Source organism: Streptomyces canarius (assembly GCF_014650735.1).
GTDB lineage: Bacteria > Actinomycetota > Actinomycetes > Streptomycetales > Streptomycetaceae > Streptomyces > Streptomyces olivaceoviridis.
Map to the genome: position 1 here is coordinate 56,795 of NZ_BMVN01000029.1, position 57,666 is coordinate 114,460.

Annotated in this window: 48 protein-coding genes; 23 read left to right on the plus strand and 25 right to left on the minus strand. The window is 71.9% G+C overall.

Going from position 1 to position 57,666, the window contains the following annotated elements:
* Window positions 1-59 precede the first annotated feature (59 nt).
* Window positions 60-833 carry an ABC transporter permease gene (locus IE294_RS31555; protein ID WP_189891721.1) on the minus strand — a complete coding sequence of 258 codons (774 nt, stop codon included), beginning with the start codon at window positions 831-833 and terminating at the stop codon, window positions 60-62.
* Between the two features lie 4 nt (window positions 834-837).
* Entirely contained in the window at window positions 838-1,791 is a 954-nt protein-coding gene (locus IE294_RS31560) for an ABC transporter ATP-binding protein (protein WP_189891723.1), read from the minus strand.
* 101 nt (window positions 1,792-1,892) lie between these two features.
* Here IE294_RS31560 and IE294_RS31565 point away from each other — a divergent pair, with 101 nt between their 5' ends.
* Complete coding sequence (locus tag IE294_RS31565) at window positions 1,893-3,422, plus strand: outer membrane protein assembly factor BamB family protein (RefSeq protein WP_229917447.1); 1,530 nt, start codon at window positions 1,893-1,895, stop codon at window positions 3,420-3,422.
* 64 nt (window positions 3,423-3,486) lie between these two features.
* On the opposite strand, the gene IE294_RS31570 is transcribed toward IE294_RS31565, so the two are convergent.
* From IE294_RS31570 to mce, 3 genes are all read right to left on the minus strand, one after another.
* Window positions 3,487-4,422: a coiled-coil domain-containing protein gene (locus IE294_RS31570; RefSeq protein ID WP_189891725.1), complete on the minus strand. Its 936-nt coding sequence runs from the start codon at window positions 4,420-4,422 to the stop codon at window positions 3,487-3,489.
* A 188-nt stretch (window positions 4,423-4,610) separates the two neighbouring features.
* The gene (gene scy / locus IE294_RS31575; RefSeq protein WP_189891727.1) at window positions 4,611-8,711 is read right to left on the minus strand and encodes a polarized growth protein Scy; all 4,101 of its coding nucleotides are present in this window, start codon (window positions 8,709-8,711) and stop codon (window positions 4,611-4,613) included.
* Window positions 8,712-8,917: 206 nt separating this feature from the next.
* The gene (gene mce / locus IE294_RS31585) at window positions 8,918-9,358 is read right to left on the minus strand and encodes a methylmalonyl-CoA epimerase (protein ID WP_189891729.1); all 441 of its coding nucleotides are present in this window, start codon (window positions 9,356-9,358) and stop codon (window positions 8,918-8,920) included.
* A 149-nt stretch (window positions 9,359-9,507) separates the two neighbouring features.
* Here mce and IE294_RS31590 point away from each other — a divergent pair, with 149 nt between their 5' ends.
* From IE294_RS31590 to IE294_RS31600, 3 genes are all read left to right on the plus strand, one after another.
* Window positions 9,508-10,716 (plus strand): acetyl-CoA C-acetyltransferase, encoded by a 1,209-nt coding sequence (locus IE294_RS31590; protein ID WP_189891731.1) that lies wholly within the window; start codon window positions 9,508-9,510, stop codon window positions 10,714-10,716.
* Between the two features lie 70 nt (window positions 10,717-10,786).
* Window positions 10,787-11,743 carry a methylmalonyl Co-A mutase-associated GTPase MeaB gene (gene meaB, locus IE294_RS31595; protein ID WP_189891732.1) on the plus strand — a complete coding sequence of 319 codons (957 nt, stop codon included), beginning with the start codon at window positions 10,787-10,789 and terminating at the stop codon, window positions 11,741-11,743.
* Between the two features lie 844 nt (window positions 11,744-12,587).
* Window positions 12,588-13,835, plus strand: coding sequence for an MFS transporter (locus IE294_RS31600; protein ID WP_189891734.1), 1,248 nt, complete (start codon window positions 12,588-12,590; stop codon window positions 13,833-13,835).
* A 50-nt stretch (window positions 13,836-13,885) separates the two neighbouring features.
* On the opposite strand, the gene IE294_RS31605 is transcribed toward IE294_RS31600, so the two are convergent.
* The 4 genes from IE294_RS31605 to IE294_RS31620 all read right to left on the minus strand — a co-directional run bounded on the left by IE294_RS31605 (window position 13,886) and on the right by IE294_RS31620 (window position 16,545).
* Window positions 13,886-14,362, minus strand: a complete 477-nt coding sequence (locus tag IE294_RS31605) for a MarR family winged helix-turn-helix transcriptional regulator (protein WP_189891736.1) — start codon at window positions 14,360-14,362, stop codon at window positions 13,886-13,888.
* A gap of 92 nt (window positions 14,363-14,454) precedes the next feature.
* Window positions 14,455-15,264, minus strand: a complete 810-nt coding sequence (locus tag IE294_RS31610) for an AIM24 family protein (protein WP_189891738.1) — start codon at window positions 15,262-15,264, stop codon at window positions 14,455-14,457.
* On the minus strand, window positions 15,261-15,911 hold the full coding sequence (locus tag IE294_RS31615) for an AIM24 family protein (RefSeq protein WP_189891740.1): 651 nt from the start codon (window positions 15,909-15,911) through the stop codon (window positions 15,261-15,263). Before IE294_RS31615 ends, IE294_RS31610 begins: the two co-directional genes overlap by 4 nt.
* A gap of 1 nt (window position 15,912) precedes the next feature.
* Window positions 15,913-16,545: an AIM24 family protein gene (locus tag IE294_RS31620; protein ID WP_189891798.1), complete on the minus strand. Its 633-nt coding sequence runs from the start codon at window positions 16,543-16,545 to the stop codon at window positions 15,913-15,915.
* 153 nt (window positions 16,546-16,698) lie between these two features.
* Here IE294_RS31620 and IE294_RS31625 point away from each other — a divergent pair, with 153 nt between their 5' ends.
* The 8 genes from IE294_RS31625 (at window position 16,699) to icmA (ending at window position 22,379) form a co-directional block, all read left to right on the plus strand.
* Entirely contained in the window at window positions 16,699-17,043 is a 345-nt protein-coding gene (locus IE294_RS31625; protein ID WP_132788687.1) for a DUF3817 domain-containing protein, read from the plus strand.
* Entirely contained in the window at window positions 17,040-17,333 is a 294-nt protein-coding gene (locus IE294_RS31630) for an MTH1187 family thiamine-binding protein (RefSeq protein ID WP_189891742.1), read from the plus strand. Before IE294_RS31625 ends, IE294_RS31630 begins: the two co-directional genes overlap by 4 nt.
* A gap of 150 nt (window positions 17,334-17,483) precedes the next feature.
* Window positions 17,484-18,236: a hypothetical protein gene (locus IE294_RS31635; protein ID WP_189891744.1), complete on the plus strand. Its 753-nt coding sequence runs from the start codon at window positions 17,484-17,486 to the stop codon at window positions 18,234-18,236.
* Window positions 18,233-18,913: a DUF4166 domain-containing protein gene (locus IE294_RS31640; RefSeq protein WP_189891746.1), complete on the plus strand. Its 681-nt coding sequence runs from the start codon at window positions 18,233-18,235 to the stop codon at window positions 18,911-18,913. The genes IE294_RS31635 and IE294_RS31640 overlap by 4 nt, the downstream gene beginning before the upstream one ends.
* Window positions 18,910-19,560 carry a TetR/AcrR family transcriptional regulator gene (locus IE294_RS31645; protein ID WP_189891748.1) on the plus strand — a complete coding sequence of 217 codons (651 nt, stop codon included), beginning with the start codon at window positions 18,910-18,912 and terminating at the stop codon, window positions 19,558-19,560. The genes IE294_RS31640 and IE294_RS31645 overlap by 4 nt, the downstream gene beginning before the upstream one ends.
* Before the next feature lie 155 nt (window positions 19,561-19,715).
* Window positions 19,716-20,222, plus strand: coding sequence for a MarR family winged helix-turn-helix transcriptional regulator (locus IE294_RS31650; RefSeq protein WP_189891750.1), 507 nt, complete (start codon window positions 19,716-19,718; stop codon window positions 20,220-20,222).
* A 42-nt stretch (window positions 20,223-20,264) separates the two neighbouring features.
* Window positions 20,265-20,603, plus strand: coding sequence for a DUF3817 domain-containing protein (locus tag IE294_RS31655; RefSeq protein WP_189819492.1), 339 nt, complete (start codon window positions 20,265-20,267; stop codon window positions 20,601-20,603).
* Between the two features lie 75 nt (window positions 20,604-20,678).
* Entirely contained in the window at window positions 20,679-22,379 is a 1,701-nt protein-coding gene (gene icmA, locus IE294_RS31660) for a coenzyme B12-dependent isobutyryl-CoA mutase large subunit (RefSeq protein WP_189891752.1), read from the plus strand.
* A 52-nt stretch (window positions 22,380-22,431) separates the two neighbouring features.
* On the opposite strand, the gene IE294_RS31665 is transcribed toward icmA, so the two are convergent.
* Window positions 22,432-23,073, minus strand: a complete 642-nt coding sequence (locus IE294_RS31665) for a TetR/AcrR family transcriptional regulator (protein WP_189819491.1) — start codon at window positions 23,071-23,073, stop codon at window positions 22,432-22,434.
* A gap of 208 nt (window positions 23,074-23,281) precedes the next feature.
* Between IE294_RS31665 and IE294_RS31670 the strand changes: the two genes are divergently transcribed.
* From IE294_RS31670 to IE294_RS31685, 4 genes are all read left to right on the plus strand, one after another.
* Entirely contained in the window at window positions 23,282-24,253 is a 972-nt protein-coding gene (locus IE294_RS31670) for a tetratricopeptide repeat protein (RefSeq protein ID WP_189891754.1), read from the plus strand.
* A gap of 623 nt (window positions 24,254-24,876) precedes the next feature.
* Window positions 24,877-25,515 (plus strand): DUF6230 family protein, encoded by a 639-nt coding sequence (locus tag IE294_RS31675; protein WP_189891755.1) that lies wholly within the window; start codon window positions 24,877-24,879, stop codon window positions 25,513-25,515.
* Window positions 25,516-25,632: 117 nt separating this feature from the next.
* On the plus strand, window positions 25,633-26,223 hold the full coding sequence (locus tag IE294_RS31680; protein WP_189891757.1) for a DUF6114 domain-containing protein: 591 nt from the start codon (window positions 25,633-25,635) through the stop codon (window positions 26,221-26,223).
* Window positions 26,213-27,703 carry a hypothetical protein gene (locus IE294_RS31685; protein ID WP_189891761.1) on the plus strand — a complete coding sequence of 497 codons (1,491 nt, stop codon included), beginning with the start codon at window positions 26,213-26,215 and terminating at the stop codon, window positions 27,701-27,703. The genes IE294_RS31680 and IE294_RS31685 overlap by 11 nt, the downstream gene beginning before the upstream one ends.
* A 97-nt stretch (window positions 27,704-27,800) precedes the next feature.
* Here the strand turns inward: IE294_RS31685 and pyk are convergent, their stop codons facing one another.
* The 3 genes from pyk to pta all read right to left on the minus strand — a co-directional run bounded on the left by pyk (window position 27,801) and on the right by pta (window position 32,623).
* Entirely contained in the window at window positions 27,801-29,228 is a 1,428-nt protein-coding gene (gene pyk, locus IE294_RS31690; protein ID WP_189891762.1) for a pyruvate kinase, read from the minus strand.
* A gap of 84 nt (window positions 29,229-29,312) precedes the next feature.
* On the minus strand, window positions 29,313-30,524 hold the full coding sequence (locus IE294_RS31695; protein ID WP_189891764.1) for an acetate kinase: 1,212 nt from the start codon (window positions 30,522-30,524) through the stop codon (window positions 29,313-29,315).
* Window positions 30,521-32,623, minus strand: coding sequence for a phosphate acetyltransferase (gene pta / locus IE294_RS31700; RefSeq protein ID WP_189891766.1), 2,103 nt, complete (start codon window positions 32,621-32,623; stop codon window positions 30,521-30,523). The genes IE294_RS31695 and pta overlap by 4 nt, the downstream gene beginning before the upstream one ends.
* 193 nt (window positions 32,624-32,816) lie before the next feature.
* Here pta and IE294_RS31705 point away from each other — a divergent pair, with 193 nt between their 5' ends.
* Window positions 32,817-33,842 (plus strand): ATP-dependent 6-phosphofructokinase, encoded by a 1,026-nt coding sequence (locus IE294_RS31705; protein ID WP_189891767.1) that lies wholly within the window; start codon window positions 32,817-32,819, stop codon window positions 33,840-33,842.
* A 109-nt stretch (window positions 33,843-33,951) separates the two neighbouring features.
* On the opposite strand, the gene IE294_RS31710 is transcribed toward IE294_RS31705, so the two are convergent.
* The 5 genes from IE294_RS31710 to IE294_RS31730 form a co-directional block, all read right to left on the minus strand.
* Window positions 33,952-34,779, minus strand: coding sequence for a carbohydrate ABC transporter permease (locus IE294_RS31710; protein ID WP_189891769.1), 828 nt, complete (start codon window positions 34,777-34,779; stop codon window positions 33,952-33,954).
* Window positions 34,779-35,642 (minus strand): carbohydrate ABC transporter permease, encoded by an 864-nt coding sequence (locus IE294_RS31715; protein WP_189891771.1) that lies wholly within the window; start codon window positions 35,640-35,642, stop codon window positions 34,779-34,781. Before IE294_RS31715 ends, IE294_RS31710 begins: the two co-directional genes overlap by 1 nt.
* Window positions 35,639-37,036, minus strand: coding sequence for an extracellular solute-binding protein (locus IE294_RS31720; RefSeq protein WP_189891773.1), 1,398 nt, complete (start codon window positions 37,034-37,036; stop codon window positions 35,639-35,641). The genes IE294_RS31715 and IE294_RS31720 overlap by 4 nt, the downstream gene beginning before the upstream one ends.
* Window positions 37,037-37,104: 68 nt before the next feature.
* Window positions 37,105-39,012, minus strand: coding sequence for a tetratricopeptide repeat protein (locus IE294_RS31725; protein ID WP_229917451.1), 1,908 nt, complete (start codon window positions 39,010-39,012; stop codon window positions 37,105-37,107).
* Window positions 39,013-39,175: 163 nt separating this feature from the next.
* Window positions 39,176-40,021: a 5'-methylthioadenosine/S-adenosylhomocysteine nucleosidase family protein gene (locus tag IE294_RS31730; protein ID WP_189891776.1), complete on the minus strand. Its 846-nt coding sequence runs from the start codon at window positions 40,019-40,021 to the stop codon at window positions 39,176-39,178.
* A 36-nt stretch (window positions 40,022-40,057) separates the two neighbouring features.
* Here IE294_RS31730 and IE294_RS31735 point away from each other — a divergent pair, with 36 nt between their 5' ends.
* The gene (locus IE294_RS31735) at window positions 40,058-40,615 is read left to right on the plus strand and encodes a hypothetical protein (RefSeq protein ID WP_189891778.1); all 558 of its coding nucleotides are present in this window, start codon (window positions 40,058-40,060) and stop codon (window positions 40,613-40,615) included.
* Window positions 40,612-42,777: a tetratricopeptide repeat protein gene (locus IE294_RS31740; RefSeq protein ID WP_189891780.1), complete on the plus strand. Its 2,166-nt coding sequence runs from the start codon at window positions 40,612-40,614 to the stop codon at window positions 42,775-42,777. The genes IE294_RS31735 and IE294_RS31740 overlap by 4 nt, the downstream gene beginning before the upstream one ends.
* On the opposite strand, the gene IE294_RS31745 is transcribed toward IE294_RS31740, so the two are convergent.
* Together IE294_RS31745 and IE294_RS31750 are read right to left on the minus strand one after the other, a co-directional pair.
* Window positions 42,659-43,354, minus strand: a complete 696-nt coding sequence (locus tag IE294_RS31745; RefSeq protein ID WP_014675070.1) for a response regulator — start codon at window positions 43,352-43,354, stop codon at window positions 42,659-42,661. The genes IE294_RS31740 and IE294_RS31745 overlap by 119 nt on opposite strands.
* Window positions 43,351-44,970 (minus strand): sensor histidine kinase, encoded by a 1,620-nt coding sequence (locus IE294_RS31750; RefSeq protein WP_189891782.1) that lies wholly within the window; start codon window positions 44,968-44,970, stop codon window positions 43,351-43,353. The genes IE294_RS31745 and IE294_RS31750 overlap by 4 nt, the downstream gene beginning before the upstream one ends.
* A 154-nt stretch (window positions 44,971-45,124) precedes the next feature.
* Between IE294_RS31750 and IE294_RS31755 the strand changes: the two genes are divergently transcribed.
* Window positions 45,125-46,513: a cation:dicarboxylate symporter family transporter gene (locus IE294_RS31755; RefSeq protein ID WP_189891784.1), complete on the plus strand. Its 1,389-nt coding sequence runs from the start codon at window positions 45,125-45,127 to the stop codon at window positions 46,511-46,513.
* A 127-nt stretch (window positions 46,514-46,640) separates the two neighbouring features.
* Here the strand turns inward: IE294_RS31755 and IE294_RS31760 are convergent, their stop codons facing one another.
* Window positions 46,641-47,255: a TetR/AcrR family transcriptional regulator gene (locus IE294_RS31760; protein WP_189891786.1), complete on the minus strand. Its 615-nt coding sequence runs from the start codon at window positions 47,253-47,255 to the stop codon at window positions 46,641-46,643.
* A gap of 138 nt (window positions 47,256-47,393) precedes the next feature.
* Between IE294_RS31760 and IE294_RS31765 the strand changes: the two genes are divergently transcribed.
* The 3 genes from IE294_RS31765 to IE294_RS31775 all read left to right on the plus strand — a co-directional run bounded on the left by IE294_RS31765 (window position 47,394) and on the right by IE294_RS31775 (window position 52,376).
* The gene (locus IE294_RS31765) at window positions 47,394-49,067 is read left to right on the plus strand and encodes an MFS transporter (RefSeq protein WP_189891788.1); all 1,674 of its coding nucleotides are present in this window, start codon (window positions 47,394-47,396) and stop codon (window positions 49,065-49,067) included.
* A 101-nt stretch (window positions 49,068-49,168) separates the two neighbouring features.
* Entirely contained in the window at window positions 49,169-49,942 is a 774-nt protein-coding gene (locus IE294_RS31770; RefSeq protein WP_189891799.1) for a DUF2127 domain-containing protein, read from the plus strand.
* Between the two features lie 193 nt (window positions 49,943-50,135).
* Window positions 50,136-52,376 (plus strand): HelD family protein, encoded by a 2,241-nt coding sequence (locus tag IE294_RS31775; protein WP_189891801.1) that lies wholly within the window; start codon window positions 50,136-50,138, stop codon window positions 52,374-52,376.
* Here IE294_RS31775 and IE294_RS31780 read toward each other — a convergent pair.
* The 4 genes from IE294_RS31780 to IE294_RS31795 form a co-directional block, all read right to left on the minus strand.
* Window positions 52,363-53,250 (minus strand): hypothetical protein, encoded by an 888-nt coding sequence (locus IE294_RS31780; protein ID WP_229917449.1) that lies wholly within the window; start codon window positions 53,248-53,250, stop codon window positions 52,363-52,365. The genes IE294_RS31775 and IE294_RS31780 overlap by 14 nt on opposite strands.
* Before the next feature lie 63 nt (window positions 53,251-53,313).
* Window positions 53,314-55,695, minus strand: coding sequence for a 1,4-alpha-glucan branching enzyme (glgB, locus tag IE294_RS31785; RefSeq protein ID WP_189891790.1), 2,382 nt, complete (start codon window positions 55,693-55,695; stop codon window positions 53,314-53,316).
* Window positions 55,692-57,086 (minus strand): maltokinase N-terminal cap-like domain-containing protein, encoded by a 1,395-nt coding sequence (locus IE294_RS31790; protein WP_189891792.1) that lies wholly within the window; start codon window positions 57,084-57,086, stop codon window positions 55,692-55,694. The genes glgB and IE294_RS31790 overlap by 4 nt, the downstream gene beginning before the upstream one ends.
* A 97-nt stretch (window positions 57,087-57,183) precedes the next feature.
* A partial coding sequence (locus IE294_RS31795) for an alpha-glucosidase C-terminal domain-containing protein (RefSeq protein WP_189891794.1) occupies window positions 57,184-57,666 on the minus strand: 483 nt, incomplete at its 5' end.

Sequence of the window (57,666 nt, forward strand, 5' to 3'; positions counted from 1 at the left end):
CTGACGGTTCCGCCCAAAAGAAAGTAAAGCCAGAGCACTACGGCGTGTGACGGCGGTGCCTACTGGGCGTCCCGGCGTTTGAGGAGGAGGTAGCCGCCCGCCAGCGCGGCGGCCACCCACAGCGCCATGATCCCGAGCCCGGCCCAGGGGCCGTACGGCGTGTCGTCGGCCACGCGCGGCACCACCCGCATGATCCGGCTGCCGGCCTGGTCGGGCAGGAAGCGGCCGATCTTCTTGGTCGCGGGGACGTTGCCGAGGATGTTGGAGATCAGGAAGAAGAACGGCATCAGGATGCCGAGGGACAGCATCGGCGAGCGCAGCATCGCGGCGACGCCCATGGAGAACATCGCGATCAGGGTCATGTACAGCCCGCCGCCGAAGACCGCGCGCAGCACGCCGGGATCGCCGATGGCGGTCCGGTGGGAGCCGAGCATGGCCTGGCCGAGGAAGAACGCGGCGAAGCTCGTCACCATGCCGACGGCGAGCGCGAGCGCGGCGGCCACCGCGACCTTGCCGAACAGGAAGGTGCCGCGCCGGGGCACGGCCGCCAGTGAGACCCGGATCATGCCGGTGCTGTACTCGGTGGAGACGACCAGCACCCCGAACACGATCATCGCGAGCTGGCCGAGGGTCATGCCCGCGAAACTGACGACCGTGGGATCGAAGGAGAGCCGCTCCCGCGCGGGCATGTTCGCGAACTGCCGGTTCGACAGCGCGGAGATCAGCGTCCCGAGGGCGACGGTGACCACCACGGCCAGCGACAGGGTCCACACCGTGGACGTCACCGACCGGATCTTGGTCCACTCGGACCGGATGACCTGTACGGCCGCCATGGTGTCAGGCCCCCTTCCAGCCGGCGCCCCAGTCCTGCGGGACGGGACCGGGACCGGCCTGCGCGTGGTACTCCACCGCTTGTGCCGTCAGCCGCATGAACGCCTCCTCCAGCGATGCCTGCCGCGGGCTCAGCTCGTGCAGCACGAGCCCGTACCGCGCGGCCAGCTCACCGATCTGCTCCGCCTTGCCGCCCTCCACCTCCAGCGCCCCGCCGCCCGCCGCCACGACGGTGATCCCGGCCTGGTGCAGCACGTCGAGCAGCCGCTCGCGCTGCGGGGAGCGGATCCGCACGTACGACCGCGAGTTCGTCCGGATGAAGTCGGCCATGGAGGTGTCCGCGAGCAGCCGCCCCTGCCCGATGACCACCAGGTGATCGGCCGTCAGCGCCATCTCGCTCATCAGATGGCTCGACACGAACACCGTCCGGCCCTCCGCGGCCAGCGACTTCATCAGGTTCCGGATCCAGTGGATGCCCTCCGGGTCGAGGCCGTTGACCGGCTCGTCGAACATCAGGATCCGCGGGTCCCCGAGCAGCGCGGCGGCGATCCCGAGGCGCTGCCCCATGCCGTACGAGAACCCCTTGGCCTTCTTCCGGGCCACGGCGGTCAGCCCGACCGTCTCCAGGACCTCCGCCACCCGGCGCTCCGGGATGCCGTTGCTCTGCGCGAGACACAGCAGGTGGTTCCAGGCGCTCCGGCCGCCGTGCACGGCCTTGGCGTCCAGCAGGGCGCCGATGTACGTCAGCGGGTCCTTGAGCCGGTCGTAGTGCGTGCCGTCGATCCGGACGTCGCCGGCGGTGGGGCGGTCGAGCCCGAGGATCATCCGCATGGTCGTGGACTTCCCGGCGCCGTTGGGCCCGAGGAACCCCGTCACGATGCCCGGCCGGACGGCGAAGGTGAGGTGGTCGACCGCCACCTTCTCGCCGTACCGCTTGGTCAGCCCGTCCAGCTCGATCATGCGGCCACGCTAAGACGGGCTCGGGGCGGCTGCCACTTGAGCGGGCGCGGTATGCTCCAGCCCCCTTCAACGGCGCGGGGGGCGCCGGGGGGCGGGACACGGTGGGGGAGACAGTGGTCCAGGACGGCAGACCGCGGGCGGAGTGGCGTGGAGCGCGGGCGGGGCTCGCGGTGGTGGCCGCCGGTGCGGCGGCCGGGCTCGCGGTGGAGTTCCACGTCCTGGGCTGGACGTCCGTCCCGGGCGGCTCCTGCGGCGGCCGGTACCGGCCCTGCCCGGACGGCACCACACCCACCCTCCTCCTGGCGTTCGCGCTGACCTTCACCGGCTACATCGCCCTGCTGCTCACCATCGGGAAGTTCACCGACCGGCGCCCCGGCAAGGTCCTGCCCGCCGTCCTCGCCGTCACCGGCGTGCTGCTCGCCCTGTGGCCCGGGTGGCAGGCGTACCTGTGGATGCGCGGACCGGTGCTCGACCTCGCCTGGCAGACCGAGAGGGACCGGCCGTCGAGCCTCCGGGCCGAGGGCGTGTGGACCGTGGGCGAGCACGGCTCGACCGTGGTCCGGGTGCGCGGCGACGCGCTGGTCGCCCACGACGCCCACGACGGCGACCGCCGCTGGACACTGCGGGCGCCGGTGCGCGAGTCGGTGTGCGGGATGAGCGAGGGCGTCGCCGACGGCGTCGGCCTGGTCGCCTTCGCCCGCTACGAGAAGCCCTGTGACACCGTGTGGGGCGTCGACACCCGCACCGGCCGCACGCTGTGGGAGCGGAAGATCGAGGGCGTCTCCGCGTTCACCTCCGGCAGCGACAGCCTGCTCGCGACCGACGGCGACGTGGCCCTCGCGCTCACCGACACCGGGGTGCGCGCGTACGGCCTCACCGACGGCCGCCCGCGCTGGACCACCGATCTGCGCGGGACGAAGGCCGGTGGGACATGCGCGCCGAACGTCGTCTCCGCGGCCGGCGGCACCGCCCGGGTCGTGGTCACCTGCGACACCCAGGAGAAGGGCGGCGGACGGGTGGTGACCCTGGACGACGCGACCGGCAGGCGGCGCGGCAGCCGGGCACTGCCCGTGGAGAGCCCCGTCGACACGGCCATGGTGCTCTCCGCCGAACCGTTCACCCTGCTGCTGGCGGAGCGCGACGAGCGCGGTGTCGCGGCCGTCCTCGCCTACCCCGACGGCGACGCCGACCCGGTGAGCGTCCCGCTCTCCACCGAGGACGAGGACCTGATGCTCCGCGAGGTCGGCGGCGACGACTTCAGGGCACGGCCCGCCCTGCCGGCGACGGTCATCGGGAACACCCTCGTCGTCGCCACCCAGAAGCCGGGCGGCTACGACGCCGACCACGTCTCGGCCTACTCCCTCGGCGACGGGCGGCGGCTGTGGCGCGCCGGGGTGGACGGGGTCGCCGCGCTGGTGTCCACCGCCCCCGACCGGGTCGCCGTACTCGGGCCGAACGGCCGGCTGCGGACCTTCGCCACCGCCGACGGGGACCGGATCGGCGAGGACGACGGCGTCATGGTCACCACCAACCGGTTGGCCGGACGCACCCAACTGCTGCGCGCGGACGGCACCTGGATCGTCGTCAACGGCGACGGCACGAAGGAACCGCCCCTGTACGGCCTGCGCTAGCGATGCCGAAGGGGCGGCGGGACCAGGTCCCACCGCCCCTCAAGGGTCGTACGACTACCCGGACCTACCGGGACTGCTGCGCCGGAACGCCCCGGGAGATCGGCTCGTCGTCGGTCGACGTGCCGGCCGCGGCCACCGCGGCACCGGTCAGCGTGGCGAGCATCTCGCGGACGTTCGTCAGCTGGGCGTTGATGCTGTCGCGGCGGTTGGTGAGCGCCGCCAGCTCGCGCTCGGATTCCGAACGGATCCGGTCGGCCTTGGCGTTGGCGTCGGCCACGATGTCCTCGGCCTGGCGCTGGGCGGTCTCCACCGTCTGGCGGGCGCGGCGCTCGGCGTCGGTGCGCAGCTTCTCCGCCTCCAGGCGAAGCTGCTCGGCCCGGTGCTCGATCTCGGCGAGGCGCTTCTCGGCCTTCTGCTGACGCGAGGCCAGGTCGCGCTCGGACTGCTCGCGTCGCTTGGCCAGGTTCGTCTCGAAGTCGGCGGCGGCCTGCGCGGCCTTGGCGCGGGTCTCCTCGAAGAGGGCGTCCGCCTCCTCGCGCTTGGACTGCGCGTCCTTCTGGGCCTCGGAACGGAGCTGGGACGCGTCGGACTTGGCCTTCTCGACGATCCGGACGCCCTCGTCCTCGGCCTTGGCCTTGCGCTCGGCCGCGTACGACTCGGCGTCGTTGCGGACCTGCTGGGCCGCCGACTCGGCGAGGTCGCGGTGCTGCTCGGCCGCGCGCCGGGCCTCCTCACGCAGCTCCTTGGCCTCTTCCTCGGCCAGGCGCAGGATCTTCTCGACCCGCGCGCCGAGACCCGCGTACGACGGCTCGGCGTCCGTGATCTGGGCCTGGGCGTTCTGCGTTTCGAGGTGCAGTTCCTCGATCCGCTTCTCCAGGGCGGTGATGCGGGCGAGAGCGCTGTCACGGTCGGAGACGAGCTTGGAGATACGTTCGTCCACCTGAGCGCGGTCGTATCCACGCCGCACAAGCTCGAAGCCGTAGGGGGAAGTGTCGCTCATGGGGTTCCTGTCGAATGAGACCGGTGAGTGAGGTGATAAGGGGAATCCTAGGGGCCGAAGCGGTGTGTCATCGAGCAGATACGGTTTTGATCCGGAGAATGGCACCCCATTTGGGTGGCTGACCGTCGGACGGCCTGCCGAAGGAGTCGGGCAAAGCCCCCAGGAGACACCCGAACGTACCTCGTACGCTAGCTGTCTGACGACTTGCCACCCGAACGGGGGGCACCGACCGTGGCGCCCGCCTTGACTCCGTTGTCCTTGCCGGCCGCCGGGGCCTCGAAGGACTCCAGCGCCTCCAGCACGTCCTGGACCCGGGAGATCTCGGCGTTGATGTCCTCGCGCCGGCGCACCAGGATCTCCAGCTCCCGCTTGCCCTCCTCGACCGTGCGCCGGGCCTCGCGGATCGCCTCCGCCTTCAGCTCCTCGGCCTCCTTGACGAGGCGAGCCTTCTTCTGCTCGGCCTCCTTGAGCAACCCCTCCGCCTTCTTGACCGCGGCGATCCGCACCTTGCCCGCCTCGGAGGAGGCGTCCGACACCAGCTCCTTGGCCTTCGCCTCGGCCTTCGCCAACTGCTCCTCGGCGGCCTTGATGAGCGCGTCGCAGCGGTCGCCGGTGGACTTCATCGTCTCGGCGGCCTCGCGACGGGCCCGCTCGTGCAGCTCCTCGATCTCGCCGGTGATGCGGTCGCGCAGCTCCTCCGCGCGCTGTCGGATCGCGGTGGCGTCCCGGCGGGCGCCGACCAGCAGCTCGTCCGCGTCCGTCCGGGCCTTCTCCACCAGGGAGTTGCCCTCGATGGTGGCCTCGGAGACGATCCGGTCGGCCTCGCTGCGGGCCGCGCCGACCATCGTGTCGGCCTGCGACTCGGCGTCCGCGGTGGCCTTCAGCGCCTGCTGCTGCGCCTCGGTGAGCAGCTTGTCGGCCTCGGCCGTGGTCTCCGTGATGAGCTTGTCGACCTGCTCGGCCGCCTCCGAACGCCGCTTGTTGGCGTCCTTGCGGGCCTCGTCCAGGGTCCGCTCGGCCTCCCGGCGCGCGGAGTTGACGAGCCGTTCGGCCTCCGCCCGCGCCTCCGCCTTCGCCCGCTCGGCCTCGGCCCGCAGCCGCTCCGCGTGCGTCTGCGCCGAACCGACGGTCTCGGCCGCCTCGGCCCGCAGCCGCTCGGCCTCGTCGGTCGCCTCCCCGAGCAACTGCTCGGCGCTCGCGACCGCCTCGGCACGGACCCGGTCCGCCTCGCTCAGCGCCTCCGTGCGCACCCGGTCCGCCTCGGCGAGCGTCTCGGTCTGGAGTCGTTCGGCCTCGTTGCGGGCCTCGGTGATGAGGGTGTCGGCCTGGGTGGCAGCGTCGGAGCGGATGCGGTTGGCGTCCTGGCGGGCGTCGGCGCGGGTGCGGGCCGCCGCCTCGGTGGCCTCGGTGAGTGTGTCCGCCGCCTCGGTGCGGATGCGCTGGGCTTCCGCGGCGGTCTCGGTCTGGAGTCGTTCGGCCTCGGCGAGCGTCTCGGTCTGGAGTCGTTCGGCCTCGTTGCGGGCCTCGGTGATGAGGGTGTCGGCCTGGGTGGCAGCGTCGGAGCGGATGCGGTTGGCGTCCTCGCGGGCGTCCGCACGGGTGCGGGCCGCCGCCTGGTCGGCCTCGGCCAGCGCGTCCGACGCCTCGGTGCGCACCCGCTGGGCGTACTCGCCCGCATCCGCGCGCAGCCGCTCGGCCTCCGCGATGGCCTCCGCCATCGTCCGCTCGGCCAGCGCCTTCGCGGCCTCGGACTCCTCGTTCGCCTCGCGCCGGATCCGGGAGGCGTCCTCGCTCGCCCGCTCCCGCTCGGCGTAGGCATCGCTGCGGACCCGGTCCGCCTCCTCCTCGGCCTCCCGGCGGGTACGGTCCGCCGCGTGCTCGGCGGCCGAGCGCAGCCCGGCGATCTCCTCCTGCGCCTGCTCGTGCAGCCCGGCGACGGAGTCCCGCACCTGCTGCGCGTGCTGCTCGGCGGCGGCGACCATCTCGGTGGCGCGCCGGTCGGCCTCCTCCACCAGGCGGGTGGCCTCGGCCTGCGCCTCCTCCACGCGCTTGCGCGCCGAGGCCAGCAGCTCCTCGCTCTGCTCGCGGGCCCGCTGCCGCTCCTGGTCGGCCTCCTCGCGCGCGGCGCCGAGGAGTTCCTCGGCCTCGCGGCGGCGCCGGGCGGCCTCCTCCTGCGCGGCGGCCAGCGTCTCGGACGCCTCGGCGCCGAGACGCTCGGCGGCGGCCTGCGCCTCCGCGCGCACCCGGTCGGCGGAGTCCTGCGCCTCCGCCTTCAGCCGCTCGGCCTCGGCGGCGGCCTCGGACCGCAGCCGTACGGCGATGGCCTCGCCCTCGGCGCGGGAGGCGGACGCGTCGGACGCGGCCTCGTTCCGCAGCCGGTCGGCCTCGGCCTCGGCCTGCTGCTGGAGCGTACGGATCCGCTCGGCGGACTCCGCGCGCAGCCGCTCGGTCTCCTCGGCGGCCTCCCGGCGGATCCGGGCCGCCTCGGCGCGAGCGTCCGCCAGCGCCTGCTCGGCCGACGCCAGCCGCTCCTGCGCCTCGGTCTGGAGCCGGCTCAACTCCTCGGCGGCCTCGGCACGGCGGGACTCGACGGCCTTCTCGGTCTCCTCGCGCAGCTCCCGCGCGGCCTTCTCGGCGTCCGACCGGACCGTCTCGGCCTGCTCGGCGGACTCGGCGCGCAGCCGCTCGGCCTCCTTGCGGGTGCGCTCCAGGGTCTCCTCGGCCTGCCGGCGCAGACCGGTGGCCCGCTCGATGGCCTCGGTGCGGACCTTCTCGCTGTCGGCGGTCGCGGTCTGCCGCAGCTCGTCGGCGTCCGCCTTGGCCTTGGCCAGCAGCTCCTCGGCGGACTTGGCCGCCTCCTCGATCTGCGCCACCGCCTCCCGGCGGGCCTCGGCGCGGATCGACTCACCCTCGGCGACCGCGTCGGCGCGCAGCTGCTCGGCCTCGCCGCGCAGCCGGCGGGCCTCCTCCTGGAGCTCGACCGTCTTGGCGCGGTACTCCTTGGTGTCGTCCTTCGCCGCGCCCTTGAGCTGCTCGGCGATGTCGTGCGCCTCGGCGCGCAGCCGGTCCGCCTCGGCCTCGGCCTCCGAGCGGATCCGCTCGGCCTCCTCGGCGGCGGCCCGGGTGGTCTTCTGGGCGTCCTCGGACGCCTTGTTGAGGACGTCCTCGGCGGTCTTGGCCGCCTTGGACAGCTGGGTGGCCGTCTCCTCGGCGGTGATCGAGCGGGCCTTCTCGGCGGCCTCGGCGACGATCTTCTCGGCCTCGGCGCGGGCGTCCGCGACCAGCTGCTCGGCCTCGGACTTGGTCTGCTCGGCCTCCTTGGTGGCCTCCTCGACCAGCCGGGCGACCTGCTCCTTGGCGGTGCGCGTCCGCGTCTCGTTGGCGGACTCGGCGGTGGCGAGGGCCTTGGCGGCGGCCTCCTTCGCCTCCGTGACCACCTTCTCGGCCTCGGCCTGCGCCTTGCGCAGCGCCTCCTCGGCCGCCGTCATCCGCTCCTCGGCGGCCCGGCTCAGCTCGGCGGCCTGCCGGCGCGCCGCGTCCGACTCGGTGACCGTGGCCGTCCGTAGCTGCTCGGCGTGCTCGGTGGCCTCCTGCGCCTGCGTGGAGGCCGCGTTCAGCAGCCGCTCGGCGTCCGCGCGGGCCCGGCGCAGGATCTGCTCGGCCTCCGCGCGCGCCGACTCGGCCTCGCTCTGGAGCCGCTCCCGGGCCTCCCGGGTCAGCCGTTCGGCCTCCGCGCGGGCGGCGGCCATCGCCTGCTCGGCCTCCGCGCGAGACTCCTCCAGCAGCCGGCGGGCCTGCTGCTCGGTGCGGGCGCGCAGCTGCTCGGCCCAGGCCACGTTCTCGTTGACGTGCGACTCGACGGTGGCCCTGCGCTCGGCCAGCTCCTGGTCGAGCTGCTGGCGCCGGTTCACCGCCTCCTGGTGCAGCTCGGCCTGGAGCCGCGCCGCCTGCTCGGCGTGCTCCTGAAGGATGCGCTGGGTCTGCGCACGGGCCTGGCTCAGCTCGCGCTCGGCGTCCTGGCGCAGCTGCTCGGCCTGCATCTGGGCGTTGCGGAGCAACTGTTCGGCCTGGTACCCGATGTCACCCGCGTCGTAGGCGGGCCGGGTCATGAGGGTGCGCCGCGCCTCGTGCAGCTTGGCGCGCAGCACCTCGACCTGGTAGCCGAGGTCCTCGGCGTGCTGGATCGCCTTCTCGCGCTCGGTCCTCAGCCGCTTCATCTCGGCCTCGAACCGAGAGAGGTGGTCGACGTCAGCCGCCGGCTCTCGCTCCTGGCTCTCGTAGCCCCGCACTGCGCGGTCCCATCCGTCCCCTGGTCAGCTTCTCCAACGAGCTCCGTCCATCCGCCGAACGGGGCCCCCGGGGAATGGTGTCAGACAGACGGCGGAGCACGGGCTGCTGCCCCGACGCTCGTCCCCCGAAACCCGGACCCCGGCATGCGGCCGTCCCCGTTTCGGAGACGACCGCCCCCAACCCTACCGGCCCTTATGTACGCGGGTCAGTGCTCAGGTGACTCAACAGGGGCCGAAGTGACCAGTTCTGTCAGAACGCCATGGCAATCCTTGGGGTGCAGGAAGGTGATCCGCGACCCCATGGAACCGCGTCGTGGCTCGTCGTACAGCACCCGGACGCCCTTTCCGCGGATGTCCGCGGCGTCCGCGTCGACGTCCGCCGTACCGAAGGCGATGTGGTGGACGCCCTCCCCGTTCTTCGCGAGCCACTTGGCGACCGTGGAGTCCTCGCGGACCGGTTCGAGGAGCTGGAGGTAGGAGGCGCCGCCGTCCGAGGTGCCGTTGATCCTGAGCATGGCCTCCCGCACGCCCTGCTCCTCGTTGACCTCGGTGTGGAACACCTCGAAGCCGTACGTGGCCCGGTAGAACTCGACGGTCGCGTCGAGGTCGTGGCAGGCGATCCCGATGTGGTCGATTCGCGTCAGCATGGATTCAGTGCAGCGCTCCCCGGGTGGTTACGCAACGTGCGCGCGATCACACCGGCGGGCCGGTGACGCCGTGTCCAACCGCTCAGTACATTCGAAGTAAACCCTCGTTCACTCCTCGGCTGTGTGCAGCTGGAAGGGGATCGCACCTCATGTCTTCTGGATCTTCTGGAACGACCAGCTCGGTGATCGTCGCGGGCGCCCGGACGCCCATGGGGCGGCTGCTGGGCTCGCTGAAGTCCTTCTCCGGAGCCGACCTGGGCGGCTTCGCGATCAAGGCCGCCCTCGACCGTGCGGGGATCGGCGGCGACCAGGTGCAGTACGTGATCATGGGCCAGGTCCTCCAGGCCGGCGCCGGCCAGATCCCGGCCCGCCAGGCCGCCGTCAAGGCCGGCATCCCGATGAACGTCCCGGCGCTCACCGTCAACAAGGTGTGCCTCTCCGGCCTCGACGCCATCGCCCTCGCCGACCAGCTGATCCGCGCGGGTGAATTCGACATCATCGTGGCGGGCGGCCAGGAGTCCATGACCAACGCCCCGCACCTGCTGCCCAAGTCCCGCGAAGGGTACAAGTACGGCGCGGTGCAGATGCTCGACGCGATGGCCTACGACGGCCTGACCGACCCGTGGGAGAACATTCCGATGGGCGAGTCCACCGAGAAGCACAACACCCGCCTCGGCATCAAGCGCCCCGAGCAGGACGAGATCGCCGCCCTGTCCCACCAGCGGGCCGCCGCCGCCCAGAAGAACGGCCTGTTCGAGGCCGAGATCACCCCGGTGGAGATCCCGCAGCGCAAGGGCGAGCCGGTGCTGTTCAGCAAGGACGAGGGCATCCGCGGCGACACCACCGCCGAGTCCCTGGCCAAGCTGCGCCCGGCCTTCGCCAAGGACGGCACGATCACCGCCGGCTCCTCCTCGCAGATCTCGGACGGTGCGGCGGCCGTGGTCGTGATGAGCAAGGCCAAGGCCGAGGAGCTGGGCCTGACCTGGCTCGCCGAGATCGGCGCACACGGCAATGTGGCCGGCCCGGACAACTCGCTCCAGTCCCAGCCGTCGAACGCCATCCAGCACGCCCTGAAGAAGGAGGGCCTGGAGGTCTCCGACCTGGACCTCATCGAGATCAACGAGGCCTTCGCCGCCGTCGCCGTGCAGTCAATGAAGGACCTCGGCGTTTCCACGGAAAAGGTGAACGTCAACGGTGGCGCGATCGCGCTGGGTCACCCGATCGGCATGTCCGGCGCCCGGCTCGTGCTCCACTTGGCGCTGGAGCTCAAGCGGCGCGGCGGCGGCATCGGCGCGGCGGCGCTGTGCGGCGGCGGTGGCCAGGGTGACGCGCTGATCGTGCGGGTACCGAAGGCCTGAGAGACCGCAGGTCTGATTCCGGTACGTCAGGTCTGATTCCCGGTACGTCGGTGAAGTGAACGGAGCTGTGATGCAGGACGTCTCCTCTCTGGTGGCCCAGGCCAGGGAAGGCCGGCCGCGGGCCGTGGCCCGGCTGATCTCCCTCGTGGAGGGGGCGTCCCCGCAGCTGAGGGAGGTCATGGCGGCACTGGCCCCGCTGACCGGCAACGCGTACGTGGTCGGTCTGACGGGCTCGCCGGGTGTCGGCAAGTCCACCTCCACCTCCGCGCTCGTCACCGCGTACCGCAAGCAGGGCAAGCGGGTCGGCGTCCTGGCCGTCGACCCCTCCTCGCCGTTCTCCGGCGGCGCGCTGCTCGGCGACCGGGTCCGGATGTCGGAGCACGCCTCCGACCCCGGCGTCTACATCCGCTCCATGGCGACCCGCGGCCACCTCGGCGGCCTGGCCTGGGCGGCCCCGCAGGCCATCCGGGTGCTGGACGCGGCCGGCTGCGACGTGATCCTGGTCGAGACGGTCGGTGTGGGCCAGTCGGAGGTGGAGATCGCCTCCCAGGCGGACACCAGCGTGGTCCTCCTGGCCCCCGGCATGGGCGACGGCATCCAGGCGGCGAAGGCCGGAATCCTGGAGATCGGCGACGTGTACGTCGTCAACAAGGCCGACCGGGACGGCGCCGACGCCACCGCCCGCGAACTGAACCACATGCTGGGCCTCGGCGAGGCCCGGGGCCCCGGCGACTGGCGCCCGCCGATCGTGAAGACGGTCGCGGCGCGCGCGGAGGGCGTCGACGAGGTCGTGGAGGCCCTGGAGAAGCACCGGGCCTGGATGGAGGAGCGCGGGATCCTCGCCGAGCGCCGGAAGGCCCGCGCGGCCCGCGAGGTGGAGACCATCGCGGTGACGGCCCTGCGCGAACGCATCGGCGACCTGCACGGCGACCGCCGCCTGAGCGCCCTCGCCGAACGCATCGTCACCGGCGAACTGGACCCGTACCGCGCGGCGGACGAACTCGTCGCGGGGCTGACGGAGGGCTGACCGCGGCGGCGGATCGGTGTCGGCGGGTCGGACGCCTCTGGCCTCTGGTGCGGGGGCGGGGTACGTGCGGGGCAAACCCCTCTGGTGCGGGGGACGGGTATGCGCTGGGCGGGCCGGACGGTGAGCCGAAGGCGCCGAGCGGATCGTCGCCGGCGGGCCGGACCCCCGGTGCCGTGCGGCGGACGGGGTGGTTATGGGCTGGGGGCCGCGGGTGGATCGTTGCCGGCGGGCCGGATGCCTTCGGTGCGGGGGACGAGCTGAGGGCGGGCGGCGAGGTGAGCGCTGTGACGGGATGGGTGTCGCGGGGCTGGACTCCTCCCGTACGGCGGATGAGCTGTTCGGAGGGCTGACCGCGGGCGGAGGGTCGCGAGTGGACCGTCGTCGGTGCACTGGGCGGGCTTGTAACGCGTCGGTGCACTGGACGCCGGTGCCGCGCGGCGGACGAGGTGGTCGTGGGGCTGGCGGAGGGCTGCGGCGCGTGAGTGGACGGTCGTCGGCGGGCCGGACCCCGGTGCTGTGTGGCGGACGGGGTGGTTGTGGGCTGAGGGCGCGTGCGGATCGTTGCCGGCGGGCTGGACCTCGGTGCTGTGCGGCGGACTCGGTGGTGGTGGGACTGAGGGCGCGTGTGGACCCTTGCCGACGGGTCGGACGCCCGACCGTGCGGCGGATGCGCTGGTCGTGGGTTTGGCCGATTGCTGAGGGTCGTCGGTGCGGTGATCGTGCTGCTACCTTGACCCGCATGTTCCTCTCCTTGGCGTAGAGCGCACCCGGGATCGCGCCGTCGGACTGACGGCCGCCGCGCCCTTCGGTGCCCCTCTTTCCGCCTCGCCCAGAGGAACCCCGCGTGTCCACGCCCCTTTCGCGGCCCTCGTACGCCGCTGTCCTGCGCGTCCCGCACGCGCGCCGCACCTTCACCGCCGCCCTGACGGCCCGCCTGTCCTACGGCATGGTCTCGCTTGCGGTGCTGCTGTCCGTCACCCACGCCACCGGCTCCTACGCCGTCTCCGGCACCGTCCTCGCCCTCTTCGGCGCCACGACGGTCTTCCTGATGCCGCTGCGGGCCTCCCTGATCGACCGCCACGGCCCGCGCCGGGTCCTGCCGCCCATGTCCGCGCTGTACGGCGCCCTGCTGAGCATCCTGGCCGTCCTGACCTGGCGTCCCGGCGCACCGGCGGCGGCCATCGGCCTCACGACCGCCCTCGCGGGCTCCTGCGCGCCCCCGCTGGGCCCGACGATGCGCGCCCTGTGGTCCGAACTGGTGACGGACCGGGACCTGTTGCGACGCGCCTACAGTCTGGACGGCGTCGCGGAGGAACTGCTGTACGTCTCCGGCCCGGCCCTGATCGCCACGCTCGGGGGCTTCACCCCACCGGCCGCGGGAATCCTCCTCAGCGCGGCCCTGAACGTCGGCGGCACGTGCGCCTTCGTCACGTCCCCGGCGATGACCCGTCAGAACCCGGGGCCTGGCGAGGAGGGGTCCGCCGGGGAGGAGCCCGTCCGGGACCGGGGCGCCTCGCTCCGGAGGCTGTGGCCCCCGGTCGTGGTCGCCCTGGGGGCGGGGCTGGCTCTCAGCGCCGTGGAACTGCTGGTGATGGCCTTCGCCACGGACCGTTCCTACGAGCCCGCCCTGGTCCCCTGGGTCCTGGGCGCCCTCTCGGCGGGGAGTGCGCTGGGCGGTCTGGCCAACGGGGTGGTGCGGTGGCGTACGAGTGCCCGGACCCGGCTGTGCCGGTTCGCGGCGGGGCTCGGTCTCGTGCTCGCGGCAGCGGGCCTGGCCCCCGGCCTGGGAACCCTCGCGGCGACCTTGGCCTGCGCGGGAGCGTTCATCGCCCCGGCCCTGACGACGGCCTACCTCCTGGCCGACGAATCGGCCCCCGAGAGCGCCCGTACGCAGGCCGGGGCATGGGTGAACATGGCGGTGAACGCGGGAAGCTCGGGCGGGGCGATGGCGGCCGGGCTGGTGATCGGCCGCTTGCCGCTGCCCCTGTGCTTCACTCTGGCGGGCGCAGCCGCCCTGGTGGCCGCGGTGGCCGTGGGCAGCCGCACCGCCGGGACGGCACGGGTGGGCGCAGCGTCCGTTCGGCGCCGGTGAGCGCACCCACCCCCCGCCCGGTTACCGCGCCCCGGGCCGGCAAGTCCGGCTCAGAGACGCCCGCGCTGCCCCCGCAGATGCTCGGCGATGGGCTTCAGCGCCTTGTCCAGTTCCATCAGCGCGTCCTGCGACAGCAGATCGATGAAGTGCCGACGCACCGACGCGACATGGTGCGGCGCGACCTTCTTCATCGTCTCCATGCCGTGCTCCGTGAGCACGGCGTACAGCCCTCGCCGGTCCGTGTCGCAGTTCTCGCGGCGCACCAGGTTCGCGTTCTCCATACGCGTGATCTGGTGCGAGAGCCGGCTCTTGGACTGCATCGTCGCGGAGGCGAGGTCGCTCATCCGCATCCGCACGTCTTCCGACTCGGACAGGTTCACCAGGATCTCGTAGTCGTTCATTGTCAGGCCGAACGGTTGCAGATCCTTTTCGAGCTGGTACGTCAACAGCCTGTTGACCTCCAGGTGGGTGCGCCAAGCGCACTGCTCCGCATCGGTCAGCCAGCGCGTGGCCGTCTCGGTCTCCATGAATGAAGTCTACCTAAGAAGTTGAATGGCGAACTACTTCGGGTGGTGTGACGGTGCGCACGCGTTCGACGTCACACTCCGCAGACTACCGCTCACAGCCCGAAGCGACGCTGGAGGTCCCCCAGCTGTCCGGGAAGGCGCGGTGCGCCCGACGATTGCGGACCGTGTCCGCCCGGTGCCGTTCCGCCACCGCCCGGCACCCCCGGTTCGGGAGGAACCGCCCCCGTGGCCGCGTCGGCCATGAGGGTCTCCGTCGACTGGAGCAGGACCGTCCCGGCGCCCACGAACTCGAACTGGTGCTCCTCCCCGGAAACCCCGCCGAGGCCCGTCATCGCACGTAGACCGCCCAGCACACCCGTCAGATACCCGTGGTCGTAGTGATGGCACGGGGACGGGCAGTCGGCCCACCCGACGAGCGCCTGAGGGTCGACCCGGATCGGGGGTTCCAGGAACACCACCGGTCCGTTGGATGCCGCCACGAACTTTCCGGTACCGATAAGGGTCAGAAAACCCGGCACGATCGACTGCTTGAGCGCGAGACTTGGCTGAAAAGCGAGCAGGTTGCCCGCGCGAATGGTCAAGTTCCCGTCGTCCAGGTCATAGGAGTTGACGTCGAAGGCCCGGTCGGCCAGCAGCATCTTGCCGGAGCCCTCGGCCACGACCCAGTCGCTCGCGTGCAGTGGCGAATGGAACGACGTACGGACAAGCCGGTCGAGTCGCCCGTGCCCGATGCCGTTGAACTCGATCGCCCCGTAGTAGGCGATCATCTTCCCCTTCTGGAGGAACCACTGCCCGCCCTTGAGCTCCACACAGAAGGTGTACTTGTTCACGTTGTCGTCGGCGGGCAGCGTCATCGGGTCGTGCACGACCGGCCCGGCGCCCGGAGTGACGTAGGTGCTCACAGCTTCTCCTCCGAGGCCTGGACGTACACCGTGCCGTTGCCGCTCAGCTCCAGCTGGAAGGCCTCGCCGGAGCCCCGGCCCACCATGTCGCGCCAGCCGAGCGCGGTGGACAGCTTGTTGCGGACGTCGCCGTGGTGGGCGACGTACGCCTGGGGGTCGACATGGACCGGGCGCTGCGGGGTGACCGGGATCTCGAAGACGCCGCCGTGCGCCATCACGGCCACCGCGCCCTGTCCCTGGAGCGTCGTCGTGAACAGGCCCTGGCCCGTGACCTGTCCGCGCACCATGCCCATGACCCCGCCCTGGGAGCCCATGAACATCGTCCCCTGCCGCAGCGTGCCCTCGAAGGCGAGCAGCCGGTCGGCCTCGACGTAGAGCGTGTCGCCGGCGAGGGTGATCACATGGACGTGGTGGCCGCCGTGCCCGAAGAACACCGTGCCGCTGCCCTCGACGGTCATCAGCGGGGTCGCCTCGCCGGCCACCCGGCGCCCGATCATGGACATCAGCCCGCCCTGTCCGCCCTGGACGTTGGGCGTGAAGGACACGTCCCCCCGGTAGGCGAGCATCGCGCCGCGCTGGCTGAACAGCCGCTGCCCCGGCGCCACCGTCGCCTCGACCATCTTGGAGTTGATCTCTCGGAAGGTCATCTCACAGGTCCCCCGCGATCGTGTTCCGCTCGCTCGGCTGCACGTACACCAGTCCGTCGCCCTCGAAGCGGATCTGGAAGGCCTCGCCGCCGCCCTCCCCGAGCAGCGTGCGGAACGTCACACCGGACTGGAAGGACTGCCGGACGTTGCCCTGATGGGCCACATAGGCGCCCGGGTCGACGGTCAGCGGGTACTGCGGGCTGACCCGGAGCACGACCGCCGGCCCGTCCGAGACGATCGCCGCCTGGCCGTGTCCCTCCACGGTCGTCGTGAACAGGCCGTTGCCCTGCGAGGCCCCGCGCAGCCCCGTGAACGTCGTGCCCGTTCTGAGCGCCGCGTCCGTGGCCAGCAGGTTGCCCGCCTCGACGTAGAGCTTGTCGCCCTGGAGGCTCACCAGATTGATCTCGGACGCCCGGTCCGCGAACCAGCAGGTCCCGTGTCCCTTCACCTCCATCACCGTCATCTGCTCACCGGTGAGCCGCCGGGTCACCATCCCGCGCAGCCCCTCGCCGCCACCGCTCAGCTTCTTGAAGGCCATCCGCCCGTCGTACGCGACCATCGAGCCGTTCTTCGCCTTGACGGCGTCCCCGGTCATGTCGACGGCGAGGACCTTGCTCCCCTGGAGCCGGAACATCGCCACGCTGCGAAAGTAGCGGCCGGGCGGGTGGACGGAACAGGGCCCATGGGTGGAGACCCACCCTGAGCGGACCCCTAAGGGCGCGGTTTGCCACAATGGGGGAACGCTTGTGCGTGCGTTCACAAACGACTCTCCCACCGAAGGTGACCCGTGGACATCAAGACCGCCACCGCCCTCCGCCGTCTCCGACTGGTCTCGGCCCCGGAAGCCGTGTCCTTCCTGATCCTGCTCCTGTGCTCGGTGCTGAAGCGGACCACGGACTTCAACGCGGTCCCCGTGATGGGCGGGGTCCACGGCGTCCTCTTCATCCTCTACGTGATCTTCTGGGCGGACGCCTGGAACCGCGCCAAGTGGCCGCTGAAGACGGCGGCCCTCTACTTCGTCCTCTCGGTGCTGCCGACCGGAGGCTTCTTCGCCGAGCGCAAGCTGCGCCGCGAGGCCGAGGACGCCGTCATCGCCGCCCGTGCCCGCAAGGAAGGGGTCGTGAACGCATGATCGTCGCCTTCTCCGTGACGCCCCTCGGCGTCGGTGAGGACGTGGGGGAGTACGTCGCCGACGCCGTGCGCGTGGTCCGCGAGTCGGGCCTGCCCAACCGCACCGACGCCATGTTCACCTCGATCGAGGGCGAGTGGGACGAGGTCATGGACGTCGTCAGGCGGGCCGTCGCCGCCGTCGAGGCGCGCGCCCCGCGCGTCTCGCTCGTCCTCAAGGCGGACATCCGCCCCGGAGTGACCGACGGGCTCACGTCCAAGGTGGAGACCGTCGAACGGCACCTCGCCCAGTAGTCCCGCCCGTCCGCGGAACCCCGAGACCCCGGTCCCCCAGGGCCGGGGTTTTGTCGTACCACCTCTTTGAGCGACCGCTCAAAGAGGTGTACGTTCAGCCCCAGCAGATTTGAGCAGTCGCTCAAACTCCGTGCTCACGTGGGGGAACACATGGGTCTCTACAGAGAGACGCACATCCGCGCCGACCTCGACGAGCTATGGGCCCGCACCCAGGACCCCGCCCGCCACCAGCGCTGGGACCTGCGCTTCACCGAGATCGAGTACCTCCCGCGCGCGGAGGGCGAGCCGCAGCGCTTCCGGTACGCCACGCGCGTGCTGCCGTTCCTCACGGTCTCCGGCACCGGCGTGGCCGCCGGCGAGAAGGAACGCCCCGACGGCACCCGCACCTCCGCCCTGCGCTTCGCCTCCCCGCACCCGCTCTCCCTGATCGCCGAGGGCAGCGGCTACTGGCGCTATGTCCCCGACGCCCACGGCGTCCGCTTCCTCACCGGCTACGACTACCGCCCCCGCTGGGGAGCCCCCGGCGCCCTCGCCGACCGCCTGCTGTTCCGCCCGCTCATGGGCTGGGCCACCGCCTGGTCCTTCGACCGGCTCCGGCTCTGGCTGGAGCGGGGCATCACCCCCGAGCGGGCCCTGTACCGCTGGCTGACCGAACTGACGGCTCGGGCGCTCCTTCTCGCCCTGTGCCTGACCGGACTGGGCCGGGGCTCGCTCCCCGGCCCGTCCGGCCCCTTCGCGGACTCGCTGGCCTACCTCTGCCCGCTCCTCCTCCTGCTCGGCATCTCCCTGGCCCTGTTCAAGGCACCGCTCGCCGGTACCCCGGCCGCCCGCCGCTGCCTGCGCGCCCCCGCCACCCGCACCCGCGCGCCCCGCCTCCTGCGCACCCTGGAGAAGCACGGATGACCTCGATCTTCCAGACCGCCATGGGAGCGGAGTTCCAGCGCCTGCACCCCGCCCTGCGGCGCCGCTTCTCGGTGGGGCTGGCCGGTGGCGAGGCCTGCACCGGCCGGGGTGTGATGGACCGGATCTGGCACGGACCGGCCTTCGTGAAGCCGTTCCTCGCCCTGGGCGCCACCCGGAACATCCTGGTCCCGAGACCCGGCCGGAACGTCCCCTTCGTGATCGAGAACGTGCCCTACAGGGACACCTTCGGGCGTGAGACGGTGAGCTTCGTGCGCACCTTCCACCTGCCCGGCCGCGCCCGCCGCTTCGACGCCCAGATGGTGCTCGGCCCCCGGGGCGACCGCGTCCTCGACTACCTCGGCACCCACCAGCATCTCGCGACCGACCTGCGCTTCCGCGCCGAGCCCGACGGCTCCCTGCTCATCCGCTCCGGCACGCACCGGTTCCGGGAGGGCCCGGTGGACGTCCGCGTCCCCGCGCTCATCGGCGCGACGGCCGAGGTCCGGGAGTCGTACGACGAGACGACGGGGCGCTTCCGCGTCCGCGTGCGCGTGGTGAACCGCTGGTTCGGCCCGCTCTTCGGCTACGAGGGCTCCTTCACGGCGTCGTACACCGACGTCCGCGCCCGTGGCGTGCGGCCCGGACTGCGCCCGGTGCGGGAGGAGGCGCGCGCGTGAGCCCGGAGACCGCCAAGGCGCAGGAGACCAAGACGAGGCTGCTGGAGGGCGCCCTGCGGACGCTCACCGAGCAGGGCATCGCCAAGACGTCGGCCCGTACGGTGGCGGCGGCGGCCGGGGTCAACCAGGCGCTGGTCTTCTACCACTTCGGATCGGTGGACGAGCTGCTCGCCGCGGCCTGCCGGTACGGCGCGGAGAAGGCCGTGGCCCGGTACCGCGAGCGCCTCGCCGCGGTGGACTCGCTCGCCGAGCTCCTCGCCGTCGGCCGCGAGATCCACGAGCACGAGCGGGCCGGCGGCCATGTGGCCCTGCTCGGCCAGCTGCTCGCCGGCGCCCCGACGCACGCGGCACTGGGCCCGGCGACGGCCGACGGGCTGCGGCTGTGGATCACCGAGATCGAGCGGGTGCTCCGGCGCGTGCTGGCGGCGACCCCCTTCGGCGAGTTCGCCGACCCGGCGGGCCTGGCGCGGGCGGTGGCCGTGTCGTTCGTCGGCATCGAGCTGTACGAGGGAGTGGACGAGACGGGGGCGCACGCGGCGCTGGACGCCCTGGAACAGCTCGGCGCGCTGGTGGCCGCGGTGGAGTCCCTGGGCCCGGTCGCCCAGCGGGCCGTCCGGCACCATCTGCGGCGGCGGGGACGCGGCTGACCGCCCGGACGGCCGGGGTGCGCGGGCGTGACGGCTTGCCGCGCCCCTGGTCCGCCACCCCGCGCGGAGCCGCCGGCACGCGCTCGTGAGCGGCAGGGGACCGAAAGGCGAGACGGAGCTGACCGGCATATGACCGGCCGGTAGGGTCTGAAGACGTGCCGAAGCCTCTCAGCCTCCCGTTCGACCCCATCGCCCGCGCCGACGAACTCTGGAAGCAGCGGTGGGGCAAGGTGCCGTCCATGGCCGCGATCACCTCGATCATGCGGGCCCAGCAGATCCTGCTCTCCGAGGTGGACGCGGTGGTCAAGCCGTACGGGCTGACGTTCGCCCGGTACGAGGCGCTGGTGCTGCTCACCTTCTCCAAGGCCGGTGAGCTGCCGATGTCCAAGATCGGTGAGCGGTTGATGGTGCACCCCACGTCCGTGACGAACACGGTGGACCGGCTGGTGAGGTCCGGGCTGGTCGCCAAGCGGCCCAACCCCAACGACGGGCGCGGCACGCTGGCCGTCATCACCGACAAGGGGCGCGAGGTGGTCGACGCGGCCACCCGGGACCTGATGGCCATGGACTTCGGGCTCGGGGCGTACGACGCCGAGGAGTGCCAGGAGATCTTCGCGCTGCTGCGCCCGCTGCGGATCGCGGCACACGATTTCGACGAGTGACCCGGGGCAAGATCTCCCGGAACGGGTGGTTACGCTCGCTCCATGAAAAAAAGCGTGCTGACCCGCTACCGCGTCATGGCCTACACCACCGGCGTGCTGCTGGTGCTGCTCTGCCTGAGCATGATCGCGAAGTACGGGCTGGACGTCGACGGTGCCGCCGACTTCACCCGGGTCGTCGCCATCGCCCACGGCTGGCTGTACGTCGTCTACCTGATCTTCGCGTTCGACCTGGGCTCCAAGGCCAAGATGCCGGTCGGCCGCCAGCTCTGGGTGCTGCTGGCGGGGACGATCCCGACCGCCGCGTTCTTCGTCGAGCGGAAGATCAGCCGCGAGCTGGAGTCCCGGGTCGCCGACGAGACCCCGGCCGTCGCCAAGGCGTAGCGGGTACCGCCGTACGGATGCCGTGCGGCGGTCTGCCATCGACATTTACTAGGACGTCCAAGTAAATTCGAGGGTATGGACGCTCACGCCATCGAGGAGGGCCGCCGACGCTGGCAGGCCCGTTACGACGCCGCGCGCAAGCGCGACGCGGACTTCACCACGCTCTCCGGCGACCCCGTGGAGCCGGTGTACGGGCCCCGGCCGGGTGACACGTACGAGGGATTCGAGCGGATCGGCTGGCCCGGGGAGTACCCCTTCACGCGCGGGCTCCATCCAACCGGCTACCGCGGTCGCACCTGGACGATCCGGCAGTTCGCCGGGTTCGGCAACGCCGAGCAGACCAACGAGCGGTACAAGATGATCCTCGCCGCCGGCGGCGGGGGCCTGTCCGTCGCCTTCGACATGCCGACGCTCATGGGGCGGGACTCCGACGATCCCCGCTCCCTCGGCGAGGTCGGGCACTGCGGGGTCGCCATCGACTCGGCCGCCGACATGGAGGTGCTCTTCAAGGACATCCCACTGGGGGACGTGACGACCTCCATGACCATCAGCGGGCCCGCCGTGCCCGTCTTCTGCATGTACCTGGTCGCCGCCGAGCGGCAGGGCGTCGATCCGGCGGTGCTCAACGGGACCCTCCAGACCGACATCTTCAAGGAGTACATCGCCCAGAAGGAGTGGCTCTTCCAGCCCGAGCCGCACCTGCGGCTGATCGGCGACCTGATGGAGCACTGCGCGGCGGGGATCCCGGCGTACAAGCCGCTCTCCGTCTCCGGGTACCACATCCGGGAGGCCGGGTCCACGGCCGCGCAGGAACTGGCGTACACGCTGGCGGACGGGTTCGGCTACGTCGAGCTGGGGCTCAGCCGCGGTCTCGACGTCGACGTCTTCGCGCCCGGCCTGTCCTTCTTCTTCGACGCGCACGTCGACTTCTTCGAGGAGATCGCCAAGTTCCGGGCGGCGCGCCGGATCTGGGCGCGGTGGATGCGGGACGTGTACGGCGCGAAGTCCGACAAGGCGCAGTGGCTGCGGTTCCACACGCAGACCGCGGGTGTCTCGCTGACCGCGCAGCAGCCGTACAACAACGTGGTGCGCACGGCGGTGGAGGCGCTGGCGGCCGTGCTCGGCGGGACCAACTCGCTGCACACCAACGCGCTCGACGAGACCCTCGCCCTGCCCTCCGAGCAGGCCGCGGAGATCGCGCTGCGCACGCAGCAGGTGCTGATGGAGGAGACCGGGGTCGCCAATGTGGCCGATCCGCTGGGCGGCTCCTGGTACGTCGAGCAGCTGACGGACCGGATCGAGGCGGACGCGGAGAAGATCTTCGAGCAGATCAAGGAGCGGGGGCTGCGGGCTCACCCGGACGGGCGGCACCCGATCGGGCCCATCACGTCCGGCATTCTGCGCGGGATCGAGGACGGCTGGTTCACCGGGGAGATCGCGGAGTCCGCCTTCCGGTACCAGCAGGCGCTGGAGAAGGGGGACAAGAAGGTCGTCGGCGTCAACGTCCACACCGGATCCGTCACCGGGGACCTGGAGATCCTGCGGGTCAGCCATGAGGTGGAGCGGGAGCAGGTGCGGGTGCTCGCCGAGCGGAAGGCGGCGCGGGACGAGGCGGCTGTGCGGGGGGCGTTGGACGGGATGCTCGCCGCGGCCCGGTCCGGGGCCAACATGATCGAGCCGATGCTGGAGGCCGTGCGGGCCGAGGCGACGCTGGGGGAGATCTGCGGGGTGCTGCGGGACGAGTGGGGGGTGTACACGGAGCCGGCCGGCTTCTAGGCGCCCCTGGCCGGGCCGGCCGCCGGGGGGCTCCGCGCCCCCTGGCCCCGGTCTACGCCCGCTCGTCACCCGACTCGGCCGGCTGGGACGCGAGGCCCAGCAGCAGCAACCGCGTGAAGCTGCGGACCCAGTCCCCGTCCGCCGGTTTGCCGCTGACCAGGGTGCGGTGGACCACCGCGCCCGCGACCACGTCGAAGATGAGGTCCACCGTGCGGGCGGACTCTCCGGGGTCCGGCTCCGGGGGGAGTTCGCCGCGGCACTGGGCCCGGGCGCGGCCCTCCAGGACCAGCCGCATCTGCCGGTCCACGATGGAGGCGCGGACGCGTTCGCGCAGGGCCTCGTCGCGGGTGGCCTCGGCGACCACCGCCATCAGGCCGCTCTTGGCCTCCGGGCGGGCCAGGATGGCCGCGAACTGGAGGACGACGCCCTCGATGTCGGCGGCGAGGCTGCCGCGGTCGGGGAGTTCCAGCTCGTCGAAGAGCTCCGCCACCGCGTCCACGACCAGTTCGTTCTTGCCCGCCCAGCGGCGGTAGAGGGTCGTCTTCGCAACCCCGGCCCGCGTGGCGACGTCTCCCAGGGTGAGTTTCGACCATCCGAGTTCGACCAGAGCCTCCCGGGTCGCGGCCAGGATCGCGGTGTCCGCGGCGGCGCTGCGCGGGCGCCCGGTACGGCTGGCGGGAGTGCGGCTCTGCATTCCCCGACCATAACCGGCGGGTTCTGTGCGGTCGTGAGGGAGATCACCGGGGTGTGGTGCCGCGCGGTGCCCTCATGGCATTACGCTACGGGTCGTAGCGAAAGCGCGTGAGGGACGTGCGCGAGCGACGACCACCAGGCGTGGGGTGGGGACCCGGCGCCGCACATCGTTTTTTTCATCAGACGCGGGATCGGGGGAGGATAGACGCATGCAGCCACGGAACATGTCCATGAGCGGTGTCGTCGACCTCGCCGCGGTGAAGGCGGCCCAGGAGGCCAAGGCCAAGGCGGAGCAGGCGCGCGCCGAAGCCGCCCGGCAGGGCGGGACGGGGGCCGTCTCCCCGGCCGATCTCGTCATCGACGTCGATGAGGCGGGCTTCGAGCGGGATGTCCTCCAGCGCTCCGCCGAAGTCCCGGTCGTCATCGACTTCTGGGCCGAGTGGTGTCAGCCCTGCAAGCAGCTGAGCCCGGTCCTGGAGCGGCTGGCCGTCGAGTACGACGGGCGCTTCCTCCTCGCCAAGATCGACGTCGACGCCAACCAGATGCTGATGCAGCAGTTCGGGATCCAGGGCATCCCGGCCGTGTTCGCCGTCGTGGCGGGCCAGGCGCTGCCGCTCTTCCAGGGGGTGGCCGGCGAGCAGCAGATCCGGGAGACCCTCGACCAGTTGGTGGCGGTCGCGGAGCAGCGCTTCGGGCTGACCGGTCTGACCGTCGACCCGGACGCGGAGCCGGGCGGCGCCCCCCAGGCCGCGGCGGCCGAAGGGCCGTACGACGCCGCGCTGAACGCCGCCGCGCAGGCGCTGGACGCCGGCGACCTGGGCGGGGCCGTCCAGGCGTACAAGAACGTGCTGGCCGCCGACCCGGCCCACCCGGAGGCCAAACTGGGCCTGGCGCAGGCCGAGTTGCTCCAGCGGGTGCAGGGCATGGACCCGCAGAAGGTGCGTCAGGAGGCCGCCGAGAAGCCGAAGGACGCGCGGGCGCAGATCGCCGCCGCCGACCTGGACCTGGTGGGCGGGCACGTCGAGGACGCCTTCGGGCGGCTCATCGAGACCGTGCAGCGCACGGCGGGTGACGACCGGGAGGCGGTACGGCTCCGGTTGCTGGAGCTGTTCGAGGTCGTGGGCCAGGAGGACCCGCGGGTGGTGGGGGCACGCAGGGCGCTCGCGCGCGCCCTGTTCTGACCAGTCCCTAAACGCCCCGGCTTGTGATGCCGGGGTGAAAGGTTTGCCGAGACGCGTCACGGCGGCTGCGCTTTACCAAATCTTGGTAATCGCGGCCGCTGTTACTCCGAGTAAATCGAGGCCGTTGGTCTGTCTGGATTCGTCCAGGGATCAACGGCTTTGCTCTGCCCTACGGTGCCACCGAGCGTCGCAAGCCGAGACCGGTCGGTCGTCCTCCGGTTATCCCGCCGTTACTAGCCAGTAACGAACCCCCTTGTGCCCGGGCCGAGAATGCACCACGATCGGCGACGCTCGGTCCATTCCCGTACCCCGGCAGCCGGTCGGGTCACCGGGAGACTCTGGGTCCCCACCGAGCAGAGCCGGCGGCAGTGGCGCCGGGTCTAGGGCAGGGGGGTCTTCGCCGGACGGCGAAGCCTGTCCAGCAGGGTTGTGCGTGATGCGTGTCAGGCGCGACCAGTGGTTGTCGCTCGGGGGTGATCGCCGGTGATTCGGGCGCTGTTCGCGCCGCCGAGCGCGGGCGCTCTCCTTCCCGAGGACGTAGCACTTCTCCCATCCCTGCTCGGCTGAGCCGCTGATACGGGGCGAGTCCGGGCCAGGAGATGTACGTCCGAGAAGGAGGAAATATGGAGTCCCAGGTGCGTGGCGGGACCAGATGGAAGCGGTTCGCTGTGGTCATGGTGCCCAGCGTTGCCGCCACGGCGTGTATAGGTGTCGCGCTCGCGCAGGGCGCTCTCGCCGCCTCGTTCAGCGTGTCCGGCCAGTCGTTCAAGGTGTCCGCCGACGAACTCGTCGGCACCGGCTTCTCCCAGTACGGCGCCATCGACAGCGGCTACACGCTGGACGGCAAGAAGACGGCGCACCCGGTGGCCGTCTCGGCGTTCAAGCACGCCGAGATCACCAACCTGTGCCAGTCCGTGGTCACGCCCGACGTGCCGATCTTCGGCAACGTCAGCCTGATCCTGCGGGCCGGCGGCGCGGGCGCCGAAAAGGTGCAGGCCGACAACATCTACATCGACGTTGCCGACCTCAACGCCGACGCGACGTTCGAGAACATCGACATCGGTGTGGCCGCCAAGGACGCCTCCAAGGGTCCGGGCATGAAGGGCGGCGGCGAACAGGCCAACCCGTACGGGTTCGCCCAGCAGGCCGACAAGGCCACGCTGGTCGGCGTGAAGCAGACGGCGTGGGCGACCACCGCCGGAACCTTCAAGCTCAGCGGCCTGAAGATGTCGCTGTCGACGGGTGTCAAGGAGTGCTACTAAGCACTCGCTGACGGGCGGGGGAGCCGATGGCGCCCCCGCCCGTCCACACTCCGGCCGCGTCCTCACACGCGGCACACATCACCACCACAGCAACGCCGCACCAGGGAGCTGTTTTCCATGAGCGCCGAGACTCCTGCCGCCGCACCCGGCCAGTTCACCCGCCGGAGGCTGCAGTTCCGCGCCTGGCGGGGTACGCGGCCGTTCTGGGCCGGTCTGTTCGTCATGCTCGGCGGCTTTCCGATCATGTACTTCCCGTACGCCCACCTCCAGCTCGGACACCTGACGCTGGCCATGGCGACCACCGCGGGAGCCGGGTCCCTGATCATCGGTGTGCTGCTCATCGTCCTGGGCATCAGCCTCTGGTTCCAGAAGCACGTGCGGACCTTCGCGGGCGTCGCCGCGATCCTGCTCGCGCTGGTGTCCATCCCGGTGTCCAACTTCGGCGGCTTCGTCGTGGGCTTCCTGCTCGCCCTGGTCGGCGGAGCGCTGGCCGTGGCCTGGGCGCCGGGCACGCCTCCGCAGGAGCAGCCGCCGACCGAGGCCACCCCGGGCGAGGGCGGTGCCCCGGGCACGGCTCCGCTGCCGCACCAGGGCACGACCCCGGCGGCCGACGCCGGCCCGGCCGGGCCGTACAAGGCGCCGTGGGAGAACGACCTGTCAGGAACGAGCCCGGCCAACGGGGCGAACGGGAGGCACAGTGCCGGCTGACGAGGTGACCCGCGGGACCGACGCGAACGGGTCTCGCGCGAGAACCGGGCCCCGCCACGCGGCCCCCAGAAAGCCGCTGTTCACCAGGTTCCACATGCCGGCCGGCAAGGCGATAGCCTCGGTGGCCATGCCCACGGCGGTCCTCATGGGCATGGGCTTCACCTCCACGCTCGCCCTCGCCGACAACAACGGCGGTCCGTCCCCGTCGACGTCGGCGAAGAGCCTGACGGCCGACGAGTACAAGGACTGCGTGAAGGCGCTGGACGACGGCTCCAAGGACCCCTCGGCGTCACCGTCGCCGTCCGCGTCCCCGAGCACGCCGGCCGAGCCGTCGCCGTCGCAGACCACCGGGAGCGGGAAGACGCAGGACCCGGGCGGTACCTCTTCGTCGGATTCAGGTTCCGACGACAAGGACACGCCCGAGCCGACCGCGACCTCGGGGTCCTCCGACTCCGGTTCGTCCGGCTCCGGTTCCTCGGACTCCGGTTCGTCGGGCTCCGGTTCGGGTTCCGGTTCCTCGGGCTCCGGTTCGTCGGGCTCCGGGTCGGGCTCGGGCTCCGGGTCGGGCTCGGGCTCCGGTTCGGGTTCCGGCGGTGACACCACCACGCCGACGCAGTCGCAGCCCCAGAGCGGCGGCGGGAACGTCCTCGACACCATCGGCGACACGCTCGGTGACCTCCTCACCGGCGGCGACAAGGACTCCGGTACGCCGGCGCAGACGCCGGCCCCGACACCGTCCGCGTCCCAGTCGCCTGCCGCGGACGCCACGGACGCCGCGGACTCCTCGTCCACGGACACCTCGTCCGGCGGCGGCAAGGAGTCCGGCTCAGGTGCCTCCGACACCGTCAAGGACACGGTGAAGAAGGCCGCGGACACCGCCAGGGACACCGTCGACGGCACCACCGGCACCGTCTCCAAGACGGCCGGGGACGCCACGGAGGCGGCCGGTGGCGCGACCGGGTCGGCCACGCCGGACCCGTCCGCGAGCGAGTCCGCCTCCGCCGACGACTGCCCGGTGGCCACGGACGACGAGGGCGGCGTCGACAACAAGGTGCCGGTGGCGGACGACCCCTGGTACCTGAACGCCAGCTCCCTGCTCCTCAAGGGCGCCGACTACCAGGGCATCGTCGAGGTGAAGACGGCGGGCGGCACCACCAAGAAGGTGCTGAAGTACGTCATCTCCGGCGGCACCGACATCGGTGACCTGCACCAGACGGTGAAGGACGCGCAGGCGAACAAGACGTACCACGTCCAGGCGGCCAAGGGCTCGACGTCCACCATCACCGGCGGCGACACGGTGATGTACACCGAGAGCATCTCGGGCAACCTGTTCGGGCTGATCCCGGTGACCTTCAGCCCCGACAGCCCGCCCCCGCTGAACATCCCGCTGATCTACTTCACCAACGCCAAGGTGACCCAGGCGGCCCAGTTCGGCGGCAACCTGCACGTGCCCGGCATGCACGTGTACACGACCGACTGAGCGGTCGTACAAGCCAGTCCGGGAGCCGCACAACACCGAGGGCGCCCCCCGTCGCGGGGGGCGCCCTCGGTGCCGTTCAAGACCCTTGCCGGATCGGTCAGTTGCTCTGGGTGCCCAGGTGGTGGACGCGGAGCATGTTGGTGGTGCCGGGGACCCCGGGGGGCGAGCCGGCGGTGATGATGAGGGTGTCGCCCGTCTCGAAGCGGCCGAGCCGCGCGATCTCCTGGTCCACCAGGTCGACCATCTCGTCGGTGGTGTTCACGAACGGCACGACGTGCGACTCCACGCCCCAGCTCAGGGTGAGCTGGTTGCGGGTGCCCTCGTCCGTGGTGAAGGCGATGATCGGCTGGATCGCGCGGTAGCGGGAGAGACGGCGCGCGGTGTCACCGGACTGGGTGAAGGCGACCAGGCCCTTGCCGCCGAGGAAGTCGGCGATCTCGGCGGCGGCACGGGCCACCGAACCGCCCTGCGTACGCGGCTTCTTGCCGGGGACGAGGGGCTGGAGGCCCTTGGAGAGCAGCTCCTGCTCGGCCGCGGTGACGATCTTCGACATGGTCTTGACCGTCTCGACCGGGTACGCGCCCACGCTGGACTCGGCCGACAGCATGACCGCGTCGGTGCCGTCCAGGATCGCGTTGGCGACGTCGGAGGCCTCGGCGCGGGTCGGACGCGAGTTGGTGATCATCGACTCCATCATCTGGGTCGCGACGATCACCGGTTTGGCGTTGCGCCGGCACAGCTCGATCAGGCGCTTCTGCACCATGGGGACCTTTTCGAGCGGGTACTCGACGGCGAGGTCACCACGGGCGACCATCACGCCGTCGAACGCCATCACGACGTCCTCCATGTTCTCCACCGCCTGCGGCTTCTCCACCTTGGCGATGACGGGGACGCGGCGGCCCTCCTCGTCCATGACGCGGTGGACGTCGTGGATGTCCTTGGCGTCCCGGACGAAGGACAGTGCGACCAGGTCGCAGCCCATGCGGAGGGCGAAGCGCAGGTCCTCGACGTCCTTCTCGCTCAGCGCGGGCACGTTGACGGCCGTGCCGGGCAGGTTGATGCCCTTGTGGTCGGAGACGACACCGCCCTCGATGACGATCGTCTTCACCCGCGGGCCCTCGACGTCCAGGACCTTCAGCTCGACGTTGCCGTCGTTGATCAGGACCTGGTCGCCGCGCGAGACGTCACCCGGCAGCCCCTTGTACGTCGTACCGCAGATGTGCTTGTCACCCGGCACGTCCTCGGTCGTGATGACGAACTCGTCACCGCGCTCCAGCTCGACCGGGCCCTCGGCAAAGGTCTCCAGGCGGATCTTCGGGCCCTGGAGGTCGGCGAGGACGCCGATGGGGCGGCCGGTCTCCTTGGAGGCGGCCCGGACGCGGTCGTACCGCGCCTGGTGCTCGGCGTGGGTGCCGTGGCTGAAGTTGAACCGGGCCACGTTCATGCCCGCCTCGATCATGGCGACGAGCATCTCGTGGGAGTCGACCGCGGGGCCGAGAGTACAGACGATTTTCGAACGGCGCATGGGGCGATCCTATCGGTTTGTTTCGCTACGGAATATTCCGTCTGGCGGAAGATACAAATGAGTGCCACACCGCTCAGGTGCTATTCAGTTGTTCTTTCCGACCAGTGCGTAGGTCTGCGTTGCGATCTCCAGTTCTTCATCCGTCGGCACCACCGCGACCGCCACCCGGGCGGACTCCGGCGAAATCAGCCGCGGTCCGCCGCCGCGTACGGCGTTCCGCTCCGGGTCGACCGCCAGGCCCAGGCCCGTCAGCCCCGCGATCGCCGCCTCCCGCACCGGTGCCGCGTTCTCGCCGACCCCGGCGGTGAAGGCCACCGCGTCCACCGTGCCGAGCACGGCGTAATAGGCGCCGATGTACTTCTTGATCCGGTGAATGTAAATGTCGAAGGCGAGCGCGGCCTCTTCGTCGCCCTCGTCGATCCGGCGGCGGATCTCCCGCATGTCGTTGTCCCCGCACAGACCGAACAGACCGCTCCTCTTGTTGAGAAGAGTGTCGATCTCGTCCATGGACATATCCCCAACCCGGGCCAAATGGAAGATGACGGCCGGATCCAGATCACCGGATCGCGTACCCATCACGAGCCCCTCCAAGGGGGTCAGTCCCATGGAGGTGTCCACGCAGCGGCCCTTCTCCACCGCGGAGGCGGAGGCGCCGTTGCCCAGGTGCAGCACGATCACGTTGACCTCGGACGGGTCCTTGCCCAGCAGCCGCGCGGTCTGCCGCGAGACGTACGCGTGCGAGGTGCCGTGGAAGCCGTAGCGGCGGATGCGGTGGCGGTCGGCGATCTTCGGGTCGATCGCGTACCGCGCCGCCGGCTCCGGCATCGTCGTGTGGAACGCGGTGTCGAAGACGGCGACCTGGGGCAGGTCCGGGCGGAGCGCCCGCGCGGTGCGGATGCCGGTGAGGTTGGCCGGGTTGTGCAGCGGGGCGACCGGGATCAGCCGCTCGATCTCGGTGAGCACCGCGTCGTCGATGACGGTGGGCTCGGTGAAGAACATCCCGCCGTGCACCACCCGGTGGCCGATCGCGGCCAGCTCGGGGGAGTCCAGGCCCAGGCCGTCCCGGGTCAGCTCCTCGGCGACCGCCTTGAGGGCGGCGTCGTGGTCGGCGATCGGCCCGGTGTGCTCACGGGTGTCGCCGCCGGTGAGGCAGGTGTGCTCGATCCGGGAGGTCTGCTCGCCGATCCGCTCGACCAGGCCCACCGCGAGCCGGCTGCTGTCCCGCATGTCCAGCAGTTGGTACTTCAGGGACGAGGAGCCGGAGTTGAGGACGAGGACACGGGTGGGGGAGGTCACTGCTGGGACGCCTTCTCGCTGGGGTTCCGGGCGGGGCCCTGGGCCTGGATCGCCGTGATGGCGACGGTGTTGACGATGTCCTGGACGAGCGCGCCCCGGGACAGGTCGTTGACCGGCTTGCGCAGACCCTGGAGCACCGGGCCGACGGCGATCGCGCCGGCCGAGCGCTGCACGGCCTTGTAGGTGTTGTTGCCGGTGTTGAGGTCGGGGAAGATCAGCACGCTGGCCTGGCCGGCGACCTCGGAGCCGGGCAGCTTGGTCGCGGCGACGGTCGGCTCGACGGCCGCGTCGTACTGGATCGGGCCCTCGATCTTCAACTCGGGCCGGCGCGAGCGGGTCAGCTCGGTCGCCTCGCGCACCTTGTCGACGTCGGCGCCCGATCCGGACGTACCCGTGGAGTACGACAGCATCGCGATCCGCGGTTCCACGCCGAACCGCGCGGCCGTCGTCGCCGACTGGATGGCGATGTCCGCGAGCTGCTCGGCGTCGGGGTCCGGGTTGACCGCGCAGTCGCCGTAGACCAGCACCTTGTCGGCCAGGCACATGAAGAACACGGACGAGACGATCGACGCGTCCGGCTTGGTCTTGATGATCTCGAAGGCGGGCCGGATGGTGGCCGCCGTGGAGTGCACCGAGCCCGACACCATGCCGTCGGCCAGGCCCTCCTCGACCATCAGGGTGCCGAAGTAGTTCACGTCCGACACGACGTCGTAGGCCAGCTCCACCGTGACGCCCTTGTGGGCGCGCAGGGCCGCGTACTTCTCGGCGAAGGCGTCGCGCAGCTCGGAGGTGGCCGGGTCGATCAGCTGGGTGTCGCCGAGGTCGATGCCCAGGTCGGCGGCCTTCTTGCGGATCTGGTCGACCGGGCCGAGCAGGGTCAGGTCGCACACGCCACGGCGCAGCAGCACCTCGGCCGCGTGCAGCACCCGCTCCTCGGTGCCCTCCGGCAGCACGACCCGCCGCTTGTCGGCGCGGGCCTGCTCCAGCAGCTTGTGCTCGAACATCATCGGGGTGACCCGGTCGCTGCTCGGCGCCGAGACCCGGCGGGCCAGGCCGGTGGTGTCGGCGTACCGCTCGAACAGGCCGAGCGCGGTCTCCGCCTTGCGCGGGGTGGCCGCGTTCAGCTTGCCCTCCAGGGAGAAGAGCCGCTCGGCGGTGGGGAAGCTGTTGCCGGACACCGAGAGCACCGGGGTGCCGGGGGCGAGGCGGGCGGCGAGGGTGAGGATCTCGTCGCTCGGCACCTCGTCCAGGGTCAGCAGCACACCGGCTATCGGCGGGGTGCCGGCGCTGTGCGCGGCGAGCGAGCCGACGACCAGGTCGGCACGGTCGCCCGGGGTGATGACCAGGCAGCCCGGGGTCAGGGCGCCGAGGAGGTTCGGCAGCATGGCACCGCCGAAGACGAAGCCCAGCGCGTCCCGGGCGAGCCCGGAGTCGTCGCCGAGCAGCACCTTCGCGCCGAGGGCCTGGGCGATCTGGGAGACCGTCGGGGCGGACAGGGCGGGCTCGTCGGGGACCACGTACGCCGGCACCGGCAGCCGGTCGGTGAGCCGCTCGGCGATCTCGTCGCGGTCCTCGCGGGCCACCCGGTTGGCGACCATGGCGAGCACGTCGCAGCCGAGGCCCGCGTAGGCGCGGTAGGCGTTGCGGGTCTCGGCCAGCACGGACTCGGCGGACTGCCCGCGGCCCCCGACCACCGGGATGACGGAGGCGCCGAACTCGTTGGCGAGCCGGGCGTTCAGCGACAGCTCGTCCGGCAGCTGGGTGTCGGCGAAGTCGGTGCCGAGGACGAGGACCACGTCGTAGTCCCGGGCCACCAGGTGGAAGCGGTCGACCAGGGCGGAGACCAGCTCGTCGGTGCCCTGCTCGGCCTGGAGCGCGGACGCCTGGTGGTAGTCCATGCCGTAGACGGTCGCCGGTTCCTGCGCGAGGCGGTACCGGGCCCGCAGTAGCTCGAACAGGCGATCCGGGCCGTCGTGGACGAGTGGACGGAACACGCCCACCCGGTCGACCTGCCGGGTCAGGAGTTCCATGACCCCCAGCTCCACCACCTGGCGTCCGTCACCGCGGTCGATCCCGGTCACGTACACGCTGCGCGTCACGTGTCCACTCCGTTCCTCATGTCGCCTTCGTCGCCACTTCGGCATAAAAATCGCTCACCGAGGTGAGCAGAACCCTCTTGACAATACCCCTGTCGACGGATAAGGCGCCCGTCAGGATCTCATTGGCGCGATGGACGTGAAAGAATCGACACCGGCTCACCGGCACACGACAGCGAGCAGGAGACACAGCACGATGCGCATCGGAGTTCTCACCGCAGGCGGCGACTGCCCCGGCCTGAACGCCGTGATCCGGTCGGTCGTGCACCGGGCGGTGGCGCAGTACGGCGACGAGGTCATCGGCTTCGAGGACGGCTACCGGGGTCTGCTCGACCGCCACTACCGCAGCCTCGACCTGGACGCGGTCAGCGGCATCCTGGCCCGCGGCGGCACCATCCTCGGCTCCTCCCGGCTGGAGCGCGACCGGCTGCGCGAGGCCTGCGAGCGGGCCACCGACATGGTCGAGGAGTTCGGCATCGACGCGCTGATCCCGATCGGCGGCGAGGGCACCCTGACCGCGGCCCGGATGCTCTCCGACGCCGGCCTCCCGGTCGTCGGCGTGCCCAAGACCATCGACAACGACATCTCCTCCACCGACCGCACCTTCGGCTTCGACACGGCCGTCGGCGTGGCGACGGAGGCCATGGACCGGCTGAAGACCACGGCCGAGTCCCACCAGCGGGTGATGGTCGTGGAGGTCATGGGCCGGCACGCCGGCTGGATCGCCCTGGAGTCCGGCATGGCCGCCGGCGCCCACGGCATCTGCCTGCCCGAGCGTCCCTTCGACCCCGCCGACCTGGTCAAGATGGTCGAGGAGCGGTTCGCCCGCGGCAAGAAGTTCGCCGTCATCTGCGTCGCCGAGGGCGCCCACCCCATGGACGGCACCATGGACTACGGCAAGGGCGACATCGACCAGTACGGCCACGAGCGCTTCCAGGGCATCGGCACCGCGCTGGCGTACGAACTGGAGCGGCGCCTGGGCAAGGAGGCCAAGCCGGTCATCCTCGGTCACGTCCAGCGCGGCGGCGTCCCCACCGCGTACGACCGTGTCCTCGCCACCCGCTTCGGCTGGCACGCCGTCGAGGCCGCCCACCGCGGCGATTTCGGCAGGATGACCGCGCTGCGCGGCACCGACATCGTGATGGTGCCGCTCGCGGAGGCCGTCACCGAGCTGAAGACGGTGCCGAAGGACCGGATGGACGAGGCGGAGTCGGTCTTCTAGCCGGTCCGCTCCTCAGGTCACCGCGCTGGGCGGCGGGCCGGCGGGTTCGGCGTGCGCGGATACGAGCGCACGCCCGTGCCGACGGCACGGACGGCAGCGCCCTTCCGGTTCACCCCTTGACCGCGCCGCCGAGCGCGAAGCCGCCGCCCAGCCGCCGTGCCACCAGGACGTACAGCAGGATCACCGGCGTCGAGTAGATCACCGAGAACGCGGCGAGCTGGCCGTACGCCACCATGCCCCGGTTGCCGAAGAAGTCGTTGATGCTCACCGAGGCCGGCATCTGCTCCGGGGTGAGCAGCAGCATGAACGGGACGAAGAAGTTCCCCCACATCATCACGAACGAGAACACGGTCACGACGGCGAGCCCCGGCCCCGTCAGCGGCAGCACGATCCGGACGAGGGACTGCGCGGCCGAGGCCCCGTCCGTCCAGGCCGCCTCCTCCAGCTCCGTCGGCACGCCGTCCATGAAGTTCTTCATCAGCCAGATCGCGAACGGCAGTTGGGAGGCGGCGAAGAAGAGGATCGTGCCCTGGAGGGTGTCGATGAGGTTCACCCGGACGAACAGGGCGTACACCGGCACCATGATCGCCGTGATGGGCAGGCTCGTCGCGAACAGGATCGTCAGCAGGAACGGCCGGTTCAGCCGGGACCGGAACCGGGACAGCGGATACGCGGCGAGGGCGGCGCAACCGACGGTCAGCGCCGTGGCGCCCCCGCACAGGACGAGGCTGTTGAGCAGCGGGGTGTAGGTGATGTCGGGGGTCAGGATCGCGTGGAAGTTGGCCAGGGTGAGGCCGCCCGGGACCTTGACCCGCAGGTTCGCGTGCGGGTCCACGGCGGACAGCAGCACCCAGGCGAGGGGCACCGCGAAGGCGGCGGCCACCGCCAGCAGCGAGACATCGGCGGCGAGCCGCCGGGAGGCACGGTTGCGGGCCATCAGACCTCCGTCCGCAGCAGCCGCAGATAGACGACGGAGAACAGGGAGCCGACGACCAGCAGGAGCAGGGCGACCGCGGTGCCGTACCCGATCATGCTGTTCTGGAAGGCCTGCTCGTACATGAACAGCGGCAGCGTCTGGCTCCGGTCGCCGGGACCGCCCTGGGTCATCACCCAGATCAGCCCGAAGACGGAGAGCGTCTGGAGGGTGTTGAGCATGAGGTTGGTGCCGATGGAGCGGCGGATCATCGGCAGCGTGATGTGCCACAGCCGCCGCCAGCCGCCGGCCCCGTCCACCTCGGCGGCCTCCGTGATCTCGGCGGGGATCTCGTCCAGCGCGGCGGAGTACACCAGCATCGAGAACGCCGTCCCGCGCCAGACGTTGGCGAAGGACACCGCGAGGATGGGCAGCGTGAACAGCCAGTTCTGCCGCGGCAGGTGGAGCCAGTCCAGGATGGCGTTGAGGGTGCCCTCGCGCCGGAAGAACGCGTAGAGCAGGAACCCGGCGACGACCTCCGGCAGCACCCACGCGGTGACGACGACCGCGCCGGTGAGGGTGCGGACGGGCTTCGACGCACGCTTCATCAGCGCGGCGAGGGCCAGCCCCAGGGTGTTCTGCCCGACGAGCGAGGACAGCACCGTGAACACCAGGGTCAGCCAGACGGCGTTCAGGAACGCGTCGTCCCGGAACGCCCGGCGGAAGTTGGCGAAGCCCACGAAGGAGGAGTGGGCCTGGCCGGTGAGCTGGAGGTCGGTGAAGGCGATCCAGACGCAGTAGGCGATCGGCCCGGCGAGGAACAGGAGCAGCAGGACCAGGGCGGGGGCGACCGGGAGGACCCGGACGGCCGGGTTCGGGCGCCTCACCCGCGGACCACTTGGCCGCCGGTGACGTCCTTGACCGTGGCGTCGTACTCGCCCGCCGCCTTCTCCACGGACAGGTCACCGGTCGTGACCGCCTCCATGGCCTCCTGCACGGCGGTCGACACCTTCGGGTACGCCGGGTACGCGGGCCGGTAGTGGGTGCTCGCCACCAGGTCGGTGAAGAACTTGATGCCGGGCTGGGCGCCGACGTACTTCGGATCGGCGGCGACGTCCTCGCGGACGGCGATCCCGGAGTTGGCGATGTACCACTTCCGCGCGTTGTCCTTCGTCTGCATCGTGCGGACGAAGTCGAAGGCGAGGTCGGGGTTGGCCGCCTTGGCCGGGATGGACCAGGTCCAGCCGCCGGACATGCTCACCTTGCCGGGCGCCTGCCCGTGTTGCGTCGGCATGGCCGCGAGCCCCAACCGCCGGGACCAGTCCGGCCACTCGTGCCCGCTGCCCGGCAGCCAGGCGTACGGCAGCCAGGAGCCGTCGAGGGCGATGCCGAGTCTGCCCTGGGGGAGCAGTTCGCCGTTGACGGTGGTGTTGAGGTTCGGGTCGAGGGCGTCGGAGACGTCCGGGCCGAGTTTTTCCTTGTAGACCGTCTCCACGAAGCCGAGGGAGTCCTTGAATGCCTGCGACCCCGTGATCCACTTCTTGCTGCCGCTGTCGTACAAGGGGTCCTGCGTACCGTCGCCCGTGCCGTACAGCAGCATCTCGAAGCCCTGCATGGTGGCCCGCTCACCGGCCGGCTTGCCGGTGTAGACGTTGAGCGGGATCACGCCGGGCACCTTCCGCTTGATGGTGCGGGCGGCGGCGAGGACGTCGTCCCAGGTCTTCGGCTGCCAGTCCAACGGCAGCCCGGCCTTCTCGAACACCCGCTTGTCGAACCAGAGCCCGCGGGTGTCGGTGCCGTCCGGGACGCCGTACGTCTTCCCGTCCTGCCCCTGGGCCGCCGCCTTCGCGGTGTCGATGAACCGGCGCCAGTCCGGCCACTTGGCGAGGTAGGGGTCGAGCGGCTTCAGGTACCCGCTGGTGATGTCGGAGTTGATGAGGAAGGTGTCCTCGTAGACCAGGTCCGGGGCGGTGCGCGGCGAGCGCAGCATCTGCTGGAGCTTGGTGTAGTACTCCGAGTCCGGGGCCTTGATCGGCACGAACTCGACCTTCTTGCCGGGGTACTTGTGCTCGAACTGCTTCTTGATGCCGGCGAGGTAGGTGTCCATCACCTTGACGGAGTTGTCGGTGGACTGCTTGTACGACACCTTGATCGTGTCCGGACTGCTGCCGGAACCGCTGCCGCAGGCGGTGAGGGCGGTGGCGGCGAGAGCGGCGGTGAGGAGGAGGGGGAGGGGGAGGGGGCGGGAGTGGGAGTGGGCGGCGGTGAGGCGCACGGGCATGACCTCCTGAGCACACGTGGGGGTGGCGCGGAGATGACTGCCGTGTGAAGGTAAGAGGAGTGGTCTAGTCAGGTCAATGTGTCTGCGCGGGATTGGCAGCGGGCGGCCTCGGCGGGGGCGTCGGCCCGCGTGTAGGCGTCGGCCGCCGCGAGGAAGGCGGCGCGGGCCCGGACCGGGTCCCCGGTGGCCGCGTGGACACCGGCCAGGTTGCCGAGGGTCATGCCGGCGCCGAACCAGTCCCCGAACTCCCGCTGCAACTCAAGGGCGTTGTCGTACGCCCCGATGGCCTGGGCCGTCAGACCGGCCGCCTCCCAGGTGCGGGCCAGGTTGTTCCAGGCGATGCCCGCGCCGTGCCGGTCCCCGATGGCCAGGTAGAGGTCACGAGCCCGCACATGGGCGTCGATCGCCTCCTCCGTGCGGCCCACGGCGTGCAGTGACAGCGCGAGGTTGTTCCACTCGTCGGCCTCCGCCTGGACATGACCATGGGCCTGGTGCAGGGCGCGGGCCCGCAGGTGCGCGTCGATCGCCTCCTCGGGGCGGCCCGCGACGAGCAGCGCGTTGGCGAGGTGCCCCCACTGGACCGCCTCACCGCTGCGGTGCCCTTCGGCCCGGCTCAGGTCGAGGGCGCGCAGATGGGCGTCGATCGCCTCGTCGGTACGGCCCGCGTGCCGCAGGGCCAGGCCCAGGTAGTCCCATCCGACGAACTCCCCCCGGCGGTCGCCCGTGCGGTGCGCCGCGTCCCGGGCGGCACTGGCGACGGTGATCCAGTCGTCGAAGTACCGCCGCCATTCCAGGTACTCCGCCAGATACTCGGCGAGTTGCACCGACAGACGCGCGTACCGGTCCTCCGCCGCCCACCGCACGGCCGCCACCAGCGCGGTCCGCTCCCGGTCCAGCCAGGCCAGAGCCCGGGCCCGGTCCGCGAACAGCTCGGGCTCCGGCTCGCCCGGCAGCCAGCGCAGCCGGGCGTCGGCCATGTGCGCGCACAGGACGTAGAACCCCAGTGCCCGCTCGCGCGCCTCCTCGCCCTCCTCCCGCAGGTCCGGGCGTGCCGCGACCACCCCGGTGGCGAAGGCCCGCACCAGGTCGTGCACCAGCCACCGGGGGTCGGCGTCCCCTCCGGTGCCGCGGACCCGGGTGACCAGGCAGGTGGCGGCCAGATCCTCCAGCAGGGACAGCGCCTCCTCCCGGCCGAGACCGGTGAGCGCGGCGATGGTCCACGTAGCCGTTTCGGTGCCCGGGGCGAGGGCGAGCAGCCGCAGCAACCGGGCCTGGCCGGGCGGCAGCCGGCGGTACGACGTCTCCAGCACCGGGCGCAGGACGAGCGAGCGGCCGTACTGGTCGGTGCCGACCGGCCCGCCGTCCAGCAGCGGCGTGCGGTCCGTGGTCCTGCGGATGTCCCGGACCAGCGAGGCGATGGCGCGCGGGTGCCGACGGCGCAGCATCGCGGCGGCGATCTGAAGGGCCAGGGGCAGGTGCCCGCACAGGTCCGCCAGCTCGCGCAGCGCCTCCGGCTCCCGGGCCGGACGGTCGTCGCGCTCGTCCGCGTCCAGCAGGGCGCGCGTCACCAGGGCGACGGACTCCGCCGCGGCGAGCGGGTCGAGGTCGATCCGCCGCACCGGCAGCGCGTCCGGCCGCTCCCGGGACGTGACCAGCACCCGGTGGCGGTCCGTGCCCGGCAGCAGGGGCAGGAACTGGCCGGGGTCCGAGACGTTGTCCAGGATCAGCAGCGTCCGGTCACACCGGGCGGCGAGCAGGGCGCGATAGGTGTCGTACTGCCCCGTCGCCGTCGCCGGCAGGTCCGGGCCGCGCACCCCGAGCGCGTCCAGCAGCGCCAGCACCGCCTGGTCGGCGGTGACCGGGTCGTCGTCGTACCCGCGCAGATCCACGAAGAGCGCGCCGCCCGGGAACCAGCCCGCCGCGCAGGCCCGGTGCGCTGCCTCCAGCGCGAGCGCGGTCTTGCCGATGCCGCCCATGCCGGTCAGGGCGGAGATCAGCACGGGCGGCGCGCTGTCGTTCTCCGGGATGGGCGCGAGACACGGCAGCAGGCGGTCCAGCGCTTCGGTACGGCCGGTGAAGCCGAGGGGGCGGGGCGGGAGGGTCGCACTGGCCCGGGGCGCCGGCCCGTGGACCGGGCCCCTAGCGGGTTCCGGTCCGCTTCCCGACGACGGTCCCGTGGAAGACGCCGCCCCGGAAGTCGATGTGGTCACCGTCGTGGCGTCCTTGGGGATCCTCCTCGGAGTCGGCGGAACGGCCGCGCGGCAGGTGTTTGCGCAGCACCGCCACCGTCACCGAGGCCGCGTGGGCCGCCGCCCGCTGCTGCGAGCCGCCGGCGTCCGCCTGGGCCTTCCGGGCGTTCGCCCGGTCGCTGACGCCCCGGACGACGAGCGCGTCCAGATGCCCGCTGAGGTGCGCCGCGTTGGCCGCGCCGGAACCCTCCATCTCGATCGCCCCGGCGTCGTTGTAATGCGTCTCGATGTGCCGTGCGATGTCGGACCCGGAGTCGGCCAGCACCACGTCGCCGGTGGCGATCGGCGCGAAGTGCACCCGCACGTCCGCCAGGTCACGCGCCGCCGACCGGGCCGCCTGCTCCAGCGCGTGCGAACTGGGCAGGGCCTTGGGGCGGACCTTGAAGCCCTCGTCCGTCTGCTTCCCGCCGTGGATGTCGTACACCTGGGTGCCGACCACGACGTCACCGAGGGGGATGTCGTCCTTCAGGCTGCCGGCCACGCCCGTGAAGAACACCGCCTCGGGCTTCAGCCACTCGATGAGCCGGGTGGCCAGCGCGGCGGCCCGCTCGGCCCCCACGCCCAGCTCACTGACCGCGACCTGCCAGGGGCTGCCGGGCAGGCTGCCGACCTCCACGCGGGTCCCGTTCGGGTGGACGCGTTCCTTCCGCCCCTCGATGTACGGCCGCACGGCCGCGTACTCCACCGGGAGCGCGGTCAGGACGAGAACGATGGGTCGAGTCTCCGGCACACTCATAAGGTACTGCCGGTACTGCCGGGGGAAGGGGCTTACGTGCCGGAACGAGACGTCACCGTGGGGCAGTTGCTGCTCGCCGAGTACCAGACCGTCAAGGACGAGCAGAAGACGCGGATCGGCTTCCGGGACAACCTGCTGTACGTCACCCTGACCGTGGTGGCCGCCGTCATCGCCGCCGCGGCCCAGGCCAGACAGACGGCGATGCTGCTCGCGCTGCCGCCGGTGTGCGTCGTCCTCGGCTGGACGTACCTCGTCAACGACCAGAAGATCTCGGCGATCGGGGCGTACGTGCGGGGCGACCTGGGACCCCGGCTCGCGGAGCTGGCGCAGGCCGGGGGTGACGCGGCGTTCCGCTGGGAGACCGCGCACCGGGGAGACGCCCGGCGCGTCTCCCGCAAGGTCGTGCAGTGCGTGGTGGACCTGCTGGCCTTCTGCGTCGTGCCGTTGAGCGCGCTCGTCGTGTACTGGGTGGGCGGTGACGTCCCGGCCGGGCTGGTGGTCGTGTCCGTGCTGGAGGCGGTCGCGGTCGTGGGGCTGGGGGTGTGCGTGGTGCAGTACGCCGTGCCGTTCGGGGCGGGGGGCGGGGCCGGGTGAGCGATGTCGTCGACTTCCGGGGCGGGGACTTCCGCGGGACCGTCATCGGCAAGGCGGAGTACCGGCAGCAGGCACCGGCGCCGACCGCGCTGGACGCGCTGCCGCCGCCGGCTGCCGGATTCACCGGCCGGGACGAGGAGTTGGACCGGCTGCGGGCCGCGCTCGGTCCCTCGGGCCCCGGTGGCGGACAGGCCGTCCTCGTCACCGCCGTCTCCGGACTCGGCGGCATCGGCAAGACGGCGCTCGCGGTGCGGGCGGCGTACGCGGCACGGGAGGCCGGGTGGTTTCCGGGGGGCGTGCTCTTCGTGGACCTGCACGGCTACGACGACGCTCCCGTCACGGCGGACCAGGCTCTGGAGTCCCTGCTGCGGGCGCTGGGTGTGGAGCCCGAGCACATTCCGGCCACGGCGGACGAACGGGCGGGACTGTACCGGTCGGTGCTGGCCGAGCGGGAGGCGGTCCTGATCGTCGCCGACAACGCGTCGTCGCCGGAGCAGGTGCGGCCGTTGTTGCCAGGGACCCCGCGGCACCGGGTGCTGGTCACCTCGCGGGATCGGCTGGCCCCACTGGGGGCGCGGCTGGTGCCGTTGGATCAGTTGACGCCGCAAGCGGCGTACGAACTCCTCGACCGGGCCCTGCGGATCGCCGACCCGGAGGACGACCGGGTCGTGGAGGAGGCGGAGGCGGCGTCACGGCTGGCGGAGCTGTGCGGGTACCTGCCGCTGGCCCTCCAGATCGCGGTGGCGTTGCTGGCGGAGGATCCCGGCAAGTCGGTCGAGGAACTCGCCGACGAACTGGGCACGTCGTACGGCCGGCTCGCCGCGCTGGATGACGGTGACCGCAGTGTGCGTGCCGCGTTCGACCTCTCGTACCGGCGCCTTTCCGCCGGTCAGGCACGTCTGCTGACCCTGCTCGCCATGGCGCCGGGGCCCGAGGTCAGCGAGGAGGTGGCCGCCGTGCTGGCCGGGACCGAGGAGGCCCTGCTGCGGGACCTCAGGGCTCTGGCGCGGGTGCATCTGGTGGAGCGGGGGAACCACCGGGGGTGCTGGCGGATGCATGACCTGGTGCGGGTGTTCGGGGCGGACGTCGCGGCCGGGGACGCGGGAGCCCGGCAGCGGTTGCTCACGCACTACTACCGGTGGGCGGGCGCGGCCGACGACCGGCTGAGGTGGTTTCCGGGGGAGCCGGAGCCGGAGCGGTTCGCGACGCGGGCCGAGGCGCTGGCCTGGCTGGACCGGGAGCGCGCGGGGCTGGTGGCCGCGGTGCGGTGGGAGTGGGAGGAGCGTCACCGGCATACGGCTGTGCGGCTGGCCCTGTGTCTGTGTGCATACCTTCGGTGGCGCCGGCACTTCGACGACATGGTCGCGGTCGCCGGTGCCGCCCAGCAGACCGCCCTCAGCAGCGGCGATCGTGAGGGTGAGGCCATGGCGTCGAACAACCTCGGGATCGCCCTGCGCGAGACGGGCCACCTCCAGGAGGCGGTCGACGCGCATGTCCGCGATCGCCACCTCTGCCAGGAACTCGGATACCGCGATGGCGAGGCGTTGGCATGGAACAACCTGGGCGGCACCCTGGTGCTGGCGGACCGGGTCGAGGAGGCCATCGACGCCTTCCTGCGCGCACGTGACCTGTACCGGGACGTCGGCTACCGGACCGGCGAGGCACAGGTGTGGAACAACCTCGGCGCGGCCCTGGCGGAGGCGGACCGGGTCGAGGAGGCCATGGACGCCTTCGTCCGCTCCTGCGACCTGCACCAGGCCCTCGGCGACCGCCACGGCGAGTCGTCGGCGTGGAACAACCTCGGCGTCGCCCTGACGAAGTCGGGGCAGACGGACGACGCCACCGAGGCGTACGGCAAGGCTCTGGCCATCCGGAGGGAGTTCGAGGACTGGTACGGAGTCGGGCAGACCCTCGAGAACCTGGCGATCGAGCACAGGAGGACCCACCGCCCGGCCGAAGCCCGTGCCCACTACCTCCAGGCGGCCGACGCCTACACCCGGGCCAACGCCCCGGCCGACGCCGCCCGCGCCGCAGCCGCCGCCCTCACCGCCCCTGAGGAACCCACCGGTACACCAGCTCGGGCCGCCCCACCTGCCCGTACAACGGACTCCGCCCGGCCCTCCCCGCGTCCACCAGATGCTCCAGGTACCGGCGTGCGGTGATCCGGGAGATGCCCACCGCCTCGGCCACCCCGGCCGCCGTGAGCCCCTCCGAAGCCGCCTCCCGCAGCGCGGACGTCACCCGTTCCAGCGTCGGCCCGCTCAGCCCCTTCGGCAGGGCCGCCGGCGTCGGGGCGCGCAGGGTCGCCAGGGCGCGGTCGACCTCGTCCTGGCCGCTCGCCTCGCCCACCGCCGCGTGGAACTCGGCGTACCGGACCAGCCGGTCGCGCAACGTGGCGAACGTGAACGGTTTCAGGACGTACTGGACGACCCCCAGGGAGACGCCTTCCCGTACCACCGCCAGGTCGCGCGCCGACGTCACCGCTATCACGTCCGCGTGATGCCCGGCCGCCCGCAGGGACCGGGCCAGTTGCAGGCCGTGGACGTCGGGGAGGTGCAGGTCCAGCAGCAGCAGGTCCACCGGCGTGCGGTCCAGGAGGCGCCGTGCCTCCGCCCCCGTGTGCGCCTTCCCGACCGCGACGAACCCCGGCACCCGGCCGACGTACATCACGTGCGCGTCGGCGGCGACCGGGTCGTCCTCGACGACGAGGACGCGGATGGGCTGCTGCTCGTCGGTCATCCGGCACCGCCCGTGGCCGCGCGCAACGGCAACCGCACCTCGAACACCGCTCCGCCCTCCTCCGCCTCGGCCACCGTCAACGTGCCCTCGTGGCGGTTCACCGCCTGCCGGACCAGGGCCAGCCCGAGCCCCCGTCCGCCGGGTTCGGCCGGCTTCGTGGAGAACCCCCGCTGGAACACCAGGCCGGCATGGGCGGGGTCGACTCCCGGGCCGGTGTCCGACACCCGGAGCACCACTTCGGCGGCCGTAGCGTACGCCGTCACGGTCACCCGGGCCCGCGCGCTGCCCTGCGCCGCGTCCACGGCGTTGTCGATCAGGTTGCCGAGGATCGTCACCAGGTCGCGGGCGGACAGGCTCTGCGGGAGCAGGCCGTCGTCCAGCCGGCTGTCCGGTGAGACCACCAGCTCCACGCCCCGCTCGTTCGCCTGCGCGGTCTTGCCCAGCAGCAGCGCGGCCAGCACCGGCTCGCCGACCGCCGCCACCACCTGGTCGGTCAGGGCCTGCGCCAGCTCCAGCTCGGCCGTGGCGAACTCCACCGCTTCCTCGGCCCGCCCCAGTTCGATCAGGGAGACGACCGTGTGCAGGCGGTTCGCGGCCTCGTGCGCCTGCGAGCGCAGCGCCTGGGTGAAGCCCCGCTCCGAGTCCAGCTCACCCATCAGCGACTGGAGTTCGGTGACGTCGCGGAGTGTCACGACCGTGCCCCGGTGCTCACCGCCCGACACCGGGGACGTGTTCACGACCAGCACCCGGGACGCCGTCAGGTGCACCTCGTCCACGCGGGGCTCCGAGGACAGCAGGGCGCCCGTCAGCGGGGCGGGCAGGCCCAGGTCGGCCACCGAGCGGCCGACCACGCCCTCCTCCGGGCCCACTCCCAGCAGCTCCCGGCCGCCGTCGTTGATCAGCGCCACCCGGTAACCGCCGTCCAGCATCAGCAGCCCCTCGCGGACGGCGTGCAGCGCCGCCTGGTGGTAGTCGTGCATCCGGCTCAGCTCGGTGGCGTTCATGCCGTGGGTGTGGCGGCGGAGCCGGGCGTTGACCACGTACGTGCCGACCGCGCCCAGCAGCAGGGCCACGCCCGCCACCCCGAGCAGGGCCGCGACCTGGTCCTGGACCCGGGCGCTGATCGTCTCCACCTTGATGCCGGCGCTCACCAGTCCGACGATCCTGCCGTTGTCCGAGATGGGGGTCACCGCCCGGACGGACGCGCCGAGGGTGCCGGTGTAGGTCTCGGTGAAGGTACGGCCGTGCTGGGCGGGGCCGATGTTGCCGAGGAAGCGTTTGCCGATCTGGTTCTGGTCGGGGTGGGTCCAGCGGATGCCGGACGGGTTCATGATCGTCACGAAGTCGACGTTGGCGTCCCGCATGACCTGGAGGGCGTACGGCTCCAGCCGGGCCGTGGGGTCGGGGGTGCGGATCGCCTCGCGGACCGAGGGGGAGTCGGCGATCGACCGGGCCACCGCCGTGGCCTGCCGGGCGGCGGCGTCCTCGGCCTGCCGCTGGTCGCTGACGTAGGTGAACAGCGCGTACCCGGCCACGACCACCGCTATCAGCACGGCCTGCATGGCGAACAGCTGGCCGGCCAGGCTCCGGGGCCGCGGGAGGGTGGGGACGCGCATGTCAGCAGTGTGCCTCTCCGGTTAAGCGTGAACTAAATGAACGGAAGGGTGACCACCCTCACAGGCCGGGAGATAGTCACGGCATTCCCCAGAAACGCCCGGACGTGAGCCGCACGCCGGTTGTTCGCCGACGAAGACGTCAAGGAGGGCAGTCGTGGCCGCCAGCACTCCCGATACGGCACCTGCCGCACCCCGCGTGAAGCGGGACCGGACCCATTACCTGTACATCGCCGTCATCGTGGCGGTCGCGCTCGGCATCGGCGTGGGCCTGATCTGGCCCGATGCCGCGGTGGAGCTGAAGCCGCTGGGCACCGGGTTCGTGAACCTGATCAAGATGATGATCTCGCCGATCATCTTCTGCACGATCGTGCTCGGCATCGGATCGGTGCGGAAGGCCGCCAAGGTCGGCGCCGTCGGCGGTATCGCCCTCGGCTACTTCCTCGTGATGTCGCTCGTCGCGCTCGCCATCGGGCTCGTGGTCGGCAATGTGCTGCACCCGGGTGACGGGCTGCACCTCACCAACGCCATCAAGGCGACCGGGCACGACCAGGTGTCCGCCGACGCGCTGCCGCCCGTCGACTTCGTGCTGTCGATCATCCCGACCACGTTCGTCTCCGCCTTCACCGAGGGCCAGGTGCTCCAGACGCTGCTGGTGGCCCTGCTCGCCGGGTTCGCCCTCCAGGCCATGGGCTCGGCCGGACAGCCGGTGCTGCGCGGCATCGAGCACATCCAGCGGCTCGTCTTCCGCATCCTGTCCATGGTGATGTGGGCCGCGCCGATCGGTGCGTTCGGTGCCATCGCGGCGGTGGTCGGTTCGGCCGGCATCGACGCGCTCAAGAGCCTCGCCGTGCTGATGCTCGGCTTCTACGTCACCTGCTTCCTGTTCGTCTTCGTCGTGCTGGGCGCGCTGCTCCGGGTCGTCGCGGGTCTGAACGTCTTCTCCCTGTTCAAGTACCTCGCCCGGGAGTTCCTGCTGATCCTGTCGACCTCGTCGTCGGAGTCCGCGCTGCCGCGGCTGATCGCGAAGATGGAGCACCTGGGTGTCAGCCGGCCGGTCGTCGGCATCACCGTGCCGACCGGGTACTCGTTCAACCTCGACGGCACGATGATCTACATGACCATGGCGTCGCTGTACATCGCGGACGCGCTGGGTACGCCGATGTCGGTCGGCGAGCAGATCCCGCTGCTGCTGTTCCTGCTGCTGGCCTCGAAGGGCGCGGCCGGTGTCAGCGGTGCGGGCCTCGCCACCCTGGCCGGCGGTCTCCAGTCGCACAAGCCGGCGCTGGTGGACGGGGTCGGGCTGATCGTCGGCATCGACCGGTTCATGAGCGAGGCGCGGGCGCTGACGAACTTCGCGGGCAACGCGGTCGCGACGGTGCTGGTCGGCACGTGGACCAAGGAGATCGACACGGTCCGGGTGCGGCGGGTGCTGGCCGGGGAGCTGCCGTTCGACGAGACCACGCTGTTGGACGAGGGCGGGGCCGAGGTGAAGGAGGTCCCCGAGCCTCGGGAGGACGGCGAGAAGGAACTCGCCAAGGCCTGATCCACTCCGAAGTTCCGGACGTCCGGCCCCGCCTGAACCCGGGCCGGGCGTCCGGGTACCGCCGCCGGGCGGCTGAGGCTCCCCCGTGACTCAGCCGCCCGGCCCCTTCGTGCGGGACTTCCTTTGGCTACGACACCCCGGCCACCAGCTCGGTGGCCCGTGAGGCGGGTACGCCCGCCGCGGTCAGAACGGCGACCGTGGCGGAGCGGCCCGCCTCCTGCGCTGACAGGAGCCCGTCGTTCACCGCCTCCATCACCGCGAACAGCATCTGCTCGTGCACGTACGCGAGGGCCGGCGCGGGCAGCGGGGAGCTGAAGACGCCTTCGTCCAGGCCGCGCTGGAGGAGGCGGATCCTGTTCTCGCGCAGGGGAGCGAGGCGTTCGCGGATGCCCTGCACGGTGACCGTGCGCTGGGCCAGGGCGATCAGCAGCCGGTAGCGGTCGGCGACCGGCCACAGGGCGAGCACCGAGCGGGCCACCGTCTCCGCCGGGTCGCTCACGTGGGCGCCCGCCCGGGCGTTCGCGTCCGCCAGCGCCTCCACGGCTCCGTCGACCAGGGTGCTGATGAGCGCCTCCCGGCTGGGGAAGTGGCCGTAGACCGTCCGTCGTACGACCCCTGCCGCGCGCGCGATCTGGTCTATCGAGGCGTCCGGATCGCGCAGCAGTTCGGCGAGGGCGACATCGAGGATGCGGCGCCGGTTGGCATCGGCGCGGCTGGTGTTACCCGTGGTCATGGCGGTCATTGTGCCTCCCCGGAGGTTTGCCGGGCGTTTTCCGGTCGACTTGCACAGTGTTGTGCAGCGTCGTACATTGCACATGGTTGTGCAATTGCACGCCACTGTGCAAGTCCTGTCGCGTACCCGAGGAAGGCGACCCCTGCCATGCGACTCGTCATGACCGAACCGGTCGAGAGGACGGACCGCCCCTACGCCCGGCGGTGGTGGGCGCTGCTGGTGCTCTGCCTCAGCCTGCTGATCATCGTGATGGCGAACACCGCCCTCACGGTCGCGGCGCCCGACATGACCCGGGACCTGGGGCTCTCCAGCGCCGACCTCCAGTGGGTGATCGACGGCTACACCGTCCCCTACGCGGCGCTGATGCTGCTGCTCGGCGCGATCGGCGACAAGTACAGCCGGCGCGGGGCACTCGTCCTCGGCCTGCTGGTGTTCGGCGGCGGGGCCGTCTTCGGGTACCTCGCCGACAGCGCGGCGACCGTCATCGCGGCCCGCGCCGTGATGGGCGTCGGCGCCGCGCTGATCATGCCGGCCACGCTCTCCCTGCTGGCCGCGACCTTCCCGCGCGCCGAGCGGGCCAAGGCGATCACGCTGTGGACCGCCACCGCCGGGCTCGCCATCGCCGCCGGACCGGTCGTCGCCGGCGCCCTGCTGCGCGACCACGGCTGGTCCTCGACCTTCCTGATCAACGTGCCCGTCGCGGCCGTCGCGATCGTCGCCGCCCTCGTCCTCGTCCCGCCGTCGCGGGCCGGTCACCACGACCGCATCGACTACGTCGGCGGGCTGCTGTCGGTGCTCTGGACCGGCGCGCTCGTCTACATGATCATTGAGGGCCCGCACTTCGGCTGGGGCACCAAGGCCGTCGCGGCGGCGGTGGTCGCGGGCACCGGCCTGGTCGCCTTCGTGCTGTGGGAGCTGCGCCACCCGCGCCCGATCCTGGACGTGCGCCGCTTCACCGGCCGCCGGTTCGCCGGCTCCAACCTCGCCGTCGCCCTGTTCTTCCTCGCCGTCTTCGGCGCCTTCTACTACCTCACCCAGCACCTCCAGTTCGTCCTCGGCTACGACGCCCTGGAGACCGGTGTGCGCATGCTGCCGCTCGCCGGCGCCGTCTTCGTCGGCTCGGCCCTGACCGGCTGGCTCACCCCGCGCGTCGGCATGAAGTGGACCGTGAGCGCGGGCATGGTCGGCGGTACGACCGCCCTCGCCCTGCTCACCCGGGTGGACGCGAACTCCGGCTACGGCGACTTCGTGGCACCCCTGATCATCCTGGGCCTCGCCATCGGCCTCGCCCTCTCGCCCTGCACCGACGCCATCATGGGCGCGTTCCCGGAGTCCGAGTTGGGCGTCGGCGGTGCCGTCAACGACACCTCGCTGGAGCTGGGCGGCTCGCTCGGCATCGCGATCCTCGGCTCGCTGCTCGCCACCTCCTACGGCGACCACCTGAGCGACGCCACGGCCGGCAGCAGGCTCCCGGCGAGCGCCCTGGACACCGCACAGGACTCGGTCGGCGCCGGGTACGCGGTCGCCCAGGGCATCGGCGAGAAGGCGCAGCAGGCCGCCGCGCGGGCCCAGCAGGCGAGCGACCCGCAGCAGGCCGCGCAGCTCAAGCAGCAGGCCGGTGAGCTGGCCGCCGGTGCCCGGCAGATGGCCGACGCGGTGGGCTCGGCCTTCTCCGACGCGGTCGCCCACACCAGTATGGTCGGCGCGGTGATCCTCGGTATCGGCACCGTCCTGGTGGCCGTGCTGCTGCCGGGCCGCGAGGCCGGCGCGCCGGAGACCGCGACCGAGGAGGAGGAACTGGTGGACAGCACGGCCGGCTGACCGGCTCTGTCTCGTCCGTGCCGTTCCGGATCAACCGGAACGGCACGTTCGTCTACGGCGTCCGTACGGGTGGTGTCCATACGAGTGCGGAGGCATGGGGGATGAAGATCGACTGGGACCGGCGGACCTGCGCGCGCAAGGGTCATGCGACCTACGCGCCGGACGACCCCCGGCTGCGGATCAGGCTGCACGCGCGGACCGCGCTCGGGGACGCCTGGCGGTGTCTGCGCTGCGGTGACTTCGTGCTCGGCGAGCCGCACGGCTCGGGGCCGGCCGCCGAGGCGCCGCTGGTGCCGCGCGGCAAGGTGCTCCGGGACCTGTTCGTCCTGCGCTTCCTCGCCGTCGAGCGGGCCGTGCGCGGGGTGTTCATCGTGCTGGTCGCGGTCGCGGTGTGGAAGTTCAGCAACAGCCAGGACGCGGTGCGCCGCCTGTTCGACGAGTACCTGGACGTCTTCCGGCCGGTCTTCCGGCACTTCCACTACGACCTGGACCACTCGCCGGTCGTCGGTTCCGTGCAGAAGGCGTTCGGTTACCGGCACTCCACCCTGGTGCTGGTCGCCGGGCTGCTGCTGGCCTACGCGCTGATCGAGCTGATCGAGGCGGTCGGCCTCTGGTACGCCAAGCGCTGGGCGGAGTACCTGACGGTGGTCGCGACGGCCGCCTTCCTGCCGCTGGAGATCTACGAACTCACCGAGCACATCAGCTGGCTGAAGATCGCCACGCTCGTGCTGAACATCCTCGCGGTCCTCTACATCGCCCTGGCCAAGCGGCTCTTCGGGCTGCGCGGCGGACGCCGGAAGTTCGACGAGGAACGGCACAGCGCCTCGCTGCTGGAGGTGGAGGAGTCGGCGGGCGTGGCGCACGCACCGCTGTAGACCGGACCCGCCCAGCAAAAAATCCCCTGAGCAATTGCGCTCGGGGGATTGCTGTGCGTATATTCAATGATTCGTGACTTCGATTCGTACTGCATTTCTGCACTTGGTTTCGAAGAATCACGAAGCAATTTACTGAGCACAGTATATCCGGGCGGGAGCGGAATTGTCAAACACCGACTTTCCTGACGATGAAATCCGGCACGAGCAGGAATTCATCGACGGACTGTACGCGCGCGTGGACGTGCTGCGCGGCGAGGCCGAGACCTCCGTCGCCGACGCGCTCGCCCAGGGCGACAAGCCCATGCAGGCCCGGCTGGAGCGGGACATCCTGGTCGCCGAGCGCTCCGGGCTGCTCGCCGCGCTGAACGCGGTGGACGGCTCGCTCTGCTTCGGCCGGATCGACCTCGCCGACGGCACCGAGCACCACATCGGCCGGATCGGGCTGCGCGAGGACGACGCCGAGCGCACGCCGGTCCTCATCGACTGGCGGGCCGACGTCGCCCGCCCCTTCTACCTGGCCACCGGCCACACCCCGATGGGCCTGCGCCGCCGCCGGCACGTCGCCTCCGAGGGCCGGACCGTCACCTCCCTGCACGACGAGATCCTCGACCTCGGCGACGCCACCCGCACCGGGCACGAGGACCCGAGCGGCGACGCCGTCCTGCTGGCCGCCCTCAACTCGGCCCGCACCGGCCGGATGAGCGACATCGTCCAGACCATCCAGGCCGACCAGGACCGCATCATCCGGGCACCGCACCAAGGCGTGCTGGTCGTGGAGGGCGGCCCCGGCACCGGCAAGACCGCGGTCGCCCTGCACCGCGCGGCCTACCTGCTGTACGAGCACCGCGAGCTGCTGGCCCGCCGCGCGGTCCTCATCGTCGGCCCGAACCCGGCCTTCCTCGGCTACATCGGCGAGGTGCTGCCCTCCCTCGGCGAGACCGGGGTGCTGCTGGCCACGGTCGGCGAGCTGTTCCCCGGGGTGAAGGCCACCGCCGCCGACACGCCCGAGGCCGCCGCCGTCAAGGGCCGCGCCGGCATGGCCGACGTGCTCGCCGCCGTCGTACGCGACCGGCAGGCCCTGCCCGACCCGGTCATCGCGATCGAGCACGACCGCGAGGTGCTCATGCTGGACGACGGCCTGGTGAACGTCGCCCGCGAGCGCACCCGCGCCGCCAAGCTGCCCCACAACGTCGCCCGTGAGTACTTCGAGGGGCACATCCTCAACACGCTCACCGAGCTGTACGCCGAGCGCGTGGGCACCGACCCCTACGACGGCAGCAGCCTGCTCGACGCCTCCGACATCACCCAGATCCGCGACGAACTCGCCGAGAACCCCGAGGTCTGGGACGCCATCGACCAGCTCTGGCCCCGGATCACCCCGCAGCGGCTGGTCGCCGACTTCCTCGCCGAGCCCGACGGCCACCTGCCGAAGGAGGACGCCGACGCGATCCGCCGCCCGGTGACCCGCGCCTGGACCGTCGCCGACGTCCCGCTGCTGGACGAGGCGGCCGAGCTCCTCGGCGAGGACGACCGGGTGGTGCGTGCCCGCGCCGAACGCGAACGCGAGACGCAGGTGGCCTACGCCCAGGGCGTCCTGGACGTCTCCTACGCCTCGCGGACCTACGAGTTCGAGGACAAGGAGGACGACGACCCGGACGCCTCCGAGGTCCTGGCCGCGCACCACATCATCGACGCCGAGCGGTTCGCCGAGCGGCACGAGGAGGCCGACCACCGCAGCGCCGCCGAGCGGGCCGCCGCCGACCGCACCTGGGCGTTCGGGCACATCATCGTGGACGAGGCGCAGGAGCTGTCGCCGATGGCCTGGCGGCTGCTGATGCGGCGCAGCCCGACCCGCTCGATGACCCTGGTCGGCGACCCCGCCCAGACGGCGGAGGCGGCCGGCGTCGGCTCCTGGGCGGACATCCTCACGCCCTACGTCGAGGACCGCTGGGAGCACACCCGCCTGGGCGTCAACTACCGCACCCCCGCCGAGATCATGGACCTGGCGGCGGCCGTGGTCCGCGCCGAGAACCCGGACTTCGCACCGCCGAGCTCCGTCCGCTCCACCGGCGAACGCCCCTGGGTGCGGCGGGTGACCGACGATCTGCCCGGCGCGGTCGCCAAGGCGGTCGCCGAGCTGACCCCGGCGGAGGGGCGGCTCGCGGTGATCGCCCCGCGCGGCCTGCACCGGGCCCTGGCCGCCCGCCTGGACGGCGTCACGGCCGGCGCCGAGCCCGACCTGACGCACACGGTCGTCCTGCTCGACCCCCGGCAGTCCAAGGGCCTGGAATTCGACTCCGTCCTGGTGGTCGAGCCGGGCGCCTACGGCACGAGCGACCTGTACGTCGCCCTGACCCGGGCCACCCAGCGGCTCGGGGTGCTCTCCACGGACGAGCTCCCGACGGCGCTCGCCACGGGCGTCACCGCGCCGTAGCGGCCGGGCCGGAGCTGCCACCGGCCGTCGGCGAGGCCGACGCCGGTGGCTGGCTCGGGTGCAGCGTGGCGGACAGCGGGGCCAGCTCCGCGCACAGGGCGACCGGGAATCGAGGGACCTGGCGGCGGACCGCCCCGCAGCCTCCGGCAGCGCTCTCGAAGACCGGCTTCCAGCCGGAGGGTTCGGCCCGGAAGAACCAGCGGTCGCCCAGCCGGGAGGAGCAGGCGGGGTCGCCGTCGTCGGAGCCGCACGCCGGGCCGGTGCGCCAGGAGAAGTCCAGGACCAGCCACCTGCCGTCGCAGTGCTCGGCGTCCCGGTAGGTGTGCATGGGCGCGCCGGCCGCGATCAGCGCCTGGTCGTAGGAGGCGGGGGTGCAGCCGGTGGCCGGCGGATGGCAGCCGAGCCGGCCGCACATCCGCAGGGCGGGCGGCTTCGCGCCGTCGGCGGTGAAGACCGTGCGGTTGTCGACCACCAGCTGCCGCCCGCCCAGCGGCTCGGGCAGCCGTACCCGGGCCGTGGCCGTCGTCTCCCCGACGCACCCGGAACGCCGGTCGCCGGACGGGGAGGTGAAGGTGACCTGCACGTGGACGGTGCCCGGCACGGCGCCGTACTCGGCGTCGGTGTCGACCGCCTTGAGGTTCCGCACGCAGGGGTGCTCGCCGCTGGGCACGTCCACGTCGATGCTCAGCGTGCGGTGGTCGGCGCCGATCCGGGCGGCGGTGACCCGGGAGGGCTCCCCGAGGGTCCACGGGACCGGCCCGGTCGCCGTGGGAGACGCTTCCCCGCCCCGTCCTGCCACCAGGGTGCCGCAGCCGCTCAGCAGGAGAGCGGCCACGGCACACAGCAGGGCCGTCAGTGCTCTGTAGTGCCGCACGTACCTCAGTCCCCCCGTGCTCCGCCGAAGACGTGCGGTCACTATAGGGCGCGCACCACCCGGTCAGGCCGGGCGCAGCCACACCGTCGCCAGCGGGGGCAGGGTCAGCCGGATGCTCGCCGGGCGGCCGTGCCAGGGCTGGGGCTCGGGCTTGACGACGTCCGGGTGGGTGAGGTCGCCGCCGCCGTAGCGGGCCGCGTCGGTGTTGAGGACCTCCACCCAGGCCGGCACCTCCTCCGGCACCCCGAGGCGGTAGTCGTGGCGGACCACCGGAGCCAGGTGGGAGACCGCGAGGAGCGGGGTGCCCTCGGCGTCGTGGCGCAGGAACGCGAAGAGGTTGTCGTCCGCCGCGTCCCCCGTGATCCACTCGAAGCCCGCCGGATCGGTGTCCCGCTGCCACAGCGCCGGAGTCGCCCGGTACACCGCGTTCAGGTCACGGACGAGGTCCCGCACACCCCGGTGGTCCGCCTCGGCGCCGTACGCCGGGTCCAGCAGCCACCAGTCGGGGCCGTGCGCCTCCGACCACTCGGCGCCCTGGGCGAACTCCTGCCCCATGAACAGGAGTTGCTTGCCCGGATGGGCCCACATGAAGCCCAGGTAGGCGCGCAGGTTGGCGCGTTGCTGCCACCAGTCGCCGGGCATCTTCGACACCAGGGACCGCTTGCCGTGGACGACCTCGTCGTGGGAGATCGGCAGGACGTAGTTCTCGCTGTACGCGTACACCATCGAGAACGTCATCTCGTGGTGGTGGTACGCGCGGTGCACCGGGTCGTGGCTCATGTACTGGAGCGAGTCGTGCATCCAGCCCATGTTCCACTTCAGGCCGAAGCCCAGCCCGCCGAAGCCGCTCGGCCCCGTGTGGTGGGTGGGCCTGGTGACGCCGTCCCAGGCCGTGGACTCCTCGGCGACGGTCACCACGCCCGGGCAGCGCCGGTACACCGTGGCGTTCATCTCCTGGAGGAAGGCCACCGCGTCCAGGTTCTCCCGGCCGCCGTGCTCGTTCGGCGTCCACTGGCCCGGCTCGCGCGAGTAGTCCAGGTAGAGCATCGAGGCGACCGCGTCCACGCGCAGCCCGTCGATGTGGAACTCCTCGCACCAGTACACGGCGTTCGCGACGAGGAAGTTGCGCACCTCGCGCCGGCCGAAGTCGAACTCCAGCGTGCCCCAGTCGGGATGGGCGGCCCGCAGCGGGTCGTGGTGCTCGTACAGCGGACGCCCGTCGAACTCCGCGAGCGCCCAGTCGTCGCGCGGGAAGTGGGCCGGCACCCAGTCCATCAGCACCCCGATGCCCGCCTGGTGCAGTTTGTCCACCAGGTACTTGAAGTCGTCGGGGGTGCCGAGCCGGGCCGTCGGCGCGTAGAACCCGGTGACCTGGTAGCCCCAGGAGCCGCCGAAGGGATGCTCGGCGACCGGCATCAGCTCGACATGCGTGAAGCCCATCTCCTTGACGTAGGCCGGGAGTTGCTCGGCCAGCCGGCGGTACGTCAGCCCCGGCCGCCAGGACGGCAGGTGCACCTCGTAGACCGAGAAGGGGGCGTCGTGCACCGGGGTGTCCGCCCGGTGCGCCAGCCACTCCCCGTCACCCCACTCGTGGTGCGAGGCGTGCACGATCGAGGAGGTGGCGGGCGGGACCTCGGTACGGCGGGCCAGCGGGTCGGCGCGCAGGGTGCGCGAGCCGTCCGGGCGGGTGATCTCGAACTTGTACAGCTCTCCGTCGCCGATCCCCGGCACGAACAGCTCCCAGACCCCGGTGCCGCCGAGCGAGCGCATCGGGAAGCCGGTGCCGTCCCAGAAGTTGAACCCGCCCGTGACCCGCACGCCCCGCGCGTTCGGCGCCCACACCGCGAACCGGGTGCCGGTGACGCCCTGGTGGGTGGTGACGTGCGCGCCGAGCGCCTGCCAGAGCTGCTCGTGCCGGCCCTCGCCGATCAGATGCAGGTCCAGCTCGCCGAGGGTGGGCAGGAAGCGGTAGGCGTCCTCGGTCTCGTGCACCGCGCCGTCGTACGTCACCAGCAGCCGGTAGACGGGGACCTCGGTGAGCGGGAGCAGGGCGGAGAAGAAGCCGTCGCCGTCGTCGTGCAGCTCCGCCCGCAGCTCGCCCGAGACCACGGTGACCGCCCGCGCGTACGGGCGGAACGCGCGGAAGGCGACCCCGCCCGGCACCGGGTGCGCGCCCAGCACGGAGTGCGGATCGTGGTGGGTGCCGTCCAGCAGCCGTGCGCGGTCCCCGGCGTCGACGGCCGGGGACACGGCGACCTCCGCACGGGGTACCGCCGCCTGTGCGGGGACCGGCGCGGCGGGCGCCGGTGCCCGCGGCGGGACGTCCGCGGCGGGCGGCGGCGCCTGCGCGGGGACCTCCTGCGCCGGCGGCTTCCGGGCGGCGGTCTTCCTCCTGGCCGCGGCTTCCTTCTTGGCCTTGGATTCCTTGTGTCCCTTGGGGGTCACGGACGAGCCTCCTGGTCGGGCAGGGCGAGGCGACGCACCGCGTTCAGCGGTACGGGGAGCCAGTCGGGCCGGTGCCGGGCCTCGTAGACGACCTCGTAGACCGCCTTGTCGGTCTCGTAGGCCCGCAGCAGCACCGGGTCGGTACGCGGATCGCGGCCGGCGACCTCCGCGTATCCGGAGCAGTAGGCGGCCCGGCAGGCGTGCGCCCAGTCGGGGGCGGGCGGGGTCGCCGAGTGGGCCGCGTAGTCGAAGGAGCGGAGCATTCCCGCGATGTCCCGCACCGGCGGCTGCGGCATGCGCCGCTCGGCCAGCGGCCGGGCCGGTTCGCCCTCGAAGTCGATCAGCGACCAGGCGCCGGACGGTGAGCGCAGGCACTGGCCGAGGTGCAGATCGCCGTGGACGCGCTGGGCGGTCCAGATGCGGCCCTCGGCGGCGAGCGTGCCGAGCGCCTCGTACGCCGAGCGCAGCCCGCGCTCGTACGGCCGCAGCGCCGGCACCGCCTGCACGGCCGCCGCCAGCCGCTCGGTCATGCCGTCGACCAGCAGCCCCAGCTGGGCGTGGCCGAGGGTGACCGTCGGCAGGGCCCGGGCGAGCGCGGTGTGGACCTCGGCGGTGGCGCGGCCCAGCGCGCGGGCCTCGGCGGCGAAGTCCTCGCCCTTGGCCAGTTCGCGCAGCGCCAGCTCCCAGCCGTCGGCCGCGCCGCTCACATACGGCTGGAGCACCGCCAGGACGTAGGCGTCCGCCGCCACCTCGGCGTGCAGCCAGGCCGTCGGCGCGGGCACCCTCGGGCAGCCCTCGCGGGCCAGGGCGAGGGGGAGCTCCAGGTCGGGATTGACGCCGGGTACCACCCGGCGCAACAGCTTGAGGATAAACGTATCTCCGTAGACCACGGACGAGTTGGACTGTTCGGCGGTCATCAGCCGGGGCACGAGCCCGGCCCGGATCTCCTGCGCCGGGTCCCGCTCGAAGCGCAGCCCGCCGATGCGAGCCTGGGTGCGCAGGGCCTCCAGGAGCACGTCGGCGGGCCGGGTGTCGTACAGGGCCTCGTACACCGTGCGTCCGGCGAGCGGGCCCTCGGTCACATGTCCGATCAGCGCGGGCGCCAGCCGGGGCGGCAGCGCCTCGCGCACGCCTATGAGGAGCTGGTAGCAGTCACCGGGGTGCGGCGGGGCGCCGGGCACGGTGGGCTGGTGGACGCGTACCAGCAGGTGGTAGAGGCCCAGCCGGCCGTCGGGCGGCAGCAGTTCGGTGACGGACACGGGGGTGAACCCGGTGATCGGGCGGCCCTTGCCCGCGAACCAGCGCTGCCGGGGCAGCCAGGTGCGCAGCAGGGGATCGAGCGAGGCGAGGAGTGAACCGGTGGTGCCGGAAGAGGTGACCGTTTCCGCCATGGGCGTCACGTCCTTTCCCCGGGGGGCGTCGGGGTGTTACTGATGCGTGCCCCGGGTGGGACGGTGGAAACGCCGCACCGTCCCGCCCGGGCCCGCGCTATACGGGTTCCCGGCGCAGCCGGAACCAGTAGAAGCCGTGTCCCGCGAGGGTGAGCAGGTACGGCAGTTCGCCGATCGCCGGGAACCGGACCCCGCCGAACAGCTCGACGGGGTGCCGCCCGCCGAACCGGCTCAGGTCCAGCTCCGTGGGCTGGGCGAAGCGGGAGAAGTTGTGGACGCACAGCACGAGGTCGTCCTCGTACTCGCGCAGGAAGGCGAGCACCGCCGGGTTCGACGACGGCAGCTCGGTGTAGGACCCCAGTCCGAAGGCAGGATTCTGCTTGCGGATCTCGATCATGCGGCGGGTCCAGTGCAGCAGGCTGGAGGGTGAGGCCATGGACGCCTCGACATTGGTGACCTGGTAGCCGTAGACCGGGTCCATGATCGCGGGCAGGAACAGGCGTCCCGGATCACAGGACGAGAAGCCGGCGTTGCGGTCGGGGGTCCACTGCATGGGGGTGCGGACGGCGTCGCGGTCGCC

Coding starts and splice junctions, on each gene's coding strand:
- IE294_RS31555 (WP_189891721.1), bottom strand. CDS start 833: ATGGCGGCCGTACAGGTCATCCGGTCCGAGTGGACCAAGATCCGGTCG.
- IE294_RS31560 (WP_189891723.1), bottom strand. CDS start 1,791: ATGATCGAGCTGGACGGGCTGACCAAGCGGTACGGCGAGAAGGTGGCG.
- IE294_RS31570 (WP_189891725.1), bottom strand. CDS start 4,422: ATGAGCGACACTTCCCCCTACGGCTTCGAGCTTGTGCGGCGTGGATAC.
- mce (WP_189891729.1), bottom strand. CDS start 9,358: ATGCTGACGCGAATCGACCACATCGGGATCGCCTGCCACGACCTCGAC.
- IE294_RS31590 (WP_189891731.1), top strand. CDS start 9,508: ATGTCTTCTGGATCTTCTGGAACGACCAGCTCGGTGATCGTCGCGGGC.
- meaB (WP_189891732.1), top strand. CDS start 10,787: ATGCAGGACGTCTCCTCTCTGGTGGCCCAGGCCAGGGAAGGCCGGCCG.
- IE294_RS31605 (WP_189891736.1), bottom strand. CDS start 14,362: ATGGAGACCGAGACGGCCACGCGCTGGCTGACCGATGCGGAGCAGTGC.
- IE294_RS31615 (WP_189891740.1), bottom strand. CDS start 15,911: ATGACCTTCCGAGAGATCAACTCCAAGATGGTCGAGGCGACGGTGGCG.
- IE294_RS31620 (WP_189891798.1), bottom strand. CDS start 16,545: ATGTTCCGGCTCCAGGGGAGCAAGGTCCTCGCCGTCGACATGACCGGG.
- IE294_RS31630 (WP_189891742.1), top strand. CDS start 17,040: ATGATCGTCGCCTTCTCCGTGACGCCCCTCGGCGTCGGTGAGGACGTG.
- IE294_RS31635 (WP_189891744.1), top strand. CDS start 17,484: ATGGGTCTCTACAGAGAGACGCACATCCGCGCCGACCTCGACGAGCTA.
- IE294_RS31640 (WP_189891746.1), top strand. CDS start 18,233: ATGACCTCGATCTTCCAGACCGCCATGGGAGCGGAGTTCCAGCGCCTG.
- IE294_RS31655 (WP_189819492.1), top strand. CDS start 20,265: ATGAAAAAAAGCGTGCTGACCCGCTACCGCGTCATGGCCTACACCACC.
- icmA (WP_189891752.1), top strand. CDS start 20,679: ATGGACGCTCACGCCATCGAGGAGGGCCGCCGACGCTGGCAGGCCCGT.
- IE294_RS31665 (WP_189819491.1), bottom strand. CDS start 23,073: ATGCAGAGCCGCACTCCCGCCAGCCGTACCGGGCGCCCGCGCAGCGCC.
- IE294_RS31670 (WP_189891754.1), top strand. CDS start 23,282: ATGCAGCCACGGAACATGTCCATGAGCGGTGTCGTCGACCTCGCCGCG.
- IE294_RS31675 (WP_189891755.1), top strand. CDS start 24,877: ATGGAGTCCCAGGTGCGTGGCGGGACCAGATGGAAGCGGTTCGCTGTG.
- IE294_RS31680 (WP_189891757.1), top strand. CDS start 25,633: ATGAGCGCCGAGACTCCTGCCGCCGCACCCGGCCAGTTCACCCGCCGG.
- pyk (WP_189891762.1), bottom strand. CDS start 29,228: ATGCGCCGTTCGAAAATCGTCTGTACTCTCGGCCCCGCGGTCGACTCC.
- IE294_RS31705 (WP_189891767.1), top strand. CDS start 32,817: ATGCGCATCGGAGTTCTCACCGCAGGCGGCGACTGCCCCGGCCTGAAC.
- IE294_RS31710 (WP_189891769.1), bottom strand. CDS start 34,779: ATGGCCCGCAACCGTGCCTCCCGGCGGCTCGCCGCCGATGTCTCGCTG.
- IE294_RS31720 (WP_189891773.1), bottom strand. CDS start 37,036: ATGCCCGTGCGCCTCACCGCCGCCCACTCCCACTCCCGCCCCCTCCCC.
- IE294_RS31725 (WP_229917451.1), bottom strand. CDS start 39,012: ATGGGCGGCATCGGCAAGACCGCGCTCGCGCTGGAGGCAGCGCACCGG.
- IE294_RS31730 (WP_189891776.1), bottom strand. CDS start 40,021: ATGAGTGTGCCGGAGACTCGACCCATCGTTCTCGTCCTGACCGCGCTC.
- IE294_RS31745 (WP_014675070.1), bottom strand. CDS start 43,354: ATGACCGACGAGCAGCAGCCCATCCGCGTCCTCGTCGTCGAGGACGAC.
- IE294_RS31750 (WP_189891782.1), bottom strand. CDS start 44,970: ATGCGCGTCCCCACCCTCCCGCGGCCCCGGAGCCTGGCCGGCCAGCTG.
- IE294_RS31760 (WP_189891786.1), bottom strand. CDS start 47,255: ATGACCGCCATGACCACGGGTAACACCAGCCGCGCCGATGCCAACCGG.
- IE294_RS31765 (WP_189891788.1), top strand. CDS start 47,394: ATGCGACTCGTCATGACCGAACCGGTCGAGAGGACGGACCGCCCCTAC.
- IE294_RS31770 (WP_189891799.1), top strand. CDS start 49,169: ATGAAGATCGACTGGGACCGGCGGACCTGCGCGCGCAAGGGTCATGCG.
- IE294_RS31790 (WP_189891792.1), bottom strand. CDS start 57,086: ATGGCGGAAACGGTCACCTCTTCCGGCACCACCGGTTCACTCCTCGCC.